Source organism: Marinobacterium rhizophilum DSM 18822 (assembly GCF_000378045.1).
GTDB lineage: Bacteria > Pseudomonadota > Gammaproteobacteria > Pseudomonadales > Balneatricaceae > Marinobacterium_A > Marinobacterium_A rhizophilum.
The window spans coordinates 114,782-161,057 of sequence record NZ_KB899099.1 but is presented as its reverse complement, the minus strand read 5'-3'; the positions used below and the strand labels follow the sequence as shown (position 1 = coordinate 161,057).

The window sequence follows — 46,276 nt, the reverse complement described above, 5'->3', positions numbered from 1 at the left end:
GGTTTAAAAGCCCGTCACTCACTCCTTTGTGTGCACCGCCTGAAAGCGGGCGAACTGCTGTTGCGCGCGGGGCTCGGGTGGTGAAAACCTGTTCGGTGCAGGATGATACCTGCGCCGCTATCCCCGCAATGCTGGAGCTGGACCTGAGCCAGGTGCAGCGCGCCTGGGGGGAGTAGGAGCTCGCTCCGCGAGCGAAAAGCCGCGGTGGCGGATCAAGTTCGCCCGAAGACCGGGCTCCCTCGGGTTTAAAAGCCCGTCACTCAGTCCTTTTTGTTCGCCGCCTGAAAGCGGGCGAGCTGCTCAGCGCTGGCTTCCTGCTGGTGCTTTTCCTTCCAGTCGGCGTAGGGCTCGCCGTACACGAGTTCACGGGCCTGCTCGTAGTCGATGTCTTCGTTGCGCTGCGCTGCGGCGGCGACATACCACTTCGACAGGCAGTTACGGCAGAAGCCGGCCAGGTTCATCAGGTCGATGTTCTGGACGTCCTTGCGCTGGTCCAGATGTTCCAGCAGGCGGCGAAAAACGGCGGCTTCTATTTCTGTGCGGGTTTGCTGATCCATGTTGTCTTCCTGTGCTGATTGCCGGCGTTTGTCGTTAAGAGTCGCCGGTGTCAAGTTGGTGCGCATGCCGGCGGTTTTATTCGGCGTGGCCGGTTTGGCAGTTAGTGTTCCTGCTGAATCTGTTCGTCCAGCTGGCGGCAGATGGTTTCCTGCAGCCGGTGGCACAGTTCCGGGTCGCTGATGGGTTGCTCGTTGGCGTCGGTGATAAAAAAGTAATCCTCCACGCGCTCGCCGATGCTGGAGATCTTTGCCTTGCGAACAGAGATGCCAAATTCGACAAAGATACTGCCAATGCGGGCCAGCAGGCCCGGTCGGTCAGGGCTGCTGACTTCCAGTACTGTTTGTTGCATGACCGGATCATTGCTGATGGTGACCCGGGTCGGCGTTGTAAACAGCTTGAGGGCGCGGGATACGCGGCGCTGGACTATCTCGGGATAGTCGTCCGGGTCGTCCAGCTCCTCCACCAGGGTATGCCTGATATTGGCCAGGTAGTCGGGGTTTTCCGACAGGGGCAGGTTGTCTTCGGTGAGTACCGAATAGGTGTTGAGGGTGCGGCCGTCGTCGGTAACGATGATGCGCGCATCCTGGATGCTGAGGTGCAGCTGATCCAGTGTGGCCACGGTGGCCGGGAACAGGTTGGGCAGGTCTTCGCTGTAAATGAATATTTCGGTGGCGCCCTCGTAGACCCGGTAGGAGGTCTTCTTCACCAGCACCAGGGGGAGCTTGTCCTTGCCATGCTCGAGGATGGCCTCGGTATGCCAGGCGACATTAAGGGCATCTTCGCGCAGGAAGTAGTCGTTGCCGATATTGCTCCAGAGTTCCCGTACCTCTTTTTCGTGCACGCCCTTGCGACGCAGGGCCGCGAGGGCATCGGTCTGCAGTTCCTCGATGCGGTCCTCGATATTGACCGGATTTTCCAGGCCGCGGCGCAGTGCCCGCTTGGTTTCTGTATAGAGCTGGCGCAGCAAGGTCGCACGCCAGCTGTTCCAGAGGCTGTGGTTGGTCGCTTTGATGTCCGTCACGGTCAGGACATAGAGGTAATCGAGATGAATACTGTCTCCGCATTGCTTGGCGAAGCGGTGGATGACCTCGGGGTCCGAGATGTCACGGCGCTGCGCCGTCATGGACATCAGCAGGTGGTTGCGCACCAGCCAGGCGACCAGGTGGGAGTCCCACTTGCCGAGGTGATGGTTTTTGCAGAATTTCAACACGTCTTCGGCGCCGAGCTCCGAATGGTCTCCGCCTCGGCCCTTGGCGATGTCATGGTAGAGGCCGGCAATATAGAGCAGTTCTATCTTGGGCAGCTTGTTGACGATGCGATGGGCAATGGGGAACTGCTCGCGATAGTCGCTGTGACGCAGCTGGCGCATCTTCTGGATGACCTTGAGGGTATGGGCATCCACGGTATAGATATGGAACAGGTCATGCTGCATCTGGCCGACAATCTGGCCGAACTCCGGCAGGTAGCGGCCGAGTATGCCATAGCGATTCATGCGCTTGAGTTCTGTGGAGACCCCGTCGGGCGAGCGCAGCAGTTCCATGAAAAGCGACGTGTTGCGAATGTCGGCTCGGAACTTGTCATCGATCAGGTGACGATGATCGCGAATCAGCTTGATGGTCGAGGCCCGAACGCCCTTGATAGCGGGGTTTTGGGCCAGCAGTACGAACAGCTCCATTAACGCAAACGGGTGGCGGGTGAAGGTGGTCGGGCTGCGTACCTCTATATAGTCGTTGTGAATGCGAAAGCGCTTGTTCAGTGGCTGGATACGCTGTTCGTCATCTGCCTTGAGGATGGCTTCATCGAAGTACTGCAGCAGCATGTCGTTGAATTCCGACATGGACTTGGCAATGCGATAGTACTTGCTCATGAATTGTTCGACGGCCAGGCCGTTCGGCTGGTCCTTGAAGCCAAAATACTCGGCCAGGGTACGCTGGTGGTCGAATAGCAGGCGGTCTTCGCGCCGCTTGCAGTGCATGTGCAGGGCGTAACGAACGGTCCAAAGGTAAAGCTCGCCCTTGTTAAGGATGTCGAGCTCGGATTCGGTCAGGAACCCGTGGTCCACCAGGTTGCGAATATAGGTTGCGCCAAAATGGCGTTTGGCCACCCAGCCGATGGTCTGCAGGTCGCGCAGGCCGCCCGGCGAGGTCTTGAGGTTGGGCTCAAGGTTGTATTCGGTGTTGTTGGTGCGTTCGTGGCGCTCGCGCTGCTCGTTAAGCTTGGCAAGGAAAAACTCGCGGTCAGTCCAGGCGCCTTCCGAGGTCACCCGCTCGTAAGTATCGAGCTGCAACTGGGGATTTCCCACCAGAGTGCGTGATTCGAGCAGGTTGGTGGCTATAGTGATGTCGTTGCGCGCTTCTTCATAGCATTCGTCCACACTGCGAACACTGGAGCCAATATCCAGAGACATGTCCCACAGCAGTGTCAGAAAGCCGCTGATGCTGTCCTGGGCTGTTTCCGCTTCGATGCCGTTGAACAGTATCAGGATATCGACATCCGAATGCGGGTGCAGCTCGCCGCGGCCGTAGCCGCCGACTGCAACCAGCGCAATTTGCTCCTCGTCTGGCCATTCAAACAGGTTCCAGGCGGCGCAGAGTACCTGGTCAATAATCCAGGCGCGGCCGTAGATCAGCTTGCGAATGTCTTCCCCGTCCCGAAAGCGCTGATGCATGCGTTCCTGGGCGTCCCTGATGGTCTTTTTAAATATGGGTATCGCGGACCGGGCCTCGCCCAGTGCGCGGTGAAACGCTGCAACATCCAGCAGCGGGGTGTCGTCAGGAGCGGGGATCGACATGGGCTTGGGCTGCCTCTCAGTAAGTAATCAGAGTGATTCTTCAGAACGCAGGGTCAGAACTTCATGACCATCGGCGGTAACGAGGATCATGTGTTCCCACTGGGCAGAAAGGCGACGGTCCACGGTTTCAACGGTCCAGCCGTCTTTTTTGGACAGTTTTACATGGCGTTTGCCGGCGTTGATCATCGGCTCGATGGTGAAAATCATGCCTTCGCGCAGTTCCACGCCGGTGCCCGGGCGGCCATAGTGCAGTACCTGGGGGTCTTCGTGAAATTCAAGACCGATGCCGTGACCGCAGTATTCCCGTACCACCGAGTAGTGGTTGGCCTCGGCGTGCTGCTGAATCACATGTCCAATATCGCCCAGGTGAGCGCCGGGTTTGACCATGGCAATGCCCTTGTACATGCATTCCTGGGTAATATCTGCCAGGCGCTGGACATGGGGCGCGACCTTGCCGACGGCGAACATCTTGCTGGTATCGCCGTGGTAGCCGTCTTTGATGACGGTAATGTCGATATTGATGCTGTCACCGTTCTTCAGGGGCTTGTCATTGGGGATGCCGTGACAGACTACCTGGTTAACGGAAGTGCAGATCGATTTGGGGAAGCCGTGGTAGTTTAACGGCGCCGGAATGGCTTTCTGCTCGTTGACGATATAGTCGTGACAAATCTGGTTCAGCTCATTGGTGGTAACGCCGGGCTTTACGAACGGCTCGATCATCTCCAACACTTCAGCAGCCAGACGGCCGGCAATGCGCATTTTTTCGATATCTTCGGGTGTCTTGATGCTGATAGTCATGGCGTCTCGTCGTGATTCTTCATTCATGTGCTGCCGGCGATGCGAAGGTGCCGGCCAAGTATTGGGATTGTAGCGAAATATGCTCCCCGAGCGAAAGCCGAGCTTCAAAAACGGCCTCTGCTATGGTATAAATCCGCCTCCCTAAAAGCACCCTAGCTATTGGGGAATATCGCCACACACGTATCGACACAGTTTCCAGGGTGCCGCTCGCGGTTGGACGCTGGGATACGTGGAGGTTTAACCCATTAAAAATCAGGAAGTTTTATCAGATGGCAAAAGTCACTATGCGTGACCTGCTTAAGGCAGGCGTTCACTTTGGTCACCAGTCTCGCTACTGGAACCCGAAAATGTCCAAGTTCATTTTCGGCGCACGCAACAAGATCCATATCATCAACCTCGAGCACACCCTGCCGGCCCTGAATGGTGCCCTGGATGTGGTTAAAGGTATGGCCACCAACAAGAACAAGATCCTGTTCGTTGGTACCAAGCGTGCAGCTAGCAAGATCGTCCAGGAAGAAGCCAGCCGTGCAGGCATGCCGTATGTCAACCATCGCTGGTTGGGTGGCATGCTGACTAACTACAAAACCATTCGTCAGTCCATCCGTCGTCTGCGTGACCTGGAAATCCAGGCCAATGACGGCACCTTCGCCAAGCTGACCAAGAAAGAAGCTCTGATGCGTCAGCGCGAAATGGAAAAGCTGGAACGCTCCATTGGCGGTATCAAGGAAATGGGCGGCCTGCCGGACGCACTGTTCGTGATCGACGTGGATCACGAGCGCATTGCTGTTAACGAAGCCAACAAACTGGGCATCCCGGTCATCGGCATCGTTGATACCAACAGCAACCCGGACGGCATTGATTATGTCATCCCGGGCAACGATGACGCTCTGCGTGCTATTCAGATCTACGCCAAGGCTGCAGCTGATGCCTGCGTCGAAGGTGCTGAACAGGGCGGTGCTAAAAACGAATTCGTTGAAGTAGAAGAGTCGGCTGGCGAGTAATCGGCCTGTCGAGCAGACTGAATAGTCTCTTCGTACTTGCATAAGGGGGGCTCTGCTCCCCTTTTTTGAATTTGAATCAATGCGTTAATACGTGAATAGATGGGGAAAAACGACATGGCTAACTTCTCTGCTGCGCTGGTCAAGGAACTGCGTGAGCGTACCGGCCTGGGCATGATGGAGTGCAAAAAAGCACTGGCTGAAGCGAACGGCGACATCGAGCTGGCGATCGAAGATCTGCGCAAGGCGTCCGGTATGAAGGCTGCCAAAAAAGCAAGCCGTACAGCAGCTGATGGTGTGGTTGCCGTTAAAGTGGCCGACGACAACAGCTACGGTGTTGCGATCGAAGTTAACTCTGAAACTGACTTCGCTGCGCGCGATGCTGGTTTCCTGGCGTTTGTAGGCAAGGTGCTGGAACAGGCTTTCGCCACCAAGCAGACCGACGTTGCCGTGCTGATGGCCGGCGAGCTGGATTCTGCCCGTGAAGCTCTGGTACAGAAAATCGGCGAGAACATCTCCGTACGCCGTGTGATTCTGGTTGAAGGCAACACTGTTGGTTTCTACGTTCACAGCACCAACAAGCTGGCGGCCCTGGTTGCCCTGAGCGGTGGTGACGCTGAACTGGCTAAAGACATTGCCATGCACGTGACCGCCGTTAATCCGCAGGTTGTCAGCAAGGACGACATGCCGGCTGAAGTTGTTGCGAAAGAGAAAGAAATCATCCTGGCGCAGCCGGATATGGCCAGCAAGCCGGCAGAAATCGCCGAGAAGATGGTCATGGGCCGTATCGCCAAGTTCCTGGCTGAAAACAGCCTGGTTGAGCAGGCGTTCGTTAAGAACCCTGAGCAGAAAGTGGGTGAGCTGGTTAAACAGGCGGGCTGTGAAGTGCTGTCTTTTGTTCGCGTTGAAGTGGGCGAAGGCATCGAAGTTGAAAAAACCGACTTCGCCGCTGAAGTTGCCGCTCAGCTGAAAGGCTGATTGCAATTTGTTACACAGATTGCGCCTTTCTGGCGCAATCTTCCTCCTTGCTACACTGATTTGATCTCATTTGAGCGGAGACTTCTCGATGGCTGCCAGTGACAGACACTCCAGATACAAACGTATTCTCCTCAAGTTGAGCGGCGAAGCCCTGATGGGTGACGATAATTTCGGTATCGACCCCAAGGTTCTGAACCGCATGGCGCTGGAAATCGGCCAGTTGGTTGGCATTGGCGTGCAGGTTGGTATGGTTATCGGCGGGGGCAACCTGTTTCGCGGCGCGGCGCTGAGTGCTGCCGGCATGGACAGGGTCACCGGAGATCATATGGGTATGCTGGCCACCGTGATGAATGCTCTGGCAATGCGTGATGCGCTGGAGCGCAGTAATATTGATACTCGTGTCATGTCTGCCATCCCGATGAGCGGTGTTGTGGATCACTATGATCGCCGTAATGCCATGCGCTACCTGAATCAGGGCGATGTCGTGATCTTCGCTGCCGGTACCGGTAATCCCTTTTTCACCACTGACTCTGCGGCCTGTCTGCGGGGGATCGAGGTGGAAGCGGATGTGGTGCTCAAGGCAACCAAGGTGGATGGCGTCTATACCGCGGATCCGATGAAGGACCCGCAGGCAAAGCGTTATGTGCATCTCAATTATGACGAAGCTATTGAAAAACAGCTTGGCGTAATGGATCTCACGGCCATTTGTCTGACGCGCGACCATCAGATGCCGGTGCGGGTGTTTAACATGAACAAGCCCGGTGCTTTGGTTAACCTGGTTGTGGGTGGTGATGAAGGCACCCTGATAGACGGCGCTGAAGGAGTAGGAGAAAAATATGCTGAATGAAATAGTTAAAGACGCGCAAGAGCGCATGGCCAAGAGTGTTGATTCTCTGGTTGAGCACTTCAAACGAATTCGTACAGGTCGTGCTCATCCGAGCATCCTGGATTCACTGACCATCAGCTATTACGGCAGCGATGTGCCTGTTACCCAGGTGGCTAACGTAAGTGTCGAGGACTCTCGTACGCTGGCGATCAACCCGTGGGAAAAGCAGATGGTTGCAGTGATCGAAAAAGCGATCATGAAATCCGATCTGGGGCTGAACCCCTCCACCAATGGCGACACCATTCGCCTGCCGATGCCTGCACTGACCGAGGAAACCCGCAAGGGCTACATCCGTCAGGCACGCCAGGAAGCGGAGAATGGTCGCGTTGCGATCCGTAACGTGCGTCGTGATGCGAATGGCACGATCAAGGATCTTCTCAAGGATAAGGACATCACCGAAGACGAAGGTCGTCGGGCAGAAGACCAGGTGCAGAAACTCACGGACAAGTACGTTGCTGAAGTAGACAAGCTGCTTGAGCAGAAAGAAACGGACCTGATGGAAATTTGATGGCCGCCAGGCGCCCGGTACCTGGGTGTCGGGTGCCCCGCGATTTGTCTTATGTCGGTGAATAATATTTCCAATAATACTTTGGGCACGGAGTTGCCGCGTCATATTGCCGTTATCATGGATGGCAATAACCGTTGGGCCAAGGCCCGTCGTCTTCCCGGTCTAGCCGGTCACCGTGCGGGTGTCGAGAGCGTTCGTCAGGTGATTGAGGGCTGCATCGAGCAGGGCGTGGAGTCCCTGACGTTGTTTGCGTTCAGTAGTGAAAACTGGCAGCGTCCGGCACTCGAAGTCAAAGGGCTGATGGAATTATTCATGCGCGCGCTGGAGCGTGAGGCGCGCAAACTGGAAAAAAATGGCATTCGCCTGCGCATTATCGGTGATCGCAGCCGCTTTAGCGCCTCTTTGCAGCGCAAGATGGACGAGGTCGAGGCACTCACGGCCGGCAACAATACCCTCAACCTGAATATCGCCGCCAACTACGGCGGGCGCTGGGATATTGCCCAGGCCGCTGCGGCGATCGCCAGGGATTGCGTTGCCGGTACGCTGAATCCTGATGCAGTGGACGAGAGCCTGTTCGATCGTTACTGCTGCCTGTCAGATCAGCCCAAGCCCGATCTGTGTATCCGTACAGCCGGCGAGCAGCGGATCAGTAACTTTCTGTTATGGCAGCTGGCTTACAGCGAACTCTATTTCGCGAACTGTTTCTGGCCTGATTTTGGTAAGGATGAGTTGAATGCGGCCATCAGAGACTATAGTGGCCGTCAGCGCCGCTTTGGAAAGACCAGTGAACAGATAGAGGCGGAACGCGGTGCTTAAGCAGCGACTACTCACGGCTTTGGTGCTTGCACCGCTCACGCTGGCAGGGGTCTTTCTGTTGCCGCTTTCGGGCTTCGAGCTTTTCGTGGCAGGCGCCATGTTGCTGGGGGCCTGGGAGTGGAGCCAGCTGGCGGGGTTCGAACGCCTGCTATCTCGCCTTGTCTTCAGCGCCGGTCTTGGTGTGCTGCTTGGGCTTTGTATTGTCATCAAGCCCTGGGTGCCAGTACAGGTGCTGATGCTGATCAGTGTGCTGTTCTGGCTGCTGGCGCTGTATTGGGTGGTGAACTATCCGAATGTCGACGTCTGGCATGCTCGCGGCAGTCGTCTGGTCATCGGTTATCTGGTGTTGCTCACCAGCTGGTTTGCATTGGTGGAACTTAAACGGCTGGATCAGGCTGGTGTGCTGATACTGCTGTTACTGTTGCTGGTGTGGGCGTCGGATGTTGGTGCCTATATCAGCGGTAAAACCTGGGGGCGTAAAAAGCTGGCGCCCAGTGTCAGTCCCGGCAAGACCCGCGAAGGTTTGTGGGGTGGGTTGTTTTGCTGCGTGCTGGTGGGAGCGGTTTATGGCCTGAGTCGTGAACTCCCGATGCTTCAGCTGGTCTACCTCGTCGTGCTGTCCCTGTGTACTGGTCTCGCATCTGTATTGGGCGACCTCTTCGAGAGCATGCTCAAGCGCCATCAGGGCATCAAGGACAGTGGTTGCATGTTGCCAGGACACGGTGGTGTACTGGACCGAATTGATAGCCTGATGGCGGCCGCTCCGGTATTTGTGCTTGGGATGTGGCTGATTGCCTGAGGCCTGGCTGGAGTTCTGATGAGTATTCTGTATACCTTGCTTGCCACCCTGGTTACCCTGGGTTTATTGGTCACCATCCATGAGTGGGGTCATTTCTGGGTGGCTCGGCGTTGTGGTGTCAGGGTGCTGCGTTTTTCCGTCGGTTTTGGCAAGCCGCTGTGGTCCCGGCGTGATCGCCAGGGCACCGAATATGTGGTGGCGGCGATACCGTTGGGCGGCTATGTACGGATGCTGGATGAGCGCGAAGAGGCTGTACCCGAGTCGCTACGTTCGCAAGCCTTTAACAACAAGCCGCTGTGGGCTCGCAGTGCCATTGTGGCGGCAGGCCCCTTGGTCAATCTCCTGTTTGCCGTGCTGGCTTACTGGTTCATGTATGTCAGCGGCGTCAATACGGTGGCGCCGGTAATCGGGCAGGTCCTGCCCGGTACGCCGGCTTATGAAGCCGGTGTTGAGGCCGGTGGCGAAGTGGTGGGGCTTGGGTCCCACAGTCTGCACTCCTGGGAAGAGCTGAATCTGCGTCTGGCCTCGCATATCGGCGAGACTCGTACGCTGTCGCTACGCGTACGTTATGATGACGCTGCATCGCCAGTGACCTATCCGCTGCATCTGGATGCCTGGCAGGTGGACATCGAGCGCGAGAGCCCACTGCGTGCACTGGGATTAAGGCCTTACCAGCCGCCAGTGCCGGCCATACTCGGACAGCTGCTGGAAGACGGTCGCGCGGCGGCGGCCGGTTTGCAAACCGGCGACCGGGTGCTGAGTATTGATGACGCCCCTGTCGATGACTGGATGGCGTTGGTGGAGCTTGTTCGCGCAAGCGCCGGCAAGTCGTTGCAACTCGTTGTTGAACGTGACGGCCGCAGGCTCGAAATTGAGCTGACGCCGGAAGTGCGCGACAGCGAGGCCGGTCCCATCGGCTATATAGGCGCGGGCGTAGAGCCGGTGAGCTGGCCCAAGGAACTGGAGCGCACGTTAAGTTATGGGCCTGTTGATGCGCTGGGTGTGGCGGTCGCTAAAACCGGCCAAATGATCGGCTTAACGCTTGAATCCATCTGGAAAATGCTCGAGGGCGTGATCTCGGTAAAAAACTTGAGCGGCCCGATCACCATTGCTAAAGTGGCTGGGGCTTCGGCGGCCTCCGGGCTCGAGTCCTTTGTCAGCTTCCTGGCATATCTGAGTATTAGTCTTGGGGTGCTCAATCTGCTCCCGATCCCGATGCTTGATGGCGGACACCTGTTTTACTATGGTCTCGAGGCGTTGCGTGGCAAGCCCGTTAGCGAGCGTGTACAGATGTTCGGGCTCAGAATTGGTATGGCCTTATTGTTTACCCTGATGGCAGTTGCAATCGTTAATGACCTGATGCGGCTGTAGAAATGGCATGGTTGCCTGTTTTATTGATGGAATAAGAAGTAGTTCATGAAATTCAGACTGGGACTTCTTTTCTCCCTGATATGTTGGGGGAGTCTGGCGCACGCCGCCATTACACCTTTTACCGTAACCGACATCCGTCTTGAGGGGCTGCAGCGGATTGAGCCTGGGAATGTGTTTCGCAACTTCCCGATTGCCACCGGCGATCTGATCACGCAGTACGATCTGACGCGGGCCTCGCGGCAGTTGTTCAGCTCCGGTTACTTCGACGACATTGAATTGCTGCGCGACGGTGATGTACTGGTATTGCGCCTGAAAGAGCGGCCGTCGGTGAGTCTGATCCGCCTTGAGGGCAACAAGGTACTCAAGGAAAAGGATCTGCTCGATGGTCTGAAGCAGAGCGGCCTGCAGGAAGGTGAAGTTTTCAAGCGCGCAACGCTGGATAGAATTCAGCTGGATCTGCAGCGCCTCTATGTCGCCCAGGGGCGCTATGGTGCTGCGGTGTCCGCCGAGGTTGAGTCGCTGCCGGGTAACCGGGTGGCGCTGAATATTGATATCCGCGAAGGCGAAGTCGCAACCATTCAGCACATCAACGTGGTTGGCAACCAGGTCTTTGACGACGCGACGCTGAGCGAACTGTTCGAACTGAAACTACCAAGTTTCTGGAGCTTTATCACCGACGACGACCGCTATTCACGCGAGAAATTGTCCGGCGATATCGAGCGCCTGCGTTCCTGGTATCTTGACCGCGGTTATATCAACTTCTCGGTCGATTCGACCCAGGTCAGCATTTCGCCCGACAAGAAAGACGTTTACATCACCGTGAACGTCACCGAAGGCGAGCAGTTCCGGGTACGGGACGTCGATCTGGCCGGCAACATGCCTGTGGCGCGCGAAGAACTGGAAGCCCAGCTGCAGGTTGAACCCGATCAGGTGTTTTCCCGCCAGCGCATGACCGATTCCCAGGAACGCCTGGTACGCAAGCTCGGTGACAATGGCTACATGTTTGCTAACGTCAGCCCGGTACCGACACTGCACGAGGACGATAACAGCGTATCGCTGCGGTATTTTATTGAACCAGGCCAGCGTACCTACGTACGCCGTATCCTGATCAAGGGCAACACGACGACTGCCGATGAGGTTGTGCGACAGCAGTTGACCCAAATGGAGGCGGGTCTTGCCTCCGCCGAGAACATTGAAAACTCCAAAGAGCGCCTGTCGCGCACCGGCTATTTCAAGTCGGTGGACGTGCAGACACGTCCGGTGCCGGGCACCAACGATCAGGTGGATGTCGAATACACCGTGGCTGAACAGCCGTCAGGTCAGTTTACCGCCGCAGTGGGTTTCTCCCAGAGCGACGGCATTATCCTGCAGCTGGGTGTGCAGCAGGACAACTTCTTCGGCAGCGGCAAGAAGGTGGGCTTCAACCTGTCCAACAGTGCCACCCTGACCGAATACAGCTTCAACTACACCGATCCGTTCTTTACCGTTGACGGTGTCAGTCGTGGCTTTGACGTCTTTTACCGCGAGCGGGACTTCGACGAGGACGATGTCAGTAGCTACACCACCGATGAATACGGTGCCGGCGTCAATTTCGGCTACCCGATCGATGACTATCAGCGTCTGAGCTTTGGCGCCGGTTTCGAGTCGGTCAGCATCAATACCTTCAGTTCTACGGCTGAAGAAGTTACGCAGTTCATTACTAAGGAAGGTGACAATACCTACCTGAACTGGCTGTTGCGGGCATCCTGGTCGGATAACCACCTGAACCGCGGCATTTTCCCGACCCGGGGTTATACCCAGAGCCTGTCGCTGGAAGCAGCGGTGCCGGGCAGTGACCTGAGTTACATGAAGGGCCTCTACCGTGCCGAATATTTCAAGCCGCTTAACAGCGTTGAAAGCTGGGTGCTCGGTGCCGGTGGCCGTATCGGTTATGCCGACAGTCTGGGCGGTAACAGCTATCCGTTCTTCAAGAACTACTATGCCGGCGGCCTGAAGACGGTGCGGGGTTACAAAAACAACTCGCTGGGTCCGCGTGATTCCAACGATGATCCCTTTGGCGGTAACGTGCTGGCGGTGGGCTCCATGGAGCTGATTTTCCCGACACCCTTTATCGATGATCAGTCGGGCTGGCGCACGCTGGCCTTCCTGGATGCCGGTAACGTCTATACAACGGACTGCCTGACGGGCTCGACCAATTGCAGCAGTGGTGTCGATTTTGGTGACATTCGCTACTCGGTGGGGATGGGGCTGAGCTGGCTGACCCCGGTGGGGCCGCTGTCGATTGCACTGGCAGTGCCGCTGAATGATCAGGGTGAAGACGATACTGAATTCTTCCAGTTTGCTCTTGGACAGACCTTTTAAGGACTTATGATGAATGTAATTCGTGGCATGCTACTGGTACTGGTTGCCGTATTTTCTCTGCAGGCGGCGGCTGAATCTATAGCTGTGCTGAGTGTTGAAGAAGCCTTGCTTAAATCCGAGGCTGCGGCCACCTTCCGGGAAGAGCTCAAGCGCGAGCTGGCTTCCGAGGAAAAACAGGTGGTCGAGATGGAAAAGCAGGCCAAAGCGTTGCAGGACAAACTGCGCAAAAACCAGGGTCTGCAGTCCGATGACGACGCCAAGCAGATGGCGTTGCAGTTCCAGAAGGCCTACGGTCAGTATCAGAAGATGGGGCAGGAGCTGCAGCAGAAACGGGCCGAGCGTGAGCGCGGTTTCCTGACTGAAATGCGTCCCAAGCTGGACCAGATTATTCGTGATCTGATCAAGCAAAAAGACATCGATGTAGTGCTGGCCAAGCAGGCCACAGTATTTATTCGCACAGAACTCGATATCACCCCGTTGGTCATCGAACAGCTGAACAAGCTCTAGGCGCCCCGATGGTGGGTACTCGGACTATCAGGCTTCAGGATGTTGCCGACCTGGTCGGCGGCGAGGTTCACGGAGACCCGGATTACGTGGTCTCCGGCCTTGCAACTCTGCAATCAGCTGGCCCCGGCCAGCTTTCGTTTTTTGCCAATGGTCGCTATCTGTCCCAGCTTCGTGCCAGCCAGGCCGGGGCGGTAATGGTGCGGGCCGAGCATCTTGATGCAGTGCCCCAGGCGGCCATTCAGGTGGAGCACCCCTATCTGGCCTATGCTCGGGTCAGCCAGCTGTTTGACTGGCGCAGTCCTTCGTTACCCGGTGTGCATTCGACAGCAGTACTGGCCGACAGTGTTCAGCTGGATCCTTCCGCCGAGGTGAGTGCCCAGGCGGTGATCGGTGCCGGATCCGTTATTGCCGCCGGGGCGTTCATCGGACCGCATGCCGTGATTGGCGCCGGTTGCCATGTGGGTGAAAACAGCCGCGTCGAAGCGGGCGTGGTGTTGTATGATGGCGTCACGCTGGGGGCGCGCTGTATCGTTCATTCCGGGGCTGTGCTCGGTGCTGATGGCTTTGGCTTTGCACCTGATGCCGGCCGCTGGGTGAAAATCTGTCAGCTGGGTGGCGTCAGGATCGGCGATGATGTTGAGATTGGTGCCGGTGCAACGATCGACCGGGGGGCGCTGGACGACACCTGTATTGGTGATGGCGTGAAACTGGATAACCAGGTCCAGATCGCGCACAACGTGCAGATTGGCGCAGGTACGGCGATTGCCGGATGTACCGCTGTTGCCGGAAGCACTAAAATCGGCGAGCGCTGCACCATTGCCGGTCTGTCGGGCATTACCGGCCACCTGAACATTGCCGCAGGGACGCATATTACGGCCATGTCGCTGGTGAGTAAGTCGATTACCCAGCCTGGTGTCTATTCGTCAGGCACGGGACTGCAACCGAACCAGAGCTGGAAGCGCAATGTCGTGCGTTTCAAACAGCTGGATGAACTGGCGCGTCGTGTTGCAAAACTGGAACAAAAAATTGAGCTTAATTCTATTGAAGGTCATAAAGAATGATGATGGACGTTAGGGAAATCCGGGAGTATCTGCCTCACCGATACCCTTTTCTGCTGGTTGACAGGGTACTTGAGCTGGAAGTGGGGGAGTCCATCGTCGCGATCAAGAATGTTTCGGTGAACGAGCCCTTCTTCACCGGGCATTTCCCGGATCATCCGGTCATGCCGGGTGTTCTCATCGTTGAAGCGATGGCGCAGGCGGCCGGCATCCTGGGTTTCAAAACCATGGACAAGAAGCCTCAGGACGGTTCAATCTATTACTTCGTTGGTGCTGATGATCTGCGTTTCAAGCGCCCCGTGGTACCCGGCGACCAGTTGCGTCTGGAAGCGCGCAAACTGTCCGAACGCAGGGGTATCTGGAAGTTTGCCGTACGTGCTTCGGTCGACGGTGATACTGTCAGCTCCGCAACCATTCTGTGTGCAGATAGAAAGGTGTAACCCTTGATCGACTCCCGCGCCATTGTTGATGCCAGTGCCAAGGTAGCGCCCGACGTGGAAGTCGGGCCCTGGAGTATCATCGGACCCGACGTGGAAATAGGTGAAGGTACGGTCATAGGCCCCCATGTTGTGGTTCGGGGCCCCACCCGTATCGGCCGGCACAACCGTATATTCCAGTTCGCCTCCATTGGCGAGGAATGCCAGGACAAGAAGTACGCTGGCGAACCGACTCGGCTTGAAGTGGGTGATCACAATGTTTTCCGTGAAGGTGTGACGGTTCACCGCGGGACTGTTCAGGATCAGAGTCTGACCCGTATCGGCAGTCATAACCTGTTTATGGCCAATACCCATGTGGCGCATGACTGCATGGTCGGGGATCACGTGATTCTGGCTAACAATGCGGCCCTGGCCGGACACGTACATGTGGGTGATCACGCCATTCTGGGTGGATTTACCGCCGTACATCAGTTCTGCCATATCGGTGCCCATGTCATGTGTGGTGCCGGCAGTGTCGTACTCAAGGATATTCCAGCGTATGTCATGGCCACCGGTAATACGGCGACACCGCACGGTATCAATACCGAAGGGTTGCGTCGCCGGGGCTATAGCCCCGAGGCCCTGCGCACCCTGCGCCAGGCCTACAAGGTGATCTACCGTCAGCGACTGACGCTGGAGCAGGCGCTGGAGCAGCTTGAGCAGATGCTTGGCAGCTGTCCCGAATTGCAATTGCTGATTGATTCGCTGCAGGCTTCGACCCGCGGCATTATACGGTAACGGCGGATGTCGCAGTCACTGCGTATCGGCATTGTTGCCGGCGAAGCCTCAGGCGACATCCTGGGGGCGGGCCTGATTGAAGCGCTGCGCCGGCGCTTTCCCGATCTCGAAGTCGAGGGCATTGGGGGTGATCTGATGATCGCCGCCGGCTGCCACTCGCGCTATCCGCTTGAACGGCTGTCGGTGATGGGGCTGGTCGAAGTGCTGGGTCGCCTGCCAGAACTGATGGGCATTCGCCGTGATCTGCGGCGCCATTTCACCGAGACGCGCCCGCATGTGTTTATCGGTATCGATGCGCCGGACTTCACCCTGAACCTCGAAGGCGCGCTGCGCCGCGCCGGCATTCCGACGGTGCACTATGTCAGTCCGTCGGTCTGGGCCTGGCGGCGCAAGCGGGTATTCAAGATTTTGCAGACCACCGACCTGATGCTGACGCTGTTTCCGTTCGAGGCGCGCTTTTATCAAGAGCATGGGCAGCGGGTCACCTTTGTAGGCCATCCGCTGGCCAGCCAGATTCCATTGCAGCCCGATACGGCCCAGGCGCGTGCAGATCTCGGCTTGGCGGCCGAGGCTGAGGTGGTGGCGCTGCTGCCCGGCAGTCGCGGCGGGGAGTTGAAGTACCTGGCGCGACCGTTTCTGGAGACGGCTCGCTGGCTCAAGCAACGTCGGCCGGAGCTGCGCTTTGTATTGCCGGCCGCCAACGAGACCCGCCTGCAGACACTGCGAGAACTGATCGACGCCGAGTTTGCCGATCTGCAGGTCGAGCTTTATCTGAAGCGGTCACGGACGCTGATGCAGGCGGCCGATGTCATTCTGATTGCCTCGGGCACGGCAACCCTGGAGGCCATGCTGCTGAAAAAGCCCATGGTGGTTGCTTATCGCATGGCCGGTCTAACGCACCGCATCCTGTCTCGCATGATAAAAAGCCGCTTCATTTCCCTGCCCAATTTGCTCGCCGACGCCCCCCTGGTGCCTGAAGTGTTGCAGGATGAAGTACGTCCCGAGGTTTTGGGGCCGCTGCTGTTACAGCAGCTGGAAGATACTGACCACGCGGCGATGCTGCGACAGCGCTTCGCCGAGATACATGAGCAGTTAAACTGCGAAGCCGACGAACGCGCCGCCGACGCCATCGTGCAGTTGCTCGCCGACAGGTCTCTGTAAATGGAGTTGCAGGGGTTTGATTTTTTCGGTGTCGAGCAGGCTGCCGGCAAGCACGTCGCCGGTGTCGATGAAGTGGGCAGGGGGCCGCTGGTGGGCAATGTTGTCGCGGCGGCGGTGATTCTGGATCCATCCCGCCCGATTGCGGGGCTGGCGGACTCCAAGGCGCTGAGCGAAAAGAAGCGACTGCAACTGCATGCTGAAATCTGCGACAAGGCGCTGGCCTGGTGCGTGGCTTCTGCCAGTCCTGCTGAAATTGATACCCTGAACATTCTGCATGCCACCATGCTGGCCATGCAGCGGGCGGTTGCCGGTCTGGCCATCGCGCCGGATTTTGCGCTTATCGATGGCAATCGATGTCCGTCACTGGCGTGCCCCAGCGAGCCTGTTATCAAGGGTGATGCCAAGGTACCGGCCATCAGTGCCGCCTCGATCATTGCCAAGGTAGTGCGCGACCAGGAAATGGCCGAGTTGCATCGTCTGCATCCTGACTATGGCTTTGCGCAACACAAGGGTTACCCGACGCAGGCTCATCTTGCCGCGCTGCGTCGTCTGGGCCCCTTGCCTGAACATCGCCGCAGTTTTCGCCCGGTGCGCGAGCTGCTGCAACCCGGAGACTGAGTACCCATGGCAACACCTCAATTCGTTCACCTGCGTCTGCATACCGAGTATTCCCTGGTCGATGGACTGGTGCGGGTCAAGGAAGCGGTCGCAGCGGCCAAGGCGGCCGGCATGCCCGCGGTGGCGGTGACCGATCAGAGCAATCTGTTTGCCACGATCAAGTTTTACAAGGCGGCCCTGAACGCCGGCATCAAGCCCATTTGCGGCGTTGATGTGCACGTCATGAACGAATCGGATCCCAGTGGCGAGCCCTATCGCATGACGCTACTGGTGCGCAACGGCAAGGGCTATCGCAACCTGATGGAGCTTGTGTCGCAGGCTTATGCCGAAGGCCAGAATATCGTCAGTGAAAAGGCGATACTGAAAAAGGCCTGGATCCGGGAGCGGTCCGAAGGCCTGATCGCGCTGTCGGGCGGGCGACTCGGGGAGGTTGGCCGGGCGTTGCAATCCGACAAGGCGTCCCCGATAGACGTGCTGCGCGAATGGATGGCGATATTTCCGGATAACTATTACCTGGAAGTACAGCGCACCGGGCGTCAGGGCGAAGAGGAGCTGGTGCATGCGAGTGTCGCCATGGCCCACGAAACCGGTTGCCCGCTGGTGGCCACCAACGAGGTGATGTTCCTGACGGCAGAGGACTTTGAGGCCCATGAGGCCCGTGTCTGCATCAACCTCAGCCGCACCCTGGATGACGCCCGGCGGCCGCGGGATTACAGCGATCAGCAGTATTTCCGCTCGGCGGCCGAAATGCACGAATTGTTCGCCGATATTCCCCAGGCGCTGGAAAACAGTGTCGAAATAGCCCAGCGCTGCAACGTCGAAATCGAGATGGGCACCTACTATCTGCCGCGCTTCCCGGTACCGGAAGGCATGCTGATGGACGACTACTTCCGTCAGGTGAGTTTCGATGGTCTGGAGGAGCGGCTGGAAATCCTGCTCGATCGCAATGATCCGGATTATGCAGCCAAGCGTCAGGTGTACATTGACCGGCTCGAGTTCGAGCTCGAAATCATCATCCAGATGGGTTTTCCCGGCTACTTCCTGATCGTGATGGACTTCATCAAGTGGGGCAAGGAAAACGGCGTACCGGTGGGGCCAGGGCGTGGTTCGGGTGCCGGCTCCCTGGTGGCGTACGCGCAGAAGATCACCGATCTGGATCCGCTCGAATATGATCTGCTGTTCGAGCGCTTCCTGAACCCTGAACGTGTTTCCATGCCTGACTTCGATATCGATTTCTGCATGGATAACCGTGACAAGGTTATCGACTATGTGGCCCGTACCTACGGGCGTGATGCGGTATCGCAGATCATTACCTTCGGCACCATGGCCGCCAAGGCGGTGGTGCGTGACGTGGCGCGTGTACAGGGCAAGCCGTTTGGCCTGGCGGACCGGCTGTCCAAGCTGATTCCGTTTGAAGTCGGCATGACGCTTGGCAAGGCCTGGGAGCAGGAATCCCAGCTGCGTGAATTCGTTGATTCCAGCGAAGAAGCGCAGGAAATCATGGAAATGGCCTACAAGCTGGAAGGGGTGACCCGCGGTGTGGGCAAGCACGCCGGTGGCGTGGTGATCGCACCGACCAAGCTGACCGATTTCGCCGCCACCTACTGCGATGAGGTGGGCGAGGGTCTGGTAACCCAGTTTGACAAGAACGATGTCGAGGAAGCCGGGCTGGTCAAGTTCGACTTCCTGGGGTTGCGTACCCTGACCATCATCGATTGGGCACTTAAAACCATCAACAACATCCGTGTGCCCGCCGGCGAAGAGCCGCTGGACATCTCGCTGATCGACCTGGAAGACAAGACCACCTTCGACCTGCTGCAAAGCGCCGAAACCACCGCGGTGTTCCAGCTTGAGTCCAGCGGCATGAAGGATCTGGTACGCCGCCTCAAGCCCAGCCGATTCGAGGATATCGTGGCCCTGGTGGCGCTGTTCCGGCCTGGTCCGCTGCAGTCGGGCATGGTGGACGACTTTATCAACCGCAAGCACGGCCGCGCCGAAATGGCCTGGCCGCATCCGGATTATCAGCTCGACAGCCTGCAGCCCGTGCTGGAACCGACCTACGGCATCATCCTGTACCAGGAACAGGTTATGCAGATCGCCCAGGTCATGGCGGGTTATACGCTCGGCGGCGCCGACATGCTGCGTCGTGCCATGGGCAAGAAGAAGCCCGAGGAAATGGCCAAGCAGCGCGCGATCTTCCTTGAAGGTTGTGAGAGCCAGGGCATTGATCGGGACCTCTCGGGCAATATCTTCGACCTGGTGGAAAAATTTGCCGGCTACGGTTTCAACAAGTCGCACTCCGCCGCCTATGCGCTGGTGTCCTATCAGACCGCCTGGCTCAAGGCGCATTATCCGGCGCCCTTCATGGCGGCGGTTATCTCCTCGGATATGCAGAACACCGACAAGGTGGTTATCTTCATTGAGGAATGCCGCAACATGGGTCTCGCCCCGGCCGTGCCCGATGTAAACAGCAGCGAGTACATGTTTACGGTGAATGCGGCAGGGGAAATCGTCTATGGCCTGGGTGCCGTCAAGGGGGTCGGCGAAGGCCCCATTGAAGCCATTGTGCAGGCTCGTCAGGACGGCAAGGGTAATTTCAGCGACATTTTCGACTTCTGTCAGCGCGTGGGTGCCAAGAAGGTCAACAAGCGGGTTATGGAAGCGTTGGTCCGCTCCGGTGCACTGGATCGATTGGGGGCCAGCCGTGCGGTACTGTTCGAGGCCATACCCGATGCGCTGAAGGCTGCGGATCAGAGTGCCCGCAATCAGGACGCCGGCATGTTCGACCTGTTCGGTGAAATGCCGGTGGAAGAGGCCCATGAGCCGTATGCCGACTACTCCCGGGTGCGTGAATGGACCGACAAGGAGCGTTTGACCGGCGAAAAGGACACCCTGGGGCTCTACCTGACCGGCCATCCCATCGATGAGTATCAGAAGGAACTGGGTCACTTTGTCAGTAAGAAAATCTCCGAAGTGCAGCCTGCCCGTGGCCGTCAGCAGAGAATGGCGGGTCTCGTGGTGGATTTGCGTCTGAAGAAAACCAAAAAGGGTGACTCGCTCTGCTTTGTGACGCTGGATGACCGTACTGCCCGCATCGATGTGACCCTTTATGGCGAGGCGTATGAGCAGGCCCGCAGCAAGCTGAACAAGGATGCGGTGCTGATCATGGAAGGTGAGGTACTGCAGGATGACTACAACGGTGGCCTCAAGGTCAAGGGAAGCCGAGTGCTGGATATCAGCGAAGCCCGGGCGCAGTACGCGCAGTGCCTGGAAATCTGTGCAGACAGCCAGAGCCTCGGTGGGCGCAAGCTGCGCGAGCTGGCGGATGTGCTTAGCAGTCATCGGGGTAACGGCAGCATGCCCGTGACCTTGCGTTACAAACGCGTCGATGCAGAAGCCAGTTTGCCCCTTGGCGAGAGCTGGAAAGTGCAGGCCAGTGACGACCTTGTGCTCAAGCTCATGGACCGATTTGGTGCCAAGGCCGTGGCATTGCGTTACTGAGGCAGGGGATAACCCCGCCATGTGTGGGGTGGTTATCACAACATGCAACGGGTAGAATTGCCCGTTTATTGTTCTTCAAGAATGATCTTCAAGAAACCGAATTGCAGAGCGGAAGCAGACGCGAATGAACCCGAATTACCTCGAATTCGAACAGCCCATTGCTGAACTGGAAGCGAAGATCGAAGAGCTGCGTCATGTCGGCGATGACAGCGACATCAATCTGTCGGAAGAGCTCGGCAAGCTGAAGGAAAAAAGCCGCAACCTGACTGCGTCCATCTTCTCCAACCTGTCCGCCTGGCAGGTGTCGCAACTGGCGCGCCATCCCAAGCGACCTTATACGCTCGATTACGTCAGCCACCTGTTCGAAGATTTTGACGAAATTCACGGCGATCGGCATTTTGCCGACGATGCGGCCATCGTTGGCGGTATCGCCCGACTGGAGGGCAAGCCCGTGGTGGTGATCGGTCATCAGAAGGGCCGCGAAACCAAGGAAAAGATTCGCCGTAACTTTGGCATGCCCCGTCCTGAGGGCTACCGCAAGGCGCTGCGTATCATGGAAATGGGTGAGCGCTTCAAGATGCCGGTGCTGACCTTTATCGACACGCCGGGAGCTTATCCTGGTATTGACGCTGAAGAGCGTGGCCAGTCCGAGGCTATTGCGTTTAACCTGGCCAAAATGTCCTGCCTCAAAACGCCAATCATCTCTACCGTGGTGGGTGAGGGTGGTTCCGGCGGAGCCCTGGCGATTGGCGTCTGCGACAAGTTGCTGATGCTGCAGTACTCCACCTACTCGGTTATTTCGCCCGAAGGTTGCGCCTCCATCCTGTGGAAAAGTGCCGATCGTGCCGCGGATGCCGCCAAGGCGATGGGGATTACCTCCGGGCGTCTGCATGAGTTGGGACTGGTGGATCAGGTGGTCAGCGAGCCGTTGGGCGGGGCGCACCGGGATCCGGTACTGACCGCTGCCAACCTCAAGCTGGAGCTGCTCACGGCGCTGGAAAAATTCGAAGCCCTGCCGATTGAAGAGTTGCTGGCACGCCGTTACGAGCGCCTGATGTCCTATGGCCTCAGCAGCGACTGATTGCCTTTGATGAGGCGCTGAGATGCCGGCCGATGCGTTGCTGCATGCGTTTGAGCGGCAGCTGGCGGGCCATGGTGATGTTCAGCGCTGGCTGATCGCTTTTAGTGGCGGGCTGGATTCCCGGGTGCTGGCTGAGTTGGCCACCCGGGTACTGGACCCTTCCTGCCTCCTGTTGCTGCATGTCAATCATCACCTGCAAGCCGAATCCGATGCCTGGGCAGCGCACTGTGTTGCCCAGGCATCCTTGCTTGGGCTGGCGATCAAGGTGGTGGATGTCGCGCCGGTCTCGGCCTCCGAGGCGGATGCGCGGGAGGCACGCTACGAGGCCTTCGCACAGGAGCTGCGCTCTGACGACATGCTGTTGCTGGGGCATCATGCCGATGATCAGGCAGAAACCATGTTGTTGCGCCTGATTCGGGGGGCGGGCCCCAAAGGGCTGGCGGGCATGCCGCGCCAGCGTACACTCGGTGCTGGCCGGTTGCTGCGCCCGCTCCTGGAAATCACGCGCGACGAGCTGCAGGCCTGGGCCCGCGATCAGGGGCTTGGCTGGGTCGATGATCCTTCCAACAGTGCCGTTGATTACGACCGCAACTATGTCCGTCATCGTGTCATGGCGCCGCTGATCGAGCGCTGGCCCGGCGTGCAGGCGCGCATGGCGCTCAGTGGCGCTCTGCTGGATGAAACCGCCGGGTTGCTGGCAGACGTGGCGCGGGATGACTTTCGTGCCTGCCGAGGGCCGCAGGGCGGTCTGATGGGGGCGGCCCTGGGGGGCTTGTCACAGGCTCGTCAGCGCAATCTGCTGCGCCACTGGCTGGCCGAGCGCACCGGAGCAACGATCAACGGGCCACTGTTGACGCGTATTGAACAGGACGTGTTGCAGGCGGGGCGGGATCGCCAGCCGCAGCTGCGGGTCGGTGCGCATTGGCTGCGCCGTTATCGCGGCGACCTGTATCTGCTGTCGGAGCATCAGGTCACTGCGGCTGAGGCCTTGGTGTCCATTGAGCTCGTGCCTGGCGAGATCACGTTGCTGCATGGGTGTTTGTCTGTTGTGCAGGCCGCCAATGCCGGGCGCCCCGTTGCGCCGGGCGCTATCGTATCGGCGGGTATGGCGTCACTGGCGCTGCGCGCACTTGAGGGAATTGGCCTGCGCTACCGGCGCGAGGGGGAGCGCTGCCGGCCGGCAGGTCGCCGTGGCTCCCATCCGCTGAAAAAGCTTTTCCAGGAGTATGGGGTGCCGCCCTGGCTGCGTGATGCTTGGCCATTGCTGGTGTGTGGCGATGAGATCGTTGCTGTGCCCGGTCTTTGGGTGTGCGAGGGCTGGCAGGCTGTGTCCGGTGATGACGGATACTTTGTTGACTGGCATCCGGCCTGAGCGCTCTGTGTCGGTGCTGTAGCAACGGGCAAGGTTCCGATTGTCTGCAAGGGGGGCTTTTGCTATCCTGTAGCCCCATCTCGAGTTCGTAAAATTCCCGCATTTTTTCAACCTTCGACCATACAGGTTTTGCATGACGCGTTACATTTTCGTCACCGGTGGTGTTGTGTCCTCGCTGGGCAAAGGCATTGCATCCGCTTCCTTGGCTGCCATCCTTGAGGCCCGAGGTCTGAAAGTCACCATGCTCAAGCTGGATCCGTATATCAACGTGGATCCGGGGACCATGAGCCCGTTTCAGCATGGTGAGGTGTTCGTGACGGAAGATGGCGCCGAAACTGACCTGGATCTGGGTCACTACGAGCGCTTTATTCGTACCACCATGGGCCGTCGTAATAACTTCACCACGGGCCGTGTTTATCAGCATGTACTGCTCAAGGAGCGCCGTGGAGACTACCTGGGCGGCACCGTTCAGGTCATCCCGCACATTACCGACGAGATCAAGCGTCGCGTAATCGAGGGTGCCGGTGATGCCGATGTGGCGCTGGTCGAGATCGGCGGCACTGTGGGTGATATCGAATCCCTGCCGTTCCTTGAAGCGGTGCGTCAGCTCAAGGCGGAGCTGGGCTTTTCCCGCGCATTGTTCATGCACCTGACGCTGGTGCCCTATATTGCGACCGCCGGTGAGACCAAGACCAAGCCGACACAGCACTCGGTCAAGGAACTGCGTTCCATCGGTATTCAGCCGGACATTCTGGTGTGCCGTTCTGAACAGCCGCTGCCGATTTCGTCCCGTCGCAAGCTGTCCATGTTTACCAACGTGGAAGAGCGCGCCGTTATTTCCCTGCCCGATGCCAAAACCATCTATACCATTCCGCGCATGCTCAAGGATCAGAACCTCGACGATATCGTTGTTGAGCGCTTCCACCTTGATTGCCCGCCGGCAGATCTGAGCGAGTGGGATCAGGTCGCCGATGCGCACCTGAACCCCGAAGGCGAAGTGACCATCGCCATGGTCGGCAAGTACATGGAATTGCTGGATGCCTACAAGTCACTGATTGAGTCCATCTCTCATGCGGGCATCAAAGCACGCAAGAAGGTCAATATTCGCTACATCGACTCTGAAACCGTTGAGGAGGAAGGTGTCGGCGTGCTCAAGGGTGTCAGCGCAATCCTGGTACCGGGCGGTTTCGGCGAACGTGGCGTGGAAGGCAAGATCAAGGCGGTGCAGTATGCCCGCGAGAACAAGGTGCCCTATCTGGGTATCTGTCTGGGCATGCAGGTGGCTGTCATTGAATATGCCCGTAACGTTGCCGGTCTGGCCGATGCCAATTCAACCGAATTTGACCCCAAGAGTGCGCATCCGGTGATTGGTCTTATCACCGAGTGGACCACATCCGACGGCGATGTCGAGGTGCGTGACGAAAGCGTGGATCTGGGCGGCACCATGCGACTGGGTGCCCAGGAATGTCAGCTGCTGGAAGGCTCCAATGTGGCCCGTGCCTACGGTTCGACCCGTATTGTGGAGCGTCACCGTCATCGTTATGAAGTGAACAACAATTATGTTGCCCAGCTGGAAGAGGCCGGATTGCGTATCTCCGGACGTTCTGCGGATGGCGAGCTGGTGGAAGTGGTCGAGGTGCCGGATCACCCCTGGTTTGTTGCCTGCCAGTTCCATCCGGAATTCACTTCGTCGCCCCGCGATGGGCATGGTCTTTTCAGCGGATTTATTGAAGCCGCGCTGGCGCAGCAGGAGCTGGCGCAGCAGGCCAAGTAACGGTTTTCAGGACACATAATAAACGAGGAGTTTGATCCAAATGGCACAGATTGCGGATATCAAGGCGCGCGAAGTTCTGGATTCGCGTGGCAACCCCACGGTTGAAGCCGACGTGATTCTGGCGAACGGCGTGATCGGCAGCGCCTGCGCCCCATCCGGCGCCTCCACAGGTTCCCGCGAAGCGCTGGAACTGCGTGATGGCGACAAGTCCCGCTACCTGGGCAAGGGTGTGCTGAAGGCGGTTGCCGCCATCAACGGCCCGATCCGTGACGCGCTGCTGGGCAAGGATGCAACCGATCAGCGCGCTCTGGATAACATCATGCTGGCGCTGGACGGTACCGAGAACAAATCCAACTTCGGCGCCAATGCCATCCTGGCCGTGTCCCTGGCTGCTGCCAAGGCCGCCGCTGCTGCCAAGGGCATGCCACTGTATGCCCACATCGCAGAGCTGAACGGCACCGCCGGCCAGTACTCCATGCCACTACCGATGATGAACATCCTCAACGGTGGCGAGCACGCCGACAATAACGTCGACATTCAGGAGTTCATGGTGCAGCCGGTCGGCAGCCCGAGCTTTGCTGAAGCCCTGCGCTGCGGCGCCGAGATCTTCCACGCCCTCAAGGCCGTGCTGCAGGCGAAAGGCCTCAACACCGCGGTGGGTGATGAAGGCGGTTTCGCGCCGAACCTGGGCTCCAACGAAGAAGCGCTGGTGGTTATCCAGGAAGCGGTCTCCAAGGCCGGTTACACCCTGGGCAAGGATGTCACCCTGGCGCTGGACTGCGCCGCCTCCGAGTTCTACAAGAACGGCGAATACAACCTGGCCGGCGAAGGCAAGGTGTTCAATTCCGAAGGCTTCAGCGACTACCTGGCGCAGCTGGCCGAGACCTACCCGATCGTCTCCATCGAAGACGGCCTGGACGAGTCCGACTGGGACGGCTGGGCCTACCTGACCCGCAAGATCGGCAGCAAGGTACAGCTGGTGGGCGACGACCTGTTCGTCACCAACACCAAGATCCTCAAGGAAGGCATCGACAAGAGCATCGGCAACTCCATCCTGATCAAGTTCAACCAGATCGGCTCGCTGTCCGAGACCCTGGACGCGATCAAGATGGCCAAGGATGCCGGTTACACCGCGGTGATTTCGCACCGTTCCGGTGAAACCGAAGACACCACCATCGCCGATCTCGCCGTCGGTACCGCCGCCGGCCAGATCAAGACCGGTTCGCTGTGCCGTTCTGACCGTGTATCCAAGTACAACCGTCTGCTGCGCATCGAGGAAGAACTCGCAGGCCAGGCACCGTACAAGGGTCTGAAGGAAATCAAGGGTCAGGCCTAAGCCTGACCTTTCGCAAGCGGCTCACTCGCGGATCCGCTTGCAGCTCCAGCGCTCCGTTCGCCTTGGGTGAACGGGGCGCTCTGCCCATCTACCGAATTCCGGCATGTTTGCTGTTTCCAGTACCTGGAAGTCCTGGGGCCAGGGCTTAAGCCAATCTGTGTAACAGAAGGGCAGGACTGCAGCATCGAGTGTGTTACATTCTCCTAATCAATGTCAGGCAGCAGGATCGCGGCTGTCTTTTGTCCTGGCAGACGTCGTCTTTTCTGTCCGGCCGTGGGCCGGGATCGATCGCTCTGGAGTAAATCTTGTTTCGTTGGCTCATTATCCTTCTGGTGGTACTGGTGCTTGCACTGCAGTACCGTCTCTGGTTTGGCGAGGCGAACCTGCGGGAGGTACTGGCCCTGCGCGAGGCCATTAGCACACAGCAGCAGGACAACGAAAAACTGCTGGAGCGAAACCGCCAGCTTGAGGCGGAAGTACAGGACCTGAAGAAGGGCCTGGCTGCGCTGGAAGAGCGTGCTCGCAGCGAAATGGGCATGATTCGCGAGGATGAAACCTTTATTCAGCTCATTGAACCCCGTAGCGGATCCGCGCAATGACATCCGATAATTTGCAGTTCCCCACCGATTTTTGCTGGCTCCATGGCGAGCCTGGCGTCAGTGCCGAGATACGGCACGAAAACGCCGACTTTCAGGTTTTCGAGCAGCTGGGATTCGAGCCCGAAGGCGAAGGCGAACATGTTTTCCTCTATATTCGAAAAAATGGTGAAAATACCGACTGGGTTGCCCGTCAACTGGCGGGTTTTTGCCAGGTGTCGCCACGTGAAGTCAGCTACTCCGGCAAGAAAGACCGTCATGCCATCACCGAGCAGTGGTTCTGTATACGGCTTGGCGTGCATCGCAACATGACCTGGAGCCTGTTTGGCGGTGACAGCATTGAGGTACTCAAAGCCGTGCGCCACCCGCGCAAGTTGCGCCTGGGCGTGCACCGGGGCAATCGCTTTCGCCTGCGTCTGCGTGAGGTCAGCGACATGGATGCGCTGGAGCGGCGTTTTGCCCTGCTAGGCGAGGGTGTACCCAACTATTTTGGCGAACAGCGTTTCGGTTTTGGCTTTGGCAATGTTCACAAGGGTGTGGCCCTGATTCGCGGCGAGCTGAAAGAGCGTCAGCGTCACAAAAAGGGCCTGTACCTTTCGGCCGTTCGTTCCTGGCTGTTTAATCATCTTCTGAGCCAGCGCATTGCCGAACACCGCTGGGCGACAATTATGCCCGGCGACGTCCTGATGCTGGACGGCACGCACAGCTGTTTTGCAGCGCAGGCCGGGCAGGATGACCTGGTCACGCGGCTGGCCAGTGGTGATCTGGATCTGACGGGCCCGATGCCCGGCCTTGCCGGTCGCCTGCTGGGGGACGAGGCGGCGGCCTGGGAAAGCGAAACCCTGGCGGACTGGCAGTCGCTGATCGATGATTTGACCCAGCTTGGGTTGCGCTCAGAGCGTCGCAGCTTGCGGCTTCGACCACAGGGACTTGCGATGGAGCGCGAATCTGACCGACAATGCTGGCTTGAATTCGAGCTTCCCAGCGGTGCTTTTGCCACCAGTGTGCTGCGGGAGCTGTGCCATTTTCGTGTATCCCGCCCCGCGACAGGCTTGAGCACTGATGATTAAAGTACTGATTTCCAATGATGACGGCGTTTATGCGCCTGGCCTGGCGGCACTGGCCGAGGCTCTTGCCAAGGTCGCCGAGATTCAGGTCATTGCACCGGATCGTAACCGCAGTGGCGCCAGTAACTCTCTGACCCTGGACCGTCCGCTGGAAGCCCACCACCACCATAATGGCTTTATCAGCCTCAACGGAACGCCGACAGATTGCGTACACATGGGGGTGTCGGGTGTTTTTGGCATGATACCGGACCTGGTCGTGTCGGGGATCAATGCGGGCTCGAACCTGGGTGACGACGTGCTCTATTCGGGTACAGTGGCGGCGGCGACTGAAGGGCGTTCGATGTCGTTGCCGCCTATTGCCGTATCCCTTGCCGGCCATCAGCCTGAGCATTACGCTACGGCGGCGGAGGTGGTTGCGAATCTGGTGCGCGATATTCACTCGCTGATGCTGGCTCCGCGCACGGTGCTGAACGTCAATGTTCCGGATGTACCGATGAGCGAGATCAAGGGCGTGCATGTGACGCGCCTGGGGCACCGCGAAATGGCCAGTGGCCCGGTTGCATCGGTGGATCCGCGCGGCTGCACGCGCTACTGGGTGGCCGGAGCCGGCGCGGTGGCGGATCGTGATCCGGGCACCGACTTTTATGCGGTGGAGCAGGGGTATGTTTCCATTACACCGATTCAGATAGATATGACCCAGTACCCGGGCATGGACAGTCTGGCAACCTGGTTAGAGGAGCTGCAGTGAGTGATGTAAACCTGCAGGGTATTGGCATGACCTCCCGGCGCACCCGTGAACGGCTGATTCAGCGCCTGCGGGAGCAGGGCATCGCCAATGAGGCTGTGCTGGATGTGATCCGGGATACACCGCGTCATATTTTTATCGATGAAGCCCTGGCGCATCGTGCGTATGAAGATACGGCGCTCCCTATCGGTTTTAACCAGACTATTTCGCAGCCCTACATAGTGGCACGCATGACTGAGCTGCTGCTCCAGGATGGACCCTGTGAAAAAGTACTGGAAGTGGGCACTGGCTCTGGCTACCAGACCGCAGTGCTGGCCCCGTTGGTGGGACACGTATACAGTCTGGAGCGTATTCGGCCGTTGCAGGAAAAAGCCCGCAAGCGCATGAGTCTGTTAAAACTGCACAATGCTCAGCTGCGTCATAGTGACGGTGGCATGGGGTGGCCTGCGCAGGCGCCCTTTGACGGTATTCTGGTCACGGCCGCCCCTGAAACGGTGCCTGATGAACTGTTGAAACAGCTCGCTATAGGCGGGCGTCTGGTTATCCCGGTGGGGGGCAGCGGTGGGCAGAAGCTCAAGCGTATTCGGCGTACCGGCGAGAACCAGTTTGAAACTCAGGAGGTATTGGCGGTCAAGTTCGTCCCCCTGGTAAGTGGCACTATTCGTTAAGGAAGCAAGCATGAGACAGTCGCGTAATGGGTTCCAATACCTGTTGCTGGCCGTAAAGGGAATGTTGATGGGGGCGGCCGATGCTGTTCCGGGCGTATCCGGCGGCACCATCGCATTCATTACCGGTATTTACGAAGAACTTATCCATTCATTGCGCAGTTTCGATATTGCGGCAGTACGGTTGCTGTTTAGTCAGGGTCCGGCCGCCGGCTGGCGGCATGTGAACGGCACTTTTATGCTGGTGCTGCTTAGCGGCATTCTGCTGAGTTTGCTCAGTCTGTCACACATAGTGCTGTTTCTGCTCGAAACCCAGGCGCCGTTGTTATGGTCCTTTTTCTTTGGTCTGATTATCGCATCAGTGTGGAGTCTGTGCCGCACCGTGCCTGAATGGAACAGCGGTGTGCTGGTGTCCTTTGCCACCGGCGCCGTAGTGGCCTATGCCGTGACTCAGGTGACGCCTTCTGCGCTTGAGGCCACACCGTTCTTCGTGTTTTTCAGTGGCATGCTTGCCATCTGTGCCATGATTCTGCCGGGCATATCAGGCAGTTTCATTTTGCTGTTGCTGGGGATGTACACGCCTATTATGCAGGCTATTCAAGGACTGCAGTTTGCTATCCTGGGGCTGTTTGGTGCGGGCTGTGTCCTGGGGTTGCTGGTGTTTTCGCGTGTGCTGGACTGGGCCTTTTCCCATCACCGGGCGACCACGCTGGCGCTTTTGGGAGGCTTCATGCTGGGCTCTCTTGGCAAGGTTTGGCCCTGGAAATACACCACTGCCTATGCCATTAATCGCCACGGCGGCGAAGTGCCCCTGGTGCAGGAAAATGTCATGCCTGGCAGCTTTGAAATGCTGACCGGTCAGGATCCTTCGCTGACAGCCGCATTGGGTCTCATGTTGCTGGGCGTCGTGCTCGTGGTGGTGATGGACCGGATTGGTCGGGCGAGCCGGCTATGAACCGGTAGGGGCTGATAGTGACTCAGGGAATGGGAAGGCTCGTTCTTGTTCTGGTTACCCTGTTTGGGCTTGCGGCATGCAGCGGCGGCTATGCGCCGGTGGCCGAGCGCTCTATCAACAGCAACAGTCGTCCGTTGCCCAAGTCTGGCTCCTACACAGTAAGCAAGGGCGATACCCTCTATTCGATCGCCTGGCGATACAACCTGGATTACCGGGAACTGGCTCGCCTTAATAATATCGATTCGCGTTATCTCATCTATGCGGGGCAGAAACTGCGTCTGCAGGCAGTCTCGGCTGCTGTCACCAAAACATCATCGGCCCAGGTTAGTCTTCCTGCACCGGTGAAGCCGCTGAGTCGCAAGGCCGACAGCACGCCGGTGCAGAAGAAAGTCCAGGCGCCCGTCGCGGCCGTGAGGGCGCCGGTTAAGCCACAGGCAGAGCCCTCCACGGCTCTGACGTGGCGCTGGCCTGCCCAGGGGCCGCTGCTTAATGGCTTTTCAAATACGTCGACAAAAGGTATCAATATCGCTGGCAAGTCAGGTGATCCGGTTATTGCTGCGGGCTCTGGCAGGGTTGTTTATGCCGGTGACGGCTTGCGTGGGTATGGGATTCTGGTGATCATTAATCACAATCAAGAGTTCCTCAGTGCCTATGCGCATAACAGTCGCGTTTTTGTCAAAGAAAATGATATGGTTAATGGCGGTGACAAAATAGCCGAAGTAGGTAGCAGCGGAGCTGCCAGGGATATGCTCCACTTTGAGATAAGACGAGACGGACAGCCAGTCGATCCGTTGCGATACCTGCCTCGGCGTTAGCACATAATAAGAAATATCGGTGCCTGTCTGGCAGTGGGGTTGGGTGTATGGAAAACGTTAATAACAAGGATTATGACGTGCCTGAAGACGTTTTTGAGCGGGGTTTTGACAACAACGATTCCAATGACGACGACGCAGATACCAATGACACTGACGTGTCAGCGGCAGATGATAGCGACGACGGCAAGGAACCTGAGTTTCTTAACAGTGGGCGTGGACGCGGTAGTCTCGCACACAAGGACCTGATGAATGCCAAGTCGCTGGATGCGACGCAGCTTTATCTCAACGAAATCGGCTTTTCGCCATTATTGACGGCCGAGGAAGAGGTGTATTTCTCCCGTCTGGCGCTCAAGGGCTGCGAAGCCTCACGCAAGCGCATGATAGAGAGCAACTTGCGACTGGTGGTGAAAATTGCCCGGCGCTATCTGAACCGTGGCCTCTCTCTGCTGGATCTAATCGAAGAAGGTAACCTTGGGCTGATTCGGGCGGTGGAAAAGTTTGACCCCGAGCGGGGCTTCAGGTTTTCGACCTATGCCACCTGGTGGATCCGCCAGACCATCGAGCGGGCCATCATGAACCAGACGCGCACCATTCGTCTGCCCATCCATGTGGTCAAGGAACTCAACGTGTACCTGAGGGTGGCACGCGAACTGGCCCAAAAACTTGATCATGAGCCTTCCGCCGAAGAAATCGCCGCCAAGGTAGATAAGCCGGTTGAAACCGTGGAGCGGATGCTGGGCCTGAACGAGCGCATCAGTTCCGTGGATATCCCGGTGGGCAAGGACTATGACAAGTCGCTGCTTGATACCATCCCTGATCAGGAAAACTCCGACCCGGCCAGCTTGCTGCAGAGTACCAATATCAGCGGCAACCTGGAGAAATGGCTCAATGCGCTGCCCGATAAGCATGCTGAAGTGCTGTCGCGCCGGTTTGGTTTGCGCGGCTATGAAATGAGCACGCTTGAAGAGGTGGGCAGTGAAATTGGCCTGACCCGTGAGCGGGTGCGACAGATACAGGTCGAGGCACTGCGAAAACTGCGCGAGATTGTGGAGAAGAACGGCCTGACCGGCGAAGACCTGCTTAAATAAGCGTTAGGGCTCTGCGCCAAAGCAAAAAAACGGGAAATGGATTGATGCCATTTCCCGTTTTTGTTTGTCTGGGGCCAGGCGGTTACGTTTGTCAGCGTTCCAGCAGTTTCAGCTTGTCGGGCTTGCCGTTCCAGTCATCCGCATCGGCCGGAGCCGGCTTTTTCAGTGAAATATTGGGCCATATTTCCGCGAGATCCGCATTCAGTTCGACATAGATCTGCTGTTCGTCGCTAAGGTCGTCATCCTGCAGGATTGCATCGGCCGGACATTCCGGCTCGCAGAGCCCGCAGTCGATGCACTCATCGGGATGGATAACCAGAAAATTGGGCCCTTCGTAAAAGCAGTCGACGGGGCACACCTCGACACAATCCGTATATTTGCAGCGAATACAGTTCTCAGTCACGACAAAAGTCATGCTTAGACCTCCCGTAGCTTGTTGGTCTAGTGGTGGCTGACAGTATAGATCACCCTGCGCGCATGGCATCGCAGGGTGAAGTGGGGTTCAGGCGTCTGCAAGGGCGCGCAGCTGGTAGAGCGCTTCCAGGGCTTCGCGTGGGCTGAGGTCATCCGGATTAAGTGCCTGTAATCGCGCTATGGCGGGGTTGGGCGTGGACTCGACGAACATGTCGTTCTGTACCGGCGCATTTTGCTGTGTCTGGCGCTGCTGCAACTGGTTGGACTCTTTTTCGAGGCTGATCAGCGTGTTGCGTGCCTGTTGAATCACCTTGCGGGGAATGCCTGCCAGCTGGGCGACCTGCAACCCGTAGCTCTGGCTGGCGGGCCCCTCGCGGACTTCATGCATGAAGACGATGTGGTCGTTGTGCTCCACGGCGGTCAGGTGCACGTTAAACACGCCAGCAGACTGTTCGGGCATGGTGGTGAGTTCGAAGTAGTGGGTTGCGAACAGCGTCAGCGCCTTTACCTCGCCCGCCAGATGGCGCGCGCAGGCCCAGGCCAGCGAAAGCCCATCGAAGGTGCTGGTGCCACGGCCGACTTCATCCATCAGCACCAGGCTGCGGTGCGTGGCGTTATGCAGGATATTGGCGGTTTCGGTCATTTCCACCATGAAGGTGGAGCGCCCGCCCGCAAGGTCATCCGAGGAGCCCATACGGGTGAAGATGCGATCGACGATGCCGATGCGGGCCGAGGCCGCCGGTACATAGCTGCCGATATGGGCCAGCAGGGTAATCAGTGCGGCCTGGCGCATGTAGGTGGATTTACCGCCCATGTTGGGGCCGGTAATGATCAGCATGCGCCGTTCTGGATCCAGCTGCAGGTCGTTGGCGACGAAGGGGTCCTCCATCACGGCTTCGACCACCGGATGGCGCCCGCCCTCGATCGCAAGCCCCGGCTCTTCTACCAGCTGCGGTGCGCTGAAGTTAAGGCTCAGAGCCCGCTCGGCCAGGTTGGTCAGAACGTCCAGTTCGGCGATGGCGCCGGCACTGTCCTGCAGCGGTGCCAGCTGTTCGGCCAGGGTCTCGATCAGCTCCTCGTAGAGCCCTTTTTCCCGAGCCAGTGCGCGGCTTTTGGCACTCAAGGCCTTGTCCTCGAACTCTTTCAGCTCAGGGGTAATGAAGCGCTCGGCGTTTTTCAGGGTCTGGCGGCGAATGTAATCCACCGGCACATCCTTGGCCTGGGCCTTGGAGATCTCGATAAAATAGCCGTGTACCCGGTTGTAGCCCACTTTGAGCGTACTGATGCCCGTCGCTTCGCGTTCCCGTGTCTCGATCTGAACCAGGTAGTCGCCGGCATTCTCGCTGATGGCGCGTAACTCATCGAGTTCGCTGTCGTAGCCTGCGGCGATGACGCCACCGTCACGGATAACCACGGGGGGATTGTCGATGATGGCGCGCTGCAGCAGCTCGGCCAGCTGTGGAAACTCGCTGATCTGCAATCCCAGCTCGGTAATGTGGGCACAGTCGTCGGTGCGGATCTGTTGCTGCAGCCCCGGCAGTATGGACAGGGCGTGCTTGAGTCGCTCCAGGTCCCTGGGTCTGGCCGAGCGCAACGCGATGCGTGACAGAATACGCTCAATATCGCCGATCTGCTTGAGCAGTGGCGCCAGGTCTTCGTATCGGTAATCTATTTGCAGCCACTGGATCGATTGCTGGCGTGCCAGCAGGGTATTGCGACAGCGCAAGGGGCGGTTTAGCCAGCGTCGCAACATGCGACTGCCCATGGGGGTGCGGGCCTGATCCATGACCGCCGCCAGGGTGTTCTCGCGCCCGCCGGCCAGGTTGAAGTCTATTTCCAGGTTGCGCCTTGTGGCGGCGTCCAGCAGCACGCTGTCGTTCTGCTGTTCAACCTGGATGCGGCGAATATGGGGCAGGGCGCCGCGCTGGGTATCGCGTGCATATTGCAGCAGACAGCCCGCCGCTGCCAGTGCCACGGGCAGGTGATCGCAGCCAAATCCGGACAGATCGTGGGTATTGAACTGCTGGCACAACAGGCGCTCGGCCGTATCCAGTTCGAAATTCCACGGCGCCTGCGGGCGCTGGCCCGGGCGCTGCTCCAGCAGTGGCGCCAGCTGGCTGTCTTCATTGTAGAGAATTTCGGCGGGCTTGAGGCGCTCAAGCTCGGCGCGCAGGCTGTCATTGCCGCTGACCTGCATCAGGCTGAAACGCCCCGCGCTCATGTCCAGAATGGCAAGGCCAATATCCATTTCGCGCTGTTCCAGCGCCACGATCAGGTTGTCCCGGTGTTCGTCCAGCAGCGACTCGTCGGTCAGGGTGCCGGGGGTCACGATGCGCATCACTTTGCGCTCCACCGGTCCCTTGGTCGTTGCCGGATCGCCGACCTGCTCACAGATCGCCACCGATTCGCCGGCCCGCACAATCTTGGCAATATAGCCATCGGCGGCATGGTAGGGGATACCGGCCATGGGAATCGGGTTGCCGCCGGACTTGCCGCGCGCGGTAAGGGAAATGCCGAGCAACTCAGAGGCCTTGCGGGCATCGTCGTGGAACAGTTCGTAAAAATCGCCCATGCGATAGAACAGCAGCTGGTCGGGATGGTCTGCTTTCAGACGCAGGTATTGCTGCATCATCGGAGTATGCTGGTCGAGATTGCCGGGCTGAATGCTCATGGGGATAGTCGTGGCCTGGGTTGAACACTCAGGCCGTGCATGGCCTGAGTTGCTTAAAGAACAATGGGTCACGCATTTTACGTGATTCGGCGCTTGATTCGAAGCGAACCGGAGATTCAGTTGCCGACACCATGCAGGCGAAGGTCGTGGCCTGGTCCTGCCCTGTTCGATACTTGTGGTCCGCTGGCATGTAGCGAAGCTGCGACTTGTTCGGGGCAACTTCAGTCGCTGTCGTTAGCAATGTGCGCCGCAAGCCGCAAAATCCCTGTCAGGATGCGATCGGCATAGCATTCTGGCAACTGTCGCCGTATGGCAAACCTTTCAGGTACTCAGGCAGGCGATCAAGTTTTTTCGCACTATCACTTGCTCGATTTCCGGGGCGAGAGCGTCTTGCCTGAACGCTGTCGCAGCCAGAACAGTGCGGTCAGGGCTCTGGGGATTCGCGCATCATCCTATACACAACGGCCTGCCAGCCCTACCGCCAGTGCTCGATGTCCCGCTGCCGACGGGTCATCCTTGGGCATGCGCGTTCGCCGCGCGACAGCAGCATGAATCTCTTTGTGCAGCGTCATATGCTCCACCGGGGTCCGCGTGGATGCACAGATTAAAAACTAAGTTGCTATGTTGTTTTGCAATGTGTCGCGATTTTTCCACTCTATACTTTGATAACGCAGGTGCGAAAGAATAGTGTAAGTTGAATATATATGGCGTCTTATAAATCGGAAAAATCAGTTAATAAACCAGAATATTTTTATTATAGATGTCTAGTCTGATGGGGAATGACAATACTATTAAGCTAGCATAAAGGTTTGATTTTATAAAAATACGAAAAATAAGAAAATCTATGTATTTCATGCACTTAATATATATATTGAGGTCGTTTAAGATATTTTTGATCTTTGTTTTTGGATTTTTTAATAAATTAATAAAGATTTTCTGATAATTCTGATTAGGCTTTATAAGCATAACTTAATGAAATATGTCGCATATTTGACACACTATACAAGCGTTACGCAGTTGCGTTAAAAAGCATTCAAACAATCGTTTAAAACACAAAAATAACTCATCGTAGTTCGGGCGTTAGGGATAGTCCTGTCAACCTTGGGGCGGTAGCGTGTCTTTTTTCTACTGCTGGTTGCGCTCTCCCTTTCTGCGCCCTCTGTAAACGCATTGCCTGCTTCGTTTTTTCAACCAGTAACGGATCACCGGGCCAGCCCGATGCCGAAGGGAGTCTATGATGTTTGAGAAAAACGCGTCGCTACCACACCCAAGAGGACTGACATTCTGGATTCAGTGGTTTGTCGCCATGACCCTGGTCACTGGGGTACTGGGCCTGCTTACCTGGTTGAAAACCGGTGATTTCGAATCGCAATACCGTATTCTGATGGCCGTGGCTTTGTTGGGATCGGTGCCGGCCTACACACTCATGAACGTTTACGACAGGAGGCGCGAAGGCTCCTTTACCGGCCTGATACGTCTGCTGGGCGGCTGGTCGCTTGTGCTGGCCATGCTGGCCGTTGTCGCTTTTATTACCAAGAGCAGCGAACTCTATTCCCGGGAAGTGCTGCTGAAATGGATGCTACTCGGATATCTGGTGCAGGCGGCGGCTTTCCTGCCCCTGCACGATCTGTCACGCCGCTATCATCAGAGCCTGCGTGAAAATCGCAAGGCCCTGATCATTGGCTCCGACGACCTGGCTCTGCGTTTGGCTGACGTGCTCGTCAATGACCGGCACGAGCCGCTGATGGGGCTGGTGGAGGCGGGTACTGAGTCTCTGACCGCCGACAGCCGATACCCGCGGCTCGGCAAATTGGAGCAGATCCGCCAGATTATTGCCGAGCAGGGCGTTCGCCGACTCTATATCGCACTGCCCTTTAGTCGAATGAACGAGATTGAACGTCTGTATATCGACCTGCTGGATGTCAACGTCGATGTCGTATGGATTCCCGACCTGGCCTCACTGGTGTTGCTGAATCAGTCGGTATCCTCCATCGGGACACTGCCAGCCATACACCTGAATGAGTGTCCACTTACGGCGCAACACCGTGGAGCCTTCATCAAAAGCGTACTGGATCGAAGCGTTGCCTTGCTGGCTATCGTAATGCTGAGCCCGCTGCTGATAGGCACCGCCATTGCCGTAAAGCTTTCATCTCCGGGGCCGGTATTGTTCAAGCAGCAACGCCACGGCTGGAACGGCAATATCATCAAGGTGTGGAAATTCCGTTCAATGCGGGTGCATCAGGATACCCAGGTTAAACAGGCAACCCGTGAAGACCCCCGCATCACCGCAGTCGGTCGCTTTATCCGCCGTACCTCGATCGACGAACTGCCGCAGCTGTTCAATGTCCTGCTCGGAGACATGTCGCTTGTTGGCCCGCGCCCCCATGCGCTGGCGCATAACGACTATTACGCCGACAAGATCACCGCTTACATGGCGCGCCATCGTATCAAGCCCGGTATCACCGGCCTGGCGCAAATCAGCGGTGCCCGCGGCGAAACCGAGACCATCGACAAGATGGCCAAACGTGTAGAGTTCGATCTGAAATATATCAGCAACTGGTCGGTGTGGCTGGACATCAAGATATTGCTCAAAACACCGCTGTCTCTGGTATCCAAGGACATTTACTAAAGTCTATTGCGCTTCTGAACCCGTGGCGGAACAGGGGGAACCCGGCCAGGAGTTCTGCGTTCGGCCACTAAGGAATTAAAAGGATCTGTTAATGAAAGTTACCGTATTCGGGATTGGTTACGTCGGTCTGGTACAGGGGGCCGTACTGGCCGAGGTCGGTCACGACGTCATTTGCGTGGATATCGACGAAAACAAGGTCGAACGCCTGAAACAGGGCCAGATCCCGATCTATGAGCCGGGGCTTGCGAATCTCGTGCGCGATAATTTCGCTGCTGGCCGGCTGAGCTTTACCACCGATGCAGCCGAGGCTGTGAAACATGGCGATGTGCAGTTTATCGCGGTCGGTACACCGCCCGATGAGGACGGCTCGGCCGATCTGCAGTACGTTCTGGCCGTGGGGGAAACCATTGCCGAACACATGGAACGGCCACAGACAATAATCGACAAGTCGACTGTCCCGGTGGGCACTGCCGACAGGGTCGGCGCCCGGGTCGCAGAGGTGTTGGCGCGCCGCGATCGCAGCGACCTGACCTTTGCCGTCGTTTCCAACCCGGAATTTCTCAAAGAGGGTTCCGCCGTCGCCGACTGCATGAAGCCTGACCGCATCATTATCGGTACTGACAGTGAAGTGGCGGAAGAAGTGATGCGCGAGCTCTATGCGCCGTTCAATCGCAACCATGAAAAGATCATCGTCATGGACGTGCGTAGCGCCGAGCTGACCAAGTATGCCGCCAACTGCATGCTGGCAACCAAAATCAGTTTCATGAACGAAATGGCCAACCTGGCGGAACAGCTCGGTGCAGATATCGAAATGGTGAGGCAGGGTATCGGCTCCGACCCGCGTATCGGATACCATTTTATCTACCCCGGAGCGGGGTACGGTGGGTCATGTTTCCCCAAAGACGTACAGGCACTGGTTCGCACTGCGGATAGCATCGACTTCGATGCCAAGGTGTTGAAAGCCGTAGAAAGCCGCAACAATGAGCAGAAAACCACCCTGTTCAAGAAAATCTACAAACACTTTAACGGTGACCTGGCGGGCAGGACTGTTGCGCTCTGGGGTCTTAGTTTCAAACCTAATACAGATGATATGCGTGAAGCCCCCAGCCGTGTACTGATGGAAGCACTGTGGAATGCTGGCGCCATTGTTCAAGCCTATGATCCGGAAGCGATGGAAGAAACTCAACGCATCTACGGCAGTCGAGATGATCTTAGCCTGTGTGGTACCAAGGAAGCGGCGCTGAAAAGTGCGGATATGCTGGTGATTGTTACCGAGTGGCCTGCATTCAAGGCACCTGACTTTGACTTGATCAAAAAACAGTTGAAGCAGCCTGTGATATTTGATGGGCGAAACCTTTTCGAAGTGAAAAGGTTGGCACGGCAAGGCATTCAATATCATTCTATTGGTCGCCAATCATAATTTTTAAAAGAACCCTGCTGTTAGGAACATCGTGATTTTCTTAATATTTCTGATAATATCTTTTCTTTCGGCGCTGCTGCCAAAAAGAAAGCATGCAATAATTTCAATATTGCTGATTGCCTGTGTCTTTCCAAGCAGCAACGCCTATAGTCAGATAATATCCTTACAGGGGGTTTATTTTTATGATGGGTTCACGATTGCTTATATCGTTCGGCTGTTTTTAGAGTTTGCGACAAGTGGACGATTGAAAATAAGAGCTCATCCATTTTCTATAGCAACATTGTTATTGCATTTTGTGTTTCTAGCGGCAGCTTTGATGTATGTAGATTTGGATAAATATTACATCAAAGATATAAGGCCTGTTCTTAACATCATTTTTCTTGTTGCTGTTCTGGATCTTTATAAAAAAACGGAGGATTTATTTGATGATAGCTTTAAGCAAAAAATGTTTGTTATTTCAGGTGCGGCAAGCTTCGTTAAACTTTTCTTCATAAGCTCTGGACTCTATGGGTTTCAAGATGAGTACTACGAAGAGAACTCTTTCCGATATCTTGATGCTTCCTCATATTATTGTGCCATTTACTTGATATCGTGTTTTGTAAGTTCTACATCAAAGTCCCGTTTGAAAATTATATCTATTCTATTCTCTGTAGCATCGGTGCTCCTTGCGAACTCTAGGTTTATCTTGCTAAGTTTGGGAATATCGGCGATTGGGAGTAATCTCAACAGGCCAAAAAGAGTCGCTTATGCTGCGTTAGCTGCGGTATTGCTTGCATTTTCCTTCTACCTCTTGAGTATTGAGCTTAATGCAACCCGTATTATTGATAATCTGTCCGCTGATCGTATAGCAGAACAATTGCTGATCCGGTTTGGACCAGCAGTTGAGCGTATAAATGAATTTTCAGGTCTAAACTATTTGTTTGGTCTGGGGGCGGGAACAACATTTGAAATCCCGTGGTTTGCTTATAGAGGTTTGGAAACTACACATTCCAATATTGATAGTGCTTACCTGACATATATTACTAAATATGGATTGGTTGGCTTTGTCTTGTTAGCGGGGTTTGCTTTTACAGCAATACCGTCATCAAAAATTTCAATTCCGGCTCGAATCTTTATTTTTAGTGTCTTCTTAGTGAGCGCGACACCATACCAGCCTTATTGCATCGGACTGATAGCTAGTTTTTTATGGGTAAATAAAAAATGAAATTCAAAGATTCATTCTTGGAAAGCGCACTGTTGAATCTTATTGCTTCTAGTTGTAATAAGTTTTTTATTTTTTTTGTAAGCTTTTTTTGTGCCTATGTTTTAACTTCAGAAGAGCACGGTGCTCTTTCTGTCTTTATCTTTCTTGTCTCAGTTATTTCTGGAATATTGACACAATCCATTACTGTGTCGGCTAACAAGATTCTATCGGTCAGCAATGGCGTTCTTGACGATAAATCGGTATCGGGATGCTTAAATCTTGTGGTTTTAGCTCTGTTGATCTGGTTTTGCGTATGCGCAGCAACGCTATATGATATTGAAGCGTCAATTGAATTTCTGACGGCCGGTACTGCTGATAAAGCAGAGATCTACATTCTTCTTTCATTGGTTCCGCTAAACATTGCCATAGGTGTAATTGCAGGCGTCCTTCAAGGACAGCAAGCATTTAAACTGTTGGCAATGGCAAACATTATACCTGTAGTGCTCCTTACCCCACTGTCTATGTATCTGATTACAAAAGATGGAATATTTGGTGCTATCCAGGGGTTGTTAATACACTCAATTACAACTGCATTGATACATGCCTTAATGTTTATTAAAAAGAATAAAGCATTAAATTACGTATCATTAAAGCTAGAGGGTGGAGAAGTCACCAGGAAAGTTTTCATACCGTTGCTTGTCACAAGTATGTTTGTTACGCCTGCTTACTGGTATTCAACAAAACTACTATCTGAGACTCCCAATGGACTGGCCCAGGCATCACTTTTTGCATTGGTGTGGCAATTTGGAATGATACTGACCCAAGTCATTATCTCGCTCGGTGGAGTCATTATGCCAAAGCTCTCTCAAACAAATATATCATATGAGAGAAACCCGCTTAATTATCTGCCCACAATGCTTGCTGCCTTTGTTTTTATCGTTCCAATCGTTCTTTCATTACGATTTTGGGGCGAATATGTGCTCGATGATTTTGCGCCGGACGACTATATGCAGTGTGCTTTGATGATTTCAGCTGCACTGTATATAAGTGCGTTCAAGAGTGGAATTGCACGCGTGATTGCGTTAAAAGGAAAGGGATGGATTAGTATAGTAAGTAATGCATTTTGGCTGGTTTCATTCTTAACGTTTCTTCAGTTAACCCCTGTGCTCTCGGCTGTATCGCTTTCGAAGTCAATTCTGTTGGCCCATATAACAAGCCTGGTATTGTTCCTGCCAGTTTTTTATTGGCACAGCCTAGTCTCTTTCTCTGTCATGTTTTCAAGATCGATACTGTTAATCACAGCCTGTTTCATGTCTAGCATGATTGTTGCCAATTATTCAAATTCAATGGCGTTGAATTTTTCCGTTCTTTCTGTTCTTTTTTTAGTTGTCATGTTTCCGTTTTTTAAAGAGAAGAAATTAATATGAAAAAAGTAAAATGTTATATCCGTGGTGCTTACGGGCCTGGGAATATAGGTGATGACATTTTAATGGTTTCTACTTATAAGTCGATGCGAAAGGTATTTGATAGCAAAGACATCTATATTGGTGTTGAGGATCCAGTACTTGGTAAATACATTTTGCCAGAAGCAAACTTCATCCATATCAAGAAGCCCTTCTCCGCAGATGTCGTTATACTTGGAGGAGGTGGACAGTTCTTTTCTTTCTTACCACCGGTCTCCAAGCCCAAAAGTGTACTATCCAAGGTTGTTACTATTATAAAGCGACAGTCCGGCTTGCTTGATACACTGACTCGCCTGCTGATGAAGGCGAGAGGCGCTTATGATAACCTCTATTTTGCACAACACGTTGCAGCTTATTGTATAGGTTTGGGGCCGTTTGAAAGCGAAGGAAAAAATCTTGATAGAACTAAAAAGATTCTGCCGTCGTTGAGTTATATTTCGGTTCGTGAATCGACCAGCGCCGCTTTGTATAAAAACTTCGTTCCAAATAGATCGGCCAACATTTTTACTGATCCTAGCTTTAATAGAAAACTTTGGATTAGCAAGAGTGAACAGCTTGCTCTAGAAAACAAAAACGTAATCGATGAGGACGGTTTTGTATCCTTCATTGTTCGTGACTGGCCACATAGCGAAAGGGGTCAAGCATGTCTTACGGCAATGTTTGATGCAGCTACCACCCTAAGAAACCAGGGACAAAAGGTTAGATTTATCTGCCTATATAAGGACAGGGATGAGCATCTTGTAGCCAGGGCGCCTGAATTCGAATGGGTTTTTTGGGAAGTTGATGGAACATCGCCAAGTACTTTCTTCTATAACCTTTGCCAAAGTTCAAAAGTAATTGTGAGCGCCAGAGCTCATGGCGTGATGCTCGCCGCCGCTTTCAATACGCCTACAATAGCAATTGAAATTGAACCAAAGCTAAAAGAAATACATAAAATGCTACCTACTGGAACTCGATTGGTGAGTGAGCCATCAGCAGACTCTATTTTGTCGGAAATAAGTGAATTCCCCAGTAGGCGAACAGTTCTTGAACAAAACCTCAAGAAAGAATATGAGACTTTAGAAGTGTTATCACAACGGTCTGAAAAGGATTTGCTTGACTGGATACGGAGCAATAGATAGTTACATGCGACATCTTAGGTCTGGATGGCTCGCTTTTATTGTATCGTTACAACCCGTATCGACAGTATTAGCACAAGAACCCTGTAACACAAAAGATGATCGGTTTGCATTGGATATAACTGACTATATAAGTGATACAGTAAGAGCCGACAGCAGTAATATTGATGTGGTTGAGCGTAAAAATAATAATAAGGCAATAAAAATTAGTTATCCTAAGGGAAGCTATGATCCAAAATCGATGCTGGAGCTAAAAAAACCAGTTGGCGGAATCAATGTAAGGGTCAATTTTGAACAAAGTTACGACTGTCTTTACCTGGATTACGATTTGAGATTCGCCAATGACTTCGACTTCGTTAACGGAGGTAAGCTTCCCGGTCTTTTCGGCGGAACTGGGAATACCGGTGGACGGATTCCAACGGGGTATGACGGCTTCAGTTCCAGATTTTTGTGGCTAGCGGCGGGTGCCGGCGCCGTTTATGCCTACCTCCCGACGAGTAAAGTGTGGGGAACTGCTCTGGGTGCGAATAGTTGGTCTTACAAAAGAGGGCAGTGGCATCATATAACACAGAAAGTTAGATTGAATTCAGTTGGCCAGTCTAATGGTATTCTGCAGGTGTGGCTTGACCATGAATTAGTTTATAGTAATCACGAAGTCACATACCGATATGATGACGGATTGTTAATAGATGGTATTCTTTTCTCTTCATTTTTTGGGGGTAATAAACCAAAGTTTGCAGCTGCGCAGGATACTTTTATCCAGGTTAGTAGCATTACCATAAGCGATCATCTCCTGGGCAAATAAAAGCATGAAAATTATCAAGCTGAATATTCAAAAAATTATTGTGAGCTTTTTTAATACTATATTAAGTTTGAGCTTATTTTTCTGCGTAAGAAGGTTTTTACTTCGCTGCTTTGGTATTTCCGTAGGTGAAAAAGCTACCATTCACCGCGGCGTCAAACTTTTCTGTCCTGGAAATCTCACAATTGGCAATCGGACTACAGTTAATTACCAGTGCTTTCTGGATGCTCGCGGGAAATTAGTTATTGGTAATAACGTGAACATTTCCCATTGTGTAAAAATATATACAATGGGCCACGATATTAATGACCCATTCTCTAAAACTGTCTCAAAGACCGTTGTGATAAAAGATAATGCCTGGATTTTTCCTAATGCATTGGTGATGCCTGGCGTAATTATAGGTGAAGGTGCTGTGGTTTATCCAGGTAGTGTTGTGACTAAAAGCCTGGATGCCTATACGATTTACGCCGGTAACCCAGCAAGGCCTGTAGGAAAAAGAAATTCAAACATAGCTTACTCAAGCGAATTTCCCATCTGGTACGGAATATAAGTTTATGAAAAAAATTATGGTTGCATGGGTCAAATACCAGCGAAGGGCTGATTGCATGCAGGAACATTGGGGATATGACCTCAGGCATATCCATACGTCTTTCGGTAGTTCTATAATCAGTAAACCACTGGACTACATCGTCAAAATTGTAAAAACGTTTGCGATTCTGTTCACTGAACGACCAGATCAGCTGTGGATACAATTGCCACCTAGTTTGCTGCTGCATATAGCTTTTATATACAAGTTTGTCTTTAAGAAAGATTGCGCGATTATTGCAGATTTACATAATAGTATGCTACGTGATAAGTGGATGAAATTTCCATTTGCTCGTGCATTGCTTAATAAGATGGATGTTGTTCTGGCGCATAACAAGGCAGTGAGTGAAGAGTTAAAAGCGCTCGGTATTAACGAGAATATAGTCCATGTTCTTGAGGATTACCCTTTTCAGTATGACTTGGACTCTGTATCCAAGCGAGACGATCAAAATGAAAAGTATATAATTTTTCCCTGCTCATTTGATATTGATGAGCCGATCGAAACTGTTCTAAAGGCGGCAAAGTTATCCGATATTAATTTCTATATAACCGGTAACTCAAAAAAATTCGTTAACTCGGATAATGTTGAAATACCGAAAAACGTATTTTTTACCAATTATCTGAGTAAACCGGAGTATGACGCTTTATTGCTCAATGCCACGATGGTTCTTGGTATGACGACAAGGCAGAATGTTCAGCTAAGTGTTGCAAATGAAGGTTTAAGTGCCTGTAAGCCATTGATACTTTCTAATACTACAACACTTAGGGATTTGTACTCTGACGCTGCTCAGCTTATAGATAATGATGATCCCGAAAGTTTAGCTGGAGCAATTCAAAAAGTCTTATCAGACCTGGACGGCATGGCTGAGCGTACCAAAACATTGATGCAACGGAGAACTGAGCGATGGAAAAGACAAGCTGCAACGATCATGTACCCGTGAGTAAGCATGTTTTGGTTATTTGTTCCGGTGGTGGGCACTGGGTTCAGATGAAGCGTATTCTGCCCGCTTTTGAAGGGCATCTCGTTTCAGTGGCGACAGTTGACTTGTCCTGTGCCGATAATGCTGGGTTTGATTTTTATTCTAAGAATAAAATACCAGACTTTAACAGAAAGAACTTACTTCCAACTCTACTTTTTGTCCCTAAATCTTTGTGGTTGGTAAGAAAGTTAAAGCCGACCCATGTTGTTTCAACCGGGGCTGCTCCTGGTATTATTACATTGGTAATAGCTCGCCTAATGGGATGTAAAACTTTGTGGGTCGACAGTATCGCGAATACTAAAAAACTGTCGCTTTCGGGTCGGCTTGCGTGTGTCACTGCGAATAAGGTGTTTACTCAATGGGAACACCTTAATGGCAAGCATGGAGCAACCTATGTGGGGAAGGTAATATAGATGATATTTTGTACTGTTGGGACTCAACTGCCTTTTGATCGACTTGTCGAATACCTCATTGAATGGCAGAAAGCGAAACAATACAAAGATATTGTTTTTCAGGTCGGTAGCTCTAATAAATTCTCCCCCGAAGACGGCTATCATAAAAACATTAGCGAGCCTTATTTTAGTGGTCATTTCG

Annotated in this window: 41 protein-coding genes (1 of these 41 only partly in view); 36 read left to right on the top strand and 5 right to left on the bottom strand. The window is 55.0% G+C overall.

The genetic code is table 11. The features are described from left to right. Positions 1 to 260: 260 nt before the first annotated feature. The 3 genes from F451_RS0113535 to map all read right to left on the bottom strand — a co-directional run bounded on the left by F451_RS0113535 (position 261) and on the right by map (position 4,255). Positions 261 to 557, bottom strand: coding sequence for a DUF1244 domain-containing protein (locus F451_RS0113535; RefSeq protein ID WP_020681916.1), 297 nt, complete (start codon positions 555 to 557; stop codon positions 261 to 263). A gap of 101 nt (positions 558 to 658) precedes the next feature. Further along, entirely contained in the window at positions 659 to 3,349 is a 2,691-nt protein-coding gene (locus F451_RS0113530) for a [protein-PII] uridylyltransferase (RefSeq protein ID WP_020681915.1), read from the bottom strand. A 27-nt stretch (positions 3,350 to 3,376) separates the two neighbouring features. Further along, positions 3,377 to 4,255 carry a type I methionyl aminopeptidase gene (gene map / locus F451_RS0113525; RefSeq protein WP_276202600.1) on the bottom strand — a complete coding sequence of 293 codons (879 nt, stop codon included), beginning with the start codon at positions 4,253 to 4,255 and terminating at the stop codon, positions 3,377 to 3,379. A gap of 161 nt (positions 4,256 to 4,416) precedes the next feature. Here map and rpsB point away from each other — a divergent pair, with 161 nt between their 5' ends. From rpsB to rpoS, 26 genes are all read left to right on the top strand, one after another. Next, positions 4,417 to 5,148, top strand: a complete 732-nt coding sequence (gene rpsB, locus F451_RS0113520) for a 30S ribosomal protein S2 (RefSeq protein WP_026291753.1) — start codon at positions 4,417 to 4,419, stop codon at positions 5,146 to 5,148. 114 nt (positions 5,149 to 5,262) lie between these two features. After that, positions 5,263 to 6,123 (top strand): translation elongation factor Ts, encoded by an 861-nt coding sequence (tsf, locus tag F451_RS0113515; protein WP_020681912.1) that lies wholly within the window; start codon positions 5,263 to 5,265, stop codon positions 6,121 to 6,123. Positions 6,124 to 6,211: 88 nt separating this feature from the next. Then, the gene (gene pyrH / locus F451_RS0113510; RefSeq protein ID WP_020681911.1) at positions 6,212 to 6,970 is read left to right on the top strand and encodes a UMP kinase; all 759 of its coding nucleotides are present in this window, start codon (positions 6,212 to 6,214) and stop codon (positions 6,968 to 6,970) included. Further along, a complete protein-coding gene (frr, locus tag F451_RS0113505) occupies positions 6,960 to 7,517 on the top strand; it encodes a ribosome recycling factor (protein ID WP_020681910.1) in 558 nt (185 codons plus the stop codon). The genes pyrH and frr overlap by 11 nt, the downstream gene beginning before the upstream one ends. Before the next feature lie 51 nt (positions 7,518 to 7,568). After that, positions 7,569 to 8,333, top strand: a complete 765-nt coding sequence (uppS, locus tag F451_RS0113500; RefSeq protein WP_020681909.1) for a polyprenyl diphosphate synthase — start codon at positions 7,569 to 7,571, stop codon at positions 8,331 to 8,333. Beyond that, positions 8,326 to 9,132: a phosphatidate cytidylyltransferase gene (locus tag F451_RS0113495; protein ID WP_026291751.1), complete on the top strand. Its 807-nt coding sequence runs from the start codon at positions 8,326 to 8,328 to the stop codon at positions 9,130 to 9,132. Before uppS ends, F451_RS0113495 begins: the two co-directional genes overlap by 8 nt. Positions 9,133 to 9,150: 18 nt before the next feature. Next, a complete protein-coding gene (gene rseP, locus F451_RS0113490; RefSeq protein WP_020681907.1) occupies positions 9,151 to 10,503 on the top strand; it encodes an RIP metalloprotease RseP in 1,353 nt (450 codons plus the stop codon). A gap of 45 nt (positions 10,504 to 10,548) precedes the next feature. Beyond that, positions 10,549 to 12,864, top strand: a complete 2,316-nt coding sequence (gene bamA, locus F451_RS0113485) for an outer membrane protein assembly factor BamA (protein ID WP_020681906.1) — start codon at positions 10,549 to 10,551, stop codon at positions 12,862 to 12,864. A 9-nt stretch (positions 12,865 to 12,873) separates the two neighbouring features. Then, the gene (locus tag F451_RS0113480; RefSeq protein WP_020681905.1) at positions 12,874 to 13,371 is read left to right on the top strand and encodes an OmpH/Skp family outer membrane protein; all 498 of its coding nucleotides are present in this window, start codon (positions 12,874 to 12,876) and stop codon (positions 13,369 to 13,371) included. 8 nt (positions 13,372 to 13,379) lie between these two features. After that, complete coding sequence (gene lpxD, locus F451_RS0113475; protein ID WP_020681904.1) at positions 13,380 to 14,432, top strand: UDP-3-O-(3-hydroxymyristoyl)glucosamine N-acyltransferase; 1,053 nt, start codon at positions 13,380 to 13,382, stop codon at positions 14,430 to 14,432. After that, positions 14,429 to 14,869: a 3-hydroxyacyl-ACP dehydratase FabZ gene (gene fabZ, locus F451_RS0113470; protein ID WP_020681903.1), complete on the top strand. Its 441-nt coding sequence runs from the start codon at positions 14,429 to 14,431 to the stop codon at positions 14,867 to 14,869. The genes lpxD and fabZ overlap by 4 nt, the downstream gene beginning before the upstream one ends. Before the next feature lie 3 nt (positions 14,870 to 14,872). Beyond that, entirely contained in the window at positions 14,873 to 15,643 is a 771-nt protein-coding gene (gene lpxA, locus F451_RS0113465) for an acyl-ACP--UDP-N-acetylglucosamine O-acyltransferase (RefSeq protein WP_020681902.1), read from the top strand. Positions 15,644 to 15,649: 6 nt separating this feature from the next. Then, entirely contained in the window at positions 15,650 to 16,804 is a 1,155-nt protein-coding gene (lpxB, locus tag F451_RS0113460; RefSeq protein ID WP_020681901.1) for a lipid-A-disaccharide synthase, read from the top strand. Next, the gene (gene rnhB / locus F451_RS0113455) at positions 16,805 to 17,422 is read left to right on the top strand and encodes a ribonuclease HII (protein WP_020681900.1); all 618 of its coding nucleotides are present in this window, start codon (positions 16,805 to 16,807) and stop codon (positions 17,420 to 17,422) included. Between the two features lie 6 nt (positions 17,423 to 17,428). Further along, complete coding sequence (gene dnaE / locus F451_RS0113450) at positions 17,429 to 20,923, top strand: DNA polymerase III subunit alpha (RefSeq protein ID WP_020681899.1); 3,495 nt, start codon at positions 17,429 to 17,431, stop codon at positions 20,921 to 20,923. 124 nt (positions 20,924 to 21,047) lie between these two features. Further along, positions 21,048 to 22,004 (top strand): acetyl-CoA carboxylase carboxyl transferase subunit alpha, encoded by a 957-nt coding sequence (gene accA / locus F451_RS0113445; RefSeq protein WP_020681898.1) that lies wholly within the window; start codon positions 21,048 to 21,050, stop codon positions 22,002 to 22,004. Positions 22,005 to 22,026: 22 nt separating this feature from the next. Further along, positions 22,027 to 23,376 (top strand): tRNA lysidine(34) synthetase TilS, encoded by a 1,350-nt coding sequence (gene tilS / locus F451_RS25570; RefSeq protein WP_020681897.1) that lies wholly within the window; start codon positions 22,027 to 22,029, stop codon positions 23,374 to 23,376. Between the two features lie 133 nt (positions 23,377 to 23,509). Next, positions 23,510 to 25,150 (top strand): CTP synthase, encoded by a 1,641-nt coding sequence (locus F451_RS0113435; RefSeq protein WP_020681896.1) that lies wholly within the window; start codon positions 23,510 to 23,512, stop codon positions 25,148 to 25,150. 40 nt (positions 25,151 to 25,190) lie between these two features. Then, on the top strand, positions 25,191 to 26,486 hold the full coding sequence (gene eno, locus F451_RS0113430) for a phosphopyruvate hydratase (RefSeq protein WP_020681895.1): 1,296 nt from the start codon (positions 25,191 to 25,193) through the stop codon (positions 26,484 to 26,486). Between the two features lie 305 nt (positions 26,487 to 26,791). After that, complete coding sequence (gene ftsB / locus F451_RS0113425) at positions 26,792 to 27,085, top strand: cell division protein FtsB (RefSeq protein WP_020681894.1); 294 nt, start codon at positions 26,792 to 26,794, stop codon at positions 27,083 to 27,085. Next, positions 27,082 to 28,152, top strand: a complete 1,071-nt coding sequence (truD, locus tag F451_RS0113420; RefSeq protein WP_020681893.1) for a tRNA pseudouridine(13) synthase TruD — start codon at positions 27,082 to 27,084, stop codon at positions 28,150 to 28,152. The genes ftsB and truD overlap by 4 nt, the downstream gene beginning before the upstream one ends. Beyond that, positions 28,145 to 28,897: a 5'/3'-nucleotidase SurE gene (surE, locus tag F451_RS0113415; protein ID WP_020681892.1), complete on the top strand. Its 753-nt coding sequence runs from the start codon at positions 28,145 to 28,147 to the stop codon at positions 28,895 to 28,897. The genes truD and surE overlap by 8 nt, the downstream gene beginning before the upstream one ends. A gap of 26 nt (positions 28,898 to 28,923) precedes the next feature. Continuing rightward, positions 28,924 to 29,562: a protein-L-isoaspartate(D-aspartate) O-methyltransferase gene (locus F451_RS0113410; RefSeq protein WP_156826480.1), complete on the top strand. Its 639-nt coding sequence runs from the start codon at positions 28,924 to 28,926 to the stop codon at positions 29,560 to 29,562. A gap of 10 nt (positions 29,563 to 29,572) precedes the next feature. Further along, the gene (locus F451_RS0113405; RefSeq protein ID WP_020681890.1) at positions 29,573 to 30,514 is read left to right on the top strand and encodes a polyprenyl-phosphate transporter; all 942 of its coding nucleotides are present in this window, start codon (positions 29,573 to 29,575) and stop codon (positions 30,512 to 30,514) included. Positions 30,515 to 30,531: 17 nt separating this feature from the next. Beyond that, positions 30,532 to 31,329, top strand: a complete 798-nt coding sequence (locus F451_RS0113400) for a peptidoglycan DD-metalloendopeptidase family protein (protein ID WP_240476478.1) — start codon at positions 30,532 to 30,534, stop codon at positions 31,327 to 31,329. Between the two features lie 47 nt (positions 31,330 to 31,376). After that, on the top strand, positions 31,377 to 32,417 hold the full coding sequence (gene rpoS / locus F451_RS0113395) for an RNA polymerase sigma factor RpoS (RefSeq protein ID WP_020681888.1): 1,041 nt from the start codon (positions 31,377 to 31,379) through the stop codon (positions 32,415 to 32,417). 91 nt (positions 32,418 to 32,508) lie between these two features. Here the strand turns inward: rpoS and fdxA are convergent, their stop codons facing one another. Both fdxA and mutS read right to left on the bottom strand, forming a co-directional pair. Further along, positions 32,509 to 32,832 carry a ferredoxin FdxA gene (gene fdxA, locus F451_RS0113390; protein ID WP_020681887.1) on the bottom strand — a complete coding sequence of 108 codons (324 nt, stop codon included), beginning with the start codon at positions 32,830 to 32,832 and terminating at the stop codon, positions 32,509 to 32,511. Positions 32,833 to 32,919: 87 nt separating this feature from the next. Next, positions 32,920 to 35,502 carry a DNA mismatch repair protein MutS gene (gene mutS, locus F451_RS0113385; RefSeq protein WP_020681886.1) on the bottom strand — a complete coding sequence of 861 codons (2,583 nt, stop codon included), beginning with the start codon at positions 35,500 to 35,502 and terminating at the stop codon, positions 32,920 to 32,922. A 1,237-nt stretch (positions 35,503 to 36,739) separates the two neighbouring features. Here mutS and F451_RS0113375 point away from each other — a divergent pair. The 10 genes from F451_RS0113375 to F451_RS0113340 all read left to right on the top strand — a co-directional run. Beyond that, positions 36,740 to 38,131 (top strand): undecaprenyl-phosphate glucose phosphotransferase, encoded by a 1,392-nt coding sequence (locus F451_RS0113375; protein WP_026291748.1) that lies wholly within the window; start codon positions 36,740 to 36,742, stop codon positions 38,129 to 38,131. A gap of 91 nt (positions 38,132 to 38,222) precedes the next feature. Continuing rightward, the gene (locus tag F451_RS0113370) at positions 38,223 to 39,551 is read left to right on the top strand and encodes a UDP-glucose dehydrogenase family protein (protein WP_020681883.1); all 1,329 of its coding nucleotides are present in this window, start codon (positions 38,223 to 38,225) and stop codon (positions 39,549 to 39,551) included. Between the two features lie 31 nt (positions 39,552 to 39,582). Then, positions 39,583 to 40,755, top strand: a complete 1,173-nt coding sequence (locus F451_RS0113365; RefSeq protein WP_020681882.1) for a DUF6369 family protein — start codon at positions 39,583 to 39,585, stop codon at positions 40,753 to 40,755. Further along, entirely contained in the window at positions 40,752 to 42,161 is a 1,410-nt protein-coding gene (locus F451_RS0113360) for an MATE family efflux transporter (protein ID WP_020681881.1), read from the top strand. The genes F451_RS0113365 and F451_RS0113360 overlap by 4 nt, the downstream gene beginning before the upstream one ends. Then, on the top strand, positions 42,158 to 43,318 hold the full coding sequence (locus tag F451_RS0113355; RefSeq protein WP_020681880.1) for a polysaccharide pyruvyl transferase family protein: 1,161 nt from the start codon (positions 42,158 to 42,160) through the stop codon (positions 43,316 to 43,318). The genes F451_RS0113360 and F451_RS0113355 overlap by 4 nt, the downstream gene beginning before the upstream one ends. Before the next feature lie 109 nt (positions 43,319 to 43,427). After that, positions 43,428 to 44,120 (top strand): polysaccharide lyase, encoded by a 693-nt coding sequence (locus tag F451_RS0113350; protein WP_156826477.1) that lies wholly within the window; start codon positions 43,428 to 43,430, stop codon positions 44,118 to 44,120. A gap of 4 nt (positions 44,121 to 44,124) precedes the next feature. Next, a complete protein-coding gene (locus F451_RS27260; RefSeq protein WP_083928432.1) occupies positions 44,125 to 44,667 on the top strand; it encodes an acyltransferase in 543 nt (180 codons plus the stop codon). 4 nt (positions 44,668 to 44,671) lie between these two features. Further along, entirely contained in the window at positions 44,672 to 45,643 is a 972-nt protein-coding gene (locus F451_RS0113345; RefSeq protein WP_020681878.1) for a glycosyltransferase, read from the top strand. Then, positions 45,607 to 46,095 carry a glycosyltransferase family protein gene (locus F451_RS27255; RefSeq protein ID WP_083928431.1) on the top strand — a complete coding sequence of 163 codons (489 nt, stop codon included), beginning with the start codon at positions 45,607 to 45,609 and terminating at the stop codon, positions 46,093 to 46,095. The genes F451_RS0113345 and F451_RS27255 overlap by 37 nt, the downstream gene beginning before the upstream one ends. Further along, positions 46,096 to 46,276, top strand: the start of a protein-coding gene (locus F451_RS0113340) for a glycosyltransferase (protein ID WP_020681877.1). The gene runs 293 nt beyond the window's last position; 181 of the gene's 474 nt are visible here — the first part of the coding sequence; the start codon lies at positions 46,096 to 46,098; its stop codon lies beyond the right edge, outside the window.

Excerpts from the sequence above, each read along its gene's own strand:
- eno (WP_020681895.1), top strand. The coding sequence starts at position 25,191 with ATGGCACAGATTGCGGATATCAAGGCGCGCGAAGTTCTGGATTCGCGT.
- F451_RS0113480 (WP_020681905.1), top strand. The coding sequence starts at position 12,874 with ATGAATGTAATTCGTGGCATGCTACTGGTACTGGTTGCCGTATTTTCT.
- pyrH (WP_020681911.1), top strand. The coding sequence starts at position 6,212 with ATGGCTGCCAGTGACAGACACTCCAGATACAAACGTATTCTCCTCAAG.
- rseP (WP_020681907.1), top strand. The coding sequence starts at position 9,151 with ATGAGTATTCTGTATACCTTGCTTGCCACCCTGGTTACCCTGGGTTTA.
- lpxB (WP_020681901.1), top strand. The coding sequence starts at position 15,650 with ATGTCGCAGTCACTGCGTATCGGCATTGTTGCCGGCGAAGCCTCAGGC.
- lpxD (WP_020681904.1), top strand. The coding sequence starts at position 13,380 with ATGGTGGGTACTCGGACTATCAGGCTTCAGGATGTTGCCGACCTGGTC.
- F451_RS27260 (WP_083928432.1), top strand. The coding sequence starts at position 44,125 with ATGAAAATTATCAAGCTGAATATTCAAAAAATTATTGTGAGCTTTTTT.
- F451_RS0113360 (WP_020681881.1), top strand. The coding sequence starts at position 40,752 with ATGAAATTCAAAGATTCATTCTTGGAAAGCGCACTGTTGAATCTTATT.
- rpsB (WP_026291753.1), top strand. The coding sequence starts at position 4,417 with ATGGCAAAAGTCACTATGCGTGACCTGCTTAAGGCAGGCGTTCACTTT.
- F451_RS0113405 (WP_020681890.1), top strand. The coding sequence starts at position 29,573 with ATGAGACAGTCGCGTAATGGGTTCCAATACCTGTTGCTGGCCGTAAAG.
- F451_RS0113375 (WP_026291748.1), top strand. The coding sequence starts at position 36,740 with ATGTTTGAGAAAAACGCGTCGCTACCACACCCAAGAGGACTGACATTC.
- F451_RS0113410 (WP_156826480.1), top strand. The coding sequence starts at position 28,924 with ATGACCTCCCGGCGCACCCGTGAACGGCTGATTCAGCGCCTGCGGGAG.
- F451_RS0113435 (WP_020681896.1), top strand. The coding sequence starts at position 23,510 with ATGACGCGTTACATTTTCGTCACCGGTGGTGTTGTGTCCTCGCTGGGC.
- uppS (WP_020681909.1), top strand. The coding sequence starts at position 7,569 with ATGTCGGTGAATAATATTTCCAATAATACTTTGGGCACGGAGTTGCCG.
- tilS (WP_020681897.1), top strand. The coding sequence starts at position 22,027 with ATGCCGGCCGATGCGTTGCTGCATGCGTTTGAGCGGCAGCTGGCGGGC.
- tsf (WP_020681912.1), top strand. The coding sequence starts at position 5,263 with ATGGCTAACTTCTCTGCTGCGCTGGTCAAGGAACTGCGTGAGCGTACC.
- surE (WP_020681892.1), top strand. The coding sequence starts at position 28,145 with ATGATTAAAGTACTGATTTCCAATGATGACGGCGTTTATGCGCCTGGC.
- mutS (WP_020681886.1), bottom strand. The coding sequence starts at position 35,502 with ATGAGCATTCAGCCCGGCAATCTCGACCAGCATACTCCGATGATGCAG.
- rpoS (WP_020681888.1), top strand. The coding sequence starts at position 31,377 with ATGGAAAACGTTAATAACAAGGATTATGACGTGCCTGAAGACGTTTTT.
- F451_RS27255 (WP_083928431.1), top strand. The coding sequence starts at position 45,607 with ATGGAAAAGACAAGCTGCAACGATCATGTACCCGTGAGTAAGCATGTT.
- frr (WP_020681910.1), top strand. The coding sequence starts at position 6,960 with ATGCTGAATGAAATAGTTAAAGACGCGCAAGAGCGCATGGCCAAGAGT.
- accA (WP_020681898.1), top strand. The coding sequence starts at position 21,048 with ATGAACCCGAATTACCTCGAATTCGAACAGCCCATTGCTGAACTGGAA.
- truD (WP_020681893.1), top strand. The coding sequence starts at position 27,082 with ATGACATCCGATAATTTGCAGTTCCCCACCGATTTTTGCTGGCTCCAT.
- F451_RS0113530 (WP_020681915.1), bottom strand. The coding sequence starts at position 3,349 with ATGTCGATCCCCGCTCCTGACGACACCCCGCTGCTGGATGTTGCAGCG.
- F451_RS0113535 (WP_020681916.1), bottom strand. The coding sequence starts at position 557 with ATGGATCAGCAAACCCGCACAGAAATAGAAGCCGCCGTTTTTCGCCGC.
- bamA (WP_020681906.1), top strand. The coding sequence starts at position 10,549 with ATGAAATTCAGACTGGGACTTCTTTTCTCCCTGATATGTTGGGGGAGT.
- F451_RS0113370 (WP_020681883.1), top strand. The coding sequence starts at position 38,223 with ATGAAAGTTACCGTATTCGGGATTGGTTACGTCGGTCTGGTACAGGGG.
- F451_RS0113355 (WP_020681880.1), top strand. The coding sequence starts at position 42,158 with ATGAAAAAAGTAAAATGTTATATCCGTGGTGCTTACGGGCCTGGGAAT.
- fabZ (WP_020681903.1), top strand. The coding sequence starts at position 14,429 with ATGATGATGGACGTTAGGGAAATCCGGGAGTATCTGCCTCACCGATAC.
- fdxA (WP_020681887.1), bottom strand. The coding sequence starts at position 32,832 with ATGACTTTTGTCGTGACTGAGAACTGTATTCGCTGCAAATATACGGAT.
- rnhB (WP_020681900.1), top strand. The coding sequence starts at position 16,805 with ATGGAGTTGCAGGGGTTTGATTTTTTCGGTGTCGAGCAGGCTGCCGGC.
- F451_RS0113345 (WP_020681878.1), top strand. The coding sequence starts at position 44,672 with ATGAAAAAAATTATGGTTGCATGGGTCAAATACCAGCGAAGGGCTGAT.
- dnaE (WP_020681899.1), top strand. The coding sequence starts at position 17,429 with ATGGCAACACCTCAATTCGTTCACCTGCGTCTGCATACCGAGTATTCC.